The following is a 57,290-nucleotide window of genomic DNA, read 5'->3' on the forward strand; positions in this document are numbered from 1 at the left end:
TCGATCAGGCCGGCCGGGAAGAGCTCTTCCACCACGTCCCAGTTGACGATCAGCTCTCCGTCGTCCTCGATCACCTGGTGGTCGAGCCACACCTGCGGGGTGCGGATGGCGCTGGAGACCTCGCGGCCGCTGTCGCCGAGGGAAAGCAGGTGCTGAACCAGGCCGGTACCCGCGGCGCGCGTGTCACGGGCGGCGAAGTTCACCGTGCTGGCGAACACGACCGGAACGGATGCGCGCACCGACTCGCCGCGCTGCTGGTTCATCTCCCGCAGCACGCGGACACCGCTCACCCGGCTGTGCTCGAGGTCCTGCCACAGCTGCTGCTGCACCTTCACGGCACGTTCGCCGAACGGGGTGCTGCCGCCCGCGTGCACCTCCAGCAGGATGGTCGAGCTGAAGTTGCCCACGATCGAGTCCACCTGCGGATGCAGCGGCATCCGGTTGAAGAAGAGCATGTTCAGGGTGAAGTCGGGCTTCTTGCTCCACTGCGCGATCACCTCGGTGTACGCGGCGCAGATCGCTGCGGACGCGGTGACCCCGGCCGCCTTCGCATGCTCCCGGAACGCTGTCCAGGCTTCGCGGTCGAGCCGGTGCTCGCGGTGCACGAAGTGCGGCCGGTGCACGGTGGCGGGGTCGCGTGCCAGCGGCAGTTCGGGTGCGGGCGGCATCTGAGCGACCCGGCCGCGCCAGTACTCGAGCGAGGCCGCGTACTCCGGGCCCTGCTCCAGTTCCTTGGCCGCGGTGACGTAGTCGCGGAAGGTGATCTCCGCGGGCTCGTCCAGCTCCTCGCCGCGGACGGACTGCGCCCATTCGCGGAACACCGTCGACGCGCCCCACGCGTCGCTGATCAGCGCCTCGTGCGCGACATGCAGGCGGATGCGCCCCTCGCCCAGGATGCTGGCGCGAACGTCGAACAGCGGCCATTGGTCCGCGTCGAGGACCTGGTCGCGCATCTCCTCGTGCAGGGCGGCCAGCTTCTGGTCGCGGGTGCCGGCTTCGAGCCCCGACACGTCGTAGGTGCGGATCTCGTAACGCGGCACCTCGGGCAGGACGCGCTGGGTGCTGTCGTTGTTGATGACGGCCCTGAGCATGTCGTGGCGGGCTATCAGCGCGTTGAGCTTGTCGGCCAGGAGGCCGAGGTCGGCGCCTTCGAGGTCGACCTCGGTGAAGAAGTAGGTCGAGACGTTCCCGAGCTCGAACGCGTCCGTGCGGCCGATCAGGTAGGCCTGCTGAAGGTCGGTCAGCGGGAACGGTTCGAACCGCGCGTCCGGGTCGGGCACGATCCGCGGCGGCTCGTCCGCCGGCAGTTCGAGGCTCGCGGCCGCGCCCGGATCAGCGCCCTCCACGGTGTCCCCGCCGGTCGGCTCGCCGAGCGCGTCGAGCACCAGATCGGTCAGGCCGTTGATGTCGCAGCCCTCGATGAAGGCGACCAGCGGCAGCGAGACGGACAGCTGGCGGGTCAACTGGTCGTTGGCCTGCAGCGCCATCAGCGAGTCGAGCCCCAGGGCCGGGAGCGGCTCGTCGAGGTCGAGGTCCTCGGCGCGGGAACCGAGCACGCCCGCGATGGTTCCGGTGACCAGCCTCAGGGTTTCGGCCGATCGCTCGTTCGAGGGCAGGGCGAGGATGCGGGCGCGTGCCGCACCGGCCGCTCCGGTCTGCCTGGCGGACGGCGCGACTGCGGGGCGGGCCGGACCGTTCTTCTTCGCGTCACTGCTCTGACGCGTGACCGCGTCCTTGTCCGCGCGCTTCATGTACACGCCGTCGGCCGACAGCACCGGGGTGCCCTCGGCGTCACGCACGTCGAGCGTCGCGGTGAGTACGTCGCCGGCGTAGCCGGACCGGGTCACCGTGACACGGCAGTAGAGCTCACGGCCGTCGTGACCGTGGAACGTGAGGCGGTCGATGCCGAGAAGCATGTAGGCCTCGTCCGGCGTGCCGCCTTCGGGCATGCAGCTGATCAGCATCTGCAGCAGCGAGTCGGTCACGCCCGGGTGCAGCAGATACGGGTCCGCCTCGCCGGCCGCGGCCTGCCGTATCCGGGCAACGGCCTCACCGGGCCGGTGCCAGATGTGGTCGATCCAGCGGGCCGAACCGCCCAGGTAGATCGTGCGCTGCCAGAGCTGCCTGTAGTGGTCCTCGCCGCTGGTCTGCTGCGCGAACTCGGCGGCCAGCTCCGCTTCGTCGATGGCCGCGCCGGCCGTCCCGGGCGCGGCCGGGCCGAGGCGTCCCTGGGCGTGCAGCACCCAGGCGGCGGAGTCGCCGGCGCTCTCAGGGCGGGCGAAGAAGCGGTAGGCGTAACGCGCCTCGTCGAGGGGTTCGAGCGCCAGCTGTCCGGCGCACACCTCACTGGCTATCAGGCTCTGGGGAATCGAGTAGTCCTCGATGGCTATCGGCCCGGTCACGCCTTCCCGCCGCGCGGCCGACAGGGCCACGTCGAGGTAGACGCCGGCGTTGACCACCGGCATGCCGTCCATGACACAGTCACGCAGGCACGCGTGCGCCGCAGGGTCGATCCGTGCGTCGAAGAGACGGCTGTCCAGAGCACACGGGATCGATGCGCCGAGCAGCGCGCCGCCGGTGCCGGCCCCGGAAGCACCCGTCGTGGCGATGGGCAGGGGCCCATTCGCCGCGGAGGCCGGGGAAGCCGGAGCCGCCGCGTCCGGAGTCCGCTCGCTCGGGGTGTACCAGTGCCGATCGGGCCGGAACGGGTACGTGGGTGCGGCGACCTTGCGGCGGCCGCGGCCGGCGTCGACCTTCGCCCAGTCCACCGGAACGCCGCGGGTGTGCAGTGCGGCCAGGCCGTTGAGCATCACCCGGTTGTCGTCCTGCTTCTGCCGCAGCGAGGGCAGGAACAGGAGGTCGGGGCCGGAATCGGACTGCGGGGCGAACCGTGTGGCCATGCCGCTGAGCACGGGGCTCGGCCCGACCTCGATGAACACGGTGCATCCGGAGTCGAACACGGCCTGCATCCCGCGGTGGAAGTCCACCGGGGCCAGCGCGTGCCGGCGCCAGTACGCGGCGCCGATACAGCCTTCGCCGCTGAGGGACTTGCCGGTCACGTTCGAGAACAACGGAATCTGCGGAGCCCGGTACACGATCTTCTCGGCCTCGGCCTCGAACGGGTCGAGCATCGGCTCCATGAGCGGCGAGTGGAAGGCCTTGGAGGTCTTGATCGGCCTTGAGTTGATGCCCGCTTCGGTGAGGACAGGCAGGAAACGCTCCATCGCCTCCGGCGCACCGGCCACCACGACGCTCTGCGGGCCGTTGACCGCGCTGAGCGAGAGCCCCTCCCCGGCCTGGGCGAGCAGTTCGCGCACACGCTGGGTCTCGGCGAACACGGTGACCATCGCGCCCGCGGGAGTCAGCTCCTGCATGAGCCGGCCGCGGTGGGCGGCCAGCAGCGCGCCCTCGGTCCAGTCCATCGCCCCGGCCACACAGGCCGCGGCGAGCTCGCCGACGCTGTGGCCGAGCAGGGCGGCCGGCTCGACGCCCCAGGAGCGCCACAGCCGGGCGACGGCGTACTCGAGAATGAACAGGGCCGGCTGGGTGTAGCGGGTCTCGTCGATGAGTCCGGCGTCGAGCGAGCCGTCGAGCATCAGCGGCAGCAAGCGGCGGCCCAGCACGGGCTCGAGCAGTTCGTCGGCCTGGTCGAACAGCTCGCGCACCAACGGCTCGGTCCGGTACAGCGAGGCAGCCATCGGCGCGTACTGCGAACCCTGGCCGGTGAACAGGAAGGCGACCCGAGGCCGCGCAGAGGCGCTCACCCGGCCCGTATGCACGTACGGCGAGGTGTCTTCGGCCGGCAGCTCGATCGCCTCGGCAAGACCTTCGCGCAGAGCCTGTGCGGTCTGGCCGACCACGGCGGCCCGGAAGGGGAGCACGGCGCGGCCCACAGCCGCGGTGTGACACAGGTCGGGCAACTCCTGCTCGTCCGCGGCCGCCAGGCGGTCCTGGTAGGCGCGCACCAGCTCGTCCAGGGCCGCGGAGCTCTTCGCGGACAGGGCCAGCAGATGGTCCTTGCGCGGCTCGGGCGCGTCCGCGCTCGCCTCCGGTGCCGGCGGCTCGCCGACCACCACGTGCGCGTTGGTGCCGCTGACACCGAACCCGCTGACTCCGGCGACCCGGGGCCCGGGCCCGGCGGGGAAGGCGGTCGGCTCGACCGGGATGCGCAGGTGGAGCTGGTCCAGATCGATCGCCGGGTTGACGGTGGTCATGTTCAGGTGCGGCGGCACGGTGCCGTGCCGCACCGTCATCAGTGCCTTGATGAGTCCTACGACGCCGGCCGCGGCTTCCAGATGGCCGAAGTTGGTCTTGGCCGAACCGACCAGCGGGGGCTCCGAACCGGCCGGTGCGCCGAGCGCGGCGCGCAGCGCCCGCAGTTCGAGCGGGTCGCCGAGCGGGGTGCCGGTGCCGTGCGCCTCGATGTATCCGACGCGGTTGCCCTCGACCCGTGCCGCGCGGAGCGCTGCCCGCACCACGTCGGTCTGCGCTGCCGGGTTCGGCACGGTGATGCCGCTGCTGCGGCCGTCCTGGTTGACGGCGGAGCCGAGAATCAGCCCCTCGATACGGTCGTTGTCCGCGAGCGCGGTGGACAGTCGCTTGAGCACCACCACGCCGCAGCCCTCGCCTCGGCCGTAGCCGTCGGCCGACGCATCGAAGGTCTTACATCGGCCGTCCTCGGCGAGCATCCCGGCCTGAGTCATCAGCAGGAACCACTCGGGGCTCAGCAAAACGTTGACCCCGCCGGCCAGCGCCATCGAGGTCTCCCCGGAGCGCAGGCTCTGGCAGGCCAGGTGCACCGCGACCAGCGAGGAGGAGCAGGCGGTGTCCACGGACAGACTCGGGCCGCTCAGGCCGAGCCAGTAGGAGAGCCGGCCGGCCGCGAACGTCGAGGCGTTGCTGGTGGTGCAGTACATCTCCAGCTCGTCCGGGACGACCTGCTGCATCTGGCTCTGGGTGTAGTCGTAGGTGGTGACGCCCAGGTAGACACCGGTGGGGCTGCCGCCCAGGCGGTCCGGCGCCTGACCCGCGTGCTCCAGGGCCTCCCAGGCCACCTCCAGGAACATCCTCTGCTGCGGGTCGAGAGCGGCGGCCTCGCGCGGAGAGATACCGAAGAACCCGGCGTCGAAGCGGTCGACCTCGTCGAGGAAACCGCCGCCCGCCACGCCGCCCCACCGCTTCGGGTCCCAGCGCTCCGGTGGGACCGGCACGGTCCCGCTCTTGCTCCGGAGCAGGAAATCCCAGTACTGTTCCGGGCTTCGTACGCCGCCGGGCAGCCTGCAGCCCATGCCGATCACGGCGATCGGCTCGGTCTTGGCCTGCTCCGCCTCGTCGAGGCGTGCCCGCAGTGTGCGTATTTGCACCAGGCTCCGGGCCAGCACCTCGCGGGCCGCACTGGGCTCAGCTGTGTCGATGGTCATAGCCCTTCCCTTAACCCTCACTAGTCGATTTCCGCGCTGAGGAGAATGATCAGATCTTCTTCCGACAGGCCTTCGGTATCCGCGAGTTGAGCTGCGTCCACCTTCAGGGCCTCGGCCTCGGAGACGGACGCCTCGGGAGTCCCGGCCACGGGGACGGGCTCGGGGACGGGCACCTCAACGGTCTCGGCCTCGGGTACGGCCACCTCGGCCAGGTGCCCGGCGAGCGCGTTGACCGAACCGTGTTCGAACATCACCGTTGCCGGGAGCGGTATGCCGAGGGCGGCGACAATCCGCGCATGCACGTTCGTCGCCATGAGCGAGTCCATGCCGAGCTGGAAGAAGCCCGCGTCCGGGTCGAGCTCCCGGGAGTCGAACTCCAAGGCCGCGGCCACCAGGCCGAGGACGAACTCCGCTGCGGCCGGCACCCGTTCGGCCGGCGGCAGCGTACGCAGTCGCCCGGCCAGCGCGGCATCGACGGACACGCGGCGCCGCTGCGGCGCGGCCGGTTTCGGTGCCTGCAGGACGGCCGGTGTGTCGCGCTCGCGGTACCAGAGCTGCTCGTGCTGCCACGGCTGAGGCGGCAGCGGCACGGCCCGGTCGAGCGGACCGAGCATCGCGTCGAAACGTATCCGCATGCCTGCGCAGTGCAGCGCCGCGGCGCCCAGCAGCAGGGGTTCCCCGGCTGAGGCGCCCGAGTTCGGTGCGGGCACGGCCGGCCCTTGCACCCCGGCGTCGGCGAGTGCCCGCTGAAGGCTGCCGGCGAGCGGCTGCCTCGGACTCAAGTCGACGAACGCGCCGGCACCGAGGCCGAGAGCGGTCTGCGCCGCGTCCCAGAAGCGGACCGTGCGCCGCATGTTCTCGAACCAGTGCTCGGGCCCGAAGCCGGTGCCTTCGCGGACCTGCCCGGTCACGGTGGAGATGATCTGCGGATCTGCCTGCCGCGGAGTCAGCCCGGACAGCGCGGCGAGCAGTCCCTCGCGCATCTCGTCCATGGCCGAGCTGTGTGTCGCAACCGCCTGACTCACCAGCCGCGACGGGATGTTCTCCGCCTTGAGCTCGGCCGCCGCCTTCTCCAGCGCGTCCTGGGGGCCGGAGAGCGACGCGGAAAGCGGCCCTTCCGACGAGGCCAGCGCGAGCCCGTCGAAGCGCCGGGCCAGATCGGCGAGCCGGTCAGCCGACGCGGCGACCGCGAGCATTCCTCCGTGACCCCGCCGAGCCTCGACCGCTGCGCTCTGCGCGCAGATCACCCGGGCGCCCTCGGTTCGGTCGAGCACCCCGGAGAAACGGGCCGCGGCCACCTCGCCGAACCCGTGACCGATGACGGCCAGGGGGCGGACCCCCGCCTCCGTCCACCAGGCGGCCAGGGCGAGGCTGATCGCGTACCGCACCGGCTGCACCAGGTCGATCCGTTGCTCGTCATCGATGCCCTCGATGAGTTCGTGGATGCCGCGACCGAGCCATGGGCGCAAAGCGTCGTCGCAGTCGTCGAGCATCTCCCGGAAGGCGGAGCCGGTCTGCGACAACTGCCGCGCGGTCTCTGCCCAGCCGCTCGGCGCGTGCGCCGAGAAGGCGAACACCGCGCCGGGCGGCGCATCGCCGGCGCGCCCGCTCACCACACCGGGTGCGAAGCCGGACTCCGACCAGGCGGCGAGGCGATCCGCCGCCTCGCGCGCGGAGCCGGCCACCACGGCGAGACGGTGTTCCTGGTGCGTGCGCCGGACGCTCGCCGTGTGCGCGATGGCCCGGAACTCCTCGTCACCGGCCGGGGCCCCGTGCAGGAAGTCCCGGTGCGCGGCGGCAGTCGAGGCCAGCAGCTCCTCGGTGCGGGCGGATATCGCCACGGTGTACGGCGGCGGCGACGGCGCTGGGGCGGGCGCGGCCGGGGATGCGGGCGCGGGGGCCGGGCCGAGGATCGCGTGCGCGTTCGTCCCGCCGGCGCCGAAGGCGCTGACCGCCGCGTGCCGGAAGCGCTCGGGTGCCGTCCAGTCCTGCGCCTGTTCGGCGATGGCCAGCCGCGTGCCGGCCAGGTCGATGTTCGGGTTGAGGCGGTCGAAGTTCAGATTGGCGATGGTCCGGCCGTGCTTGAGGCACAGAGCGGCCTTCACCAGCCCGGCCAGTCCGGCAGCCGACTCCAGGTGGCCGATGTTGGTCTTCACCGAGCCGAGCACACAGGGCGGCGCCCCGTCCGCCCGCCCGTAGGTCGCCGCCAGCGCCTCGACCTCGATGGGGTCACCGAGAACCGTGCCCGTGCCGTGCGCCTCGACGAGGGTGATCTGCTCCGGTTCGAGGGAGGCGGCCTTGAGCGCCTGGCGGATCACCGCCTGCTGCGCCCGGCCGTTCGGCGCGGTCTGACCGTTGCTCAGCCCGTCCTGGTTCACCGCGGACCCGCGGATCACCGCGATGACCGGGTCACCCGCGGCCACCGCGTCGCTGAGCCGGCGCAGTGCCACCGCGACCACACCCTCGCCGCGTGTGTATCCGCTCGCGGCAGCGTCGAAAGTGCGACATCGGCCGTCCGGGGACAGCGGCATGCCCTTCGCGTGGGCGACCGCCGTCGAAGGGGACAGGATCAGGTTCACGCCGCCGACCACTGCCAGGTCGCTCTCGCCGCTGCGCAGGCTCTGGCAGGCCAGGTGCACCGCGACGAGCGAGCTCGAGCAGGCGGTGTCCACGGTCAGACTCGGGCCGCTCAGGTCGAGCAGGTAGGAAAGCCGGTTCGCGATCAGCGAGTTGGTGCCGCCGGTGATCGTGTAGGTGTCCGCCCAGGACGGGTCCGCCACCTGGAGCTGGAGGTAGTCGGCGGAGTTCACTCCCACGAACACGCCCGTCGCGGTGCCGGCCAGCGCCTCCCGGGAGAGTCCGGCCCGGTCCAGCGCCTCCCAGGCGACCTCGAGGAACAGCCGCTGCTGCGGGTCCATCCGGGATGCCTCGCGCGGCGAGATGCCGAAGAAGTAGGGGTCGAACTCGTCGACGCCGTCGACGAAAGCGCCGTACTGCATGCGCATCCGGCCCGGCGCCTCCGGGTCCGGGTCGTAGAAGGACTGCGCGTCCCACCGCGAGGCGGGGATGGGCGTGATGGCGTCCACGCCGCCCGAGAGCAGGTCCCAGTAGTCCTCCATGGACCGGACGCCGCCCGGCAGCCGGCAGCCGATGCCGATCAGCGCGACCGGCTCGCTGCGGGTGCGTTCCAGCTTCTCGATGCGCTCCCGGAGGCGTGCGACGATTCGTGCGGCGTCGGGCGCAGGCCGGGACGCGACGATGGGGGAATCTGTCATGTCAGAGGTCCTCTATGCGTGCTTCGAGGAGTTCGAGCTCCCGGATCAGGCTGTCTCCGTCATCCGCACCAGGCAGGAGCGCGGACTCGTCGGGGGCGCCGGGCGGAACCGGCTCGGGCGGCCGCTCAGCGGCGGCGTCCTCCCGCGGCGCACCCAGTCCGACCTTGTCGGTGAGGTACGGCACGAGCTTCCGGACCGTCGGATAGTTGAAGATGAGGCTGGACGACAGCTCCACGCCGAACTTGCGTTCCAGCCTCTTGCGGAGCTCGACCGACATGAGCGAGTCCATACCGAGCTCGTGCAGCGGCTGGTCGGCGCCTACGCGCTCGGGACTCGTACCCACGATCCGTGCGATCGCCGTCCGCAGGATGGACTCGACCTCGGCTACCGGGTCGGCTGCTGCGAGCAGTGCCGACACCGTCCTGTCGGCCGCGGCGGGCTGCGCAGACTCCGGGGCCTGCGCGGAACCGTCCGATTCCCCGGCGGGTGAGGCGATCCGTAACGTGTCGGACCGGCGCACCCGCAGCCCGCGGATCGTCATCAGGTCGCCGCCCGCGGAGTCGAGCATCTGTACTTCGGCCCGGGTGCGCCCGATGCCGTCCGCCTCCAGCCGCACGTGAACGGAGACCGTGCCCGACGGCTTGCCGGCGAAGGAGATCGAATCGGCTCCCTCGACCAGCACCAGACCCGTACCGCCCGGGTCACCGCCGCTGAGCACGGCGGCGGTGACTGTCTGGAACGCCGCGTCGTACGCGGAGCGCGGCAGTCGCGTACCCGACAGTGCGAGATCCTGTGCTGTGAGCGTGGCCTGCGCGACTGCGCCGCCGTCGAGGGCCTGGAAGGCGGTCACCCGCCGGTACTCCGGGCCGCAATCGACGCCGTTGTCGGCCAGCAGCCGGTAGAACCCGTCCTCCATGAGGACGTCCGGCGCGGAGAGTTCCATGGTGTGGTGCGGGGTGCTGCGCCGGTCCGGCGTACCGTCCCCGGGGCGGAACACGGCCTCGGCGAGCAGGACCGGGTGCGGACCTCCTCCGCCGTCGAAGACGCGGAAGCGGGCGCCGCTGCCCTCTTCGGACAGTACCGACTGCACGAGCCGCGGCCGCCCGGTCTGCGGGGCGAGCGCGGAGGCGAACAAGAGGTCGGAAACACTGAGTTCCGCTCCCGGTATCACCTCGTCGACCGCGGCCGCCGCCAGCGCGAGGTAGGCCGATCCCGGTACCACCGCAATGCCGCGGACCTGGTGGTCCGCGACCTCCGGTATCTCGGAGGAGAGCCGTGTCTGCCAGTAGTGCAGCCCGGGTTCGACCGCCGAGTCGAGCCGGGCGCCGAGCACCAGACCCGTGCCGGCCGCGTACTCGGAGTGCACCTCACGGTCGGCACCGGACAGTCCGGGGACCGGGAAGTGCTCGCGCTGCCAGGGGTACGGCGGCAGGTCCACCAGCCGGGGCTCGCCGGGGTGGAGCGCCGCGCTCCCGTCGACCTCGACACCGGCGAGATGGGCGGCGCCGAGCGACTGCAGCATGACAGCGCGCCCGTCCTCGTCACGGCGCATCGAAGGGACGACCGTCACCTGCCGCCCGGCGTGCGCGGCAGTCCGGTCGATCGCGGTGGTCAGGACCGGGTGCGGGCTGATCTCGACGAAGACGGAGATGTCCTCGTCGAGCAGCGACTGGACACCGTCCGAAAGGGACACGGGTTCGCGCAGGTTGTCGCACCAGTACGCGGCGTCCATGCCGGAGCCGTCGACGAGCCGGTTCAGTACGGCCGAGTGGATCGGGACCCGGCCCGCGGTCGGCCGAACGTCGCTCAGGGCCTTCAGCAGGCCGTCCATCTGCGGGCTGTGCGCGGCCACATCGGCCGGCACCGCGCCGTGCCCGGACGTCTCGTCCAGCAGAGCGCTGCCCAGACAGACGATCCGAAGGCCGTCGTCCAGGGCGAGTGCCCCGCTCGTGCACGCCGCCGCAACCTCACCCATCCCGTGGCCGGTCACCACATCCGGCTCGACCCCCCAGGACCGCCACAGCTCGGCGAGTGCGATCTGGACGGAGAAGAGCAGCGGCGGCACGAGAGGGACACGCTCACCGCTCAGCGGCCCGTCGACGGCGTTCGAGACCAACTCATCGAGGATCGACCGGCCGAGCAACGGCGCCGCCTTCGCGTCGCACTCGCGCAGCACCGCCGCGAACACCGGCTCCTCGGCCAGCAGTCGCCGGGCCGTTCCGGGCCACGGCGAGCCCGCGTCCGGGAAGACGAACGCGGTCCGGGGCCGGCCGATGGCGGGCCGGTCTCCGGCCCAGGCGGCCTCCGTGTCTCCGCCCTCGGCCAGCCGGTCCAAGTCGGCGGCCAGGCCGGGCAGATCCCGCCCGACCGCGGCGAGCCGGTACGGAAAGGCGGTGCGGCGGGCCGTGGCCCGGCAGACGTCAGCCACGGTGATCTCCGGACCGGCCGTGCGCAGCGCGCGGGCCGTGTCCGCGGCGTACTGGAGCAGCGCCTGAGGACTCTGCGCGGAGAGGGTCAGCAGATGCGCCATCCCCTTGTCCGGCTCCACCGGCTCCCAGCCGAGCGTCCGCAGCCGGCCGAGCGTGTCGGACAGTGCGCCGCGCGCGTCGCCGCGCCGCATGGTGCCGAGCGCGACGGGGAGACCGTCCGCACCGGCGCCGCCTGCCTCCTCGGTGAGCTGCGTCAACGCGTGCAGCAGCACGGGATGGGCGGTGATCTCGAGGAGTACCGAGGCGCCGTCGGTCATCGCCCGGCGTACGGCCTCGTCGAATCGGACCAGGCAGCGCAGGTTCTGCGCGAAGTACGCGCCGTCGACCTCACGCCAGTCGAGCGGCTCCGCGGTGACCGAGGAGATCATCGGTATCCGCCCCGGGCGGGGGCGCAGCTCGCCGATGTCCCGCACCAAGTCCTCGATGACCTGTTCGATCGCCGGGCCGTGCCCGGCCACATCGACGTCGATCATGCCCGCCTGCGCACCGGCTGCCTTGGCCGCGGACACCACCGCTTCGAGCCGGGCGCGGTCGCCGGATATCACGGTGGAACGCGGCCCGTTGCATGCGGCCACGGTCACCGCGCCCTCTTCCGGGCCGAGCAGTTCCCGTACTTCGGCCACCGTGTACTCCAGCGCGGCCATGCCGTGGTCGGGGCGGGCCATCTGGTACTGGTACCGGCTGTAGTGGTAGACCAGCGACGTCGCCTGCTCCACGTCGAGGATTCCGGCTATCACGGCCGCCGGGATCTCGCCGATGCAGTGCCCGACCACCGAGGCCGGACGCACCCCGGTGTGCTCCAGCCAGCGGGCCAGGCCGACCTGCATGGCGAACAGCAGCGGCAGGACCACGTCCAGGCGCTTCCTGTCCTCCTGGCCCGTGGCGAGTGTCTCGGCCAGGGACCAGCCCGCCAGCGGGATGAACGCGCGGTCGCACTCCTCGACCGCGGCGCGGAAGACCGGCTCCGCGCGCATCATCTCGACACCCATTTCCGGGTACTGGTGCCCGTGCGGGGAGCAGGCGAAGAGGATGCCCGGGCTCGGCTTCTCCACCGCGGTGGCGACCGGCTGCGCGGCCTGCTCCGGGGCGTCGGCCGCGGGCAGTTCACGGGTGCGGGGCTCGTCGCGTCCTTCGAGAACGACGTGCACGTTCGTGCCGCCCCAGCCGAACGCGCTGACTCCGGCGAGCGGGCGCGTGTTCTTCGGCCAGGCCTCGTTCTCGCGCGGGACGCGCAGGCGCAGTCCTTCGAAGTCGATGTGTGCGTTCGGAGTCGAGAAGTGCGGGTTCGGCGGGATCCGGCGATGCCGCAGACAGAGCGCCGCCTTGATCATCCCCGCGATGCCCGCGGCGCCTTCGAGGTGGCCTATGTTCGCCTTCACCGAGCCCATGACCAGGTCCGGCGCGTCCTGCTTCCGCCCCACGGTGAGCGCCGCTCCGAGAGCAGAGGCCTCGATCGGATCGCCGAGCGCGGTTCCCGTGCCATGTGTCTCGACATACGCGACGTCGCGCGCATCGACGGCCGCCGTCTTGTAGGCCTGGCTGAGCACTTCCTGCTGGGCGATCGGGTTCGGCGCGGTCAGGCCGTTGCTCTGCCCGTCGTTGTTGGCGGCCGATCCCCGGATCACGCACCAGATCCGGTCGTTGTCGGCGAGCGCGCGCGATAAGGGCTTGAGGACGATGACACCGCAGCCCTCGCCCCGGCCGAATCCGTCGGCACTCGCGTCGAAGACCTTGCACCGGCCGTCCGGCGCGAGAGCGCCGAAGCCCTGCAGCGCCTCCGTGGTCCGCGGGTCCAGCAGCAGGTTGACCCCGCCGATGACGGCCACGTTCGATTCTCCGGTGGCCAGGCTCTGACAGCCCAGGTGCACGGCCAGCAGGGAGGACGAACACGCACTGTCGACGACCAGGCTCGGCCCGCGCAGCCCGAGCGAGTAGGACAGGCGGTTGGCGATCATGTTCAGGGAACGCCCGCTCGCCATGTACGCCGAGGCCGGGCCGGCCGGCGTCGAACCCAAGTCGGCGTAGTCGTGCCAGATGGCGCCGACGAACACCCCGGTGCGGCTGCCGGCGAGCCTGCCGTCGCCGAGCCCCGCGGCGTCCAGCGCCTCCCAGGCCACTTCGAGGAACAGGGACTGCTGCGGATCCATCTCCTGCGCCTCGCGCGGGGAGATACCGAAGAACAGCGGATCGAACCGGTCGACAGGGCCGCGCAGGTATCCCGCTTCACGCGGTCCTGACGCGGGCTCTCGCCGCCCTGGCGGCGGCGGTCCGGTCAGGTCGGCGCCGTCGCTCAGCAGCTGCCAGAACTGATCGATGTCGTCCGCGCCCGGGAAGCGGCAGGCCATGCCCACGACGGCGACGGGCTCGCCGCTCACAGGGGCTCCCGGTCCCTCCATCGCTCCTGGGCCGGTGGGTTCCGACTCCTGCCCGCCGAGCAGCCGGGTGACGAGTCGCTCGATGGTCGGGCATTCCCACGGGAGCGTGGCCGGAAGCCGACGGCCCATCAGTTCGCTGAGCGCCTCGACGAATCCGACGGCCTTGAGCGAGTCGAGTCCATAGGCGGAGAAGACGACGTCATCGCGCAGGGCGGCGGGATCCATGCCGAGCCGGGCGGACAACTCGGCGCGCACTGCGGCGGCGAGGTCGGCAGCCGGATGATCGGCCGTCTGTGTTGCTTCCATTCAAAGCCACCCCCCGAAGGCTACCTGAAATATAAAAGATGCTTTTGTGCACCCTCATTCATCGCCAAGGGCGATAGTCAATATGACCTTAAAGAGAGTGTGTTAACAGTGCCGTTACATAAGGGGTCGTGCCCTTCCCCCCCGGTGCCTCGAAATTGAATTTCCCTAGAGGCGGCCCGCGATGGATGACCTTGGCAGGCCTCGAGTCAGCTTGTCAAGCTCCTTGACTCGCCACCAAGATCGACTCGCTGAGGCCTGGTGGCGCAGTCAATTCCGGTTAGCTGGGCCGTGGGCAGGCCCCGCCGCTGAACCCAGGTGGCGGGGTCAATTCCGGTTAGATAGGCCGTGGGTGGGGCCGGCCGCTGAATCCTGGTGCGGAAGTCCAATTCCGGTTGAGTGTGCCGGGCATCCTTGACGCCCTCTCTAATTACCTGTCGGCGCCGGCCCGGCAGGCGGTGGCCACGGCCGTCCGAGGTCCGTGTCATGGCCCGCTGGTGACGCATCGCCATGATGTGGCCGCCGCCGCGGTGAACGGCAGGGTGCGGCGTGCGACTCGCCCGTGTCGCGGGAGTCCGGCCCCATATCGGAATGGAGGCCTTCGCGCGGCGGCCGGCCGGCCGCCGGGAGGGCGGGCGGGTCCAAGGTGCCGGCGCCTTCGGCCCCCGCCCGGCAGGAACGTGAGACCCGCCCGGACGGTGGGGCGGGCCCCGCCCTCGTGACCGTCGCGCCCCGCGGCCGAGCCGCTACTCCGCGAGGCCCCCGCGGTCAACCCCGGAAGCAAGGGTCGGCGGGATTGCGCCCGCGCCCCGGTACTGGGCGGCGATCTCACCGATGCGCCCCCGCGCTCGGCGGTGATCTCACCGGCGAAGGGCTGCCGGAGGCCGGCGAGGCGACTGTGGGTAAGGGGCCGGTGAAGCGCTCCGGGCGAAGATCCGCACCCCTGAGGCCTGGATCTGGTTACGTCGCCGTTGCGCGGTGTTACATGTTCATTTTCGCCAGCCGGCGCGCATGTCCGCCGAGCGGGGCTCTCGGTCGCGCGAGGCTCCCGTCCGGATGATCGCATCTCTTTGCATAAAAGTGCAGAGATGCGTATAGTCATGCCATCGACGAGGAGGATTTCGATGGTGGTACGTGCAGCAGTGGCAGGGGCGAGCGGATACGCCGGCGGGGAGCTGCTCCGCCTTCTGTTGGTCCACCCCGAGGTCGAGATCGGGGCCCTCACCGCGAACTCCAACGCGGGCCAGCCGCTCGGCGCCCTGCAGCCGCATCTGCGGCCACTGGCCGGCCGGGTGCTCCAGCCGACCACCGCCGAGGTGCTCGCCGGGCACGACGTGGTCTTCCTCGCCCTCCCGCACGGGCAGTCCGCCGCAGTGGCGGAGCAGCTCGGTGACGACGTGCTCGTGGTCGACATGGGGGCCGACTTCCGGCTCGAGGACGCCGCCGACTGGGAGAAATTCTACGCCTCGCCACACGCCGGGACCTGGCCCTACGGCCTGCCCGAGCTGCCCGGTCGGCGTGCCGCGCTGGCGGGGAGCAAGCGCATCGCGGTTCCCGGCTGCTACCCGACCGCCGTATCGCTCGCCCTCTTCCCGGCGTACGCGGCGCAGCTCGCCGAGCCCGAGGCCGTGATCGTCGCCGCCTCCGGTACCTCGGGTGCGGGCAAGGCGGCCAAGCCGCATCTGCTCGGCTCCGAGGTGATGGGCAACATGTCGCCGTACGGCGTCGGCGGTGTCCACCGGCACACGCCGGAGATGATCCAGAACCTCAGCGCCGCCGCCGGTGAACCGGTCACCGTGTCCTTCACCCCGACCCTCGCACCGATGCCCCGCGGCATCCTCGCCACGTGCAGTGCCAAGGCGAAGCCGGGCGTGAGTGCCGAGTCCCTTCGCGCCGCGTACGAGAAGGCCTTCGCGGACGAGCCGTTCGTCGATCTGCTCCCCGAGGGGCAGTGGCCCGCGACCGCCGCCGTGTACGGCTCCAACGCCGTCCAGATCCAGGTCGCGTACGACGAGGCGGCGGGCCGGGTCATCGTGATCAGCGCCATCGACAACCTTGCCAAGGGCACCGCGGGTGGTGCCCTGCAGAGCATGAACATCGCCCTCGGACTTCCCGAGGACACGGGTCTTTCCACGATCGGAGTCGCACCGTGAGCGTCACGGCAGCACAGGGATTCTCGGCGGCGGGCATCGCCGCCGGGATCAAGGACAGCGGTAACCCGGACCTGGCCCTCGTGGTCAACAACGGTCCCCGTCGCGCCGCTGCGGGCGTCTTCACCTCCAACCGTGTCAAGGCCGCTCCCGTCCTCTGGTCGGAGCAGGTCCTCAAGGGCGGCGAGGTCACCGCCGTCGTCCTCAACTCCGGTGGCGCCAACGCCTGTACGGGACCGCAGGGCTTCCAGGACACCCACGCCACCGCCGAGAAGGCGGCCGAGGTCCTCGAAGGCCACAGCGCCGGTGAGATCGCCGTCGCCTCGACCGGGCTCATCGGTCTGCTGCTTCCCATGGACAAGCTGCTCCCCGGCATCGAGAAGGCCGCGGCGGCCCTGAGCGAGCACGGCGGCGAGAAGGCCGCCATCGCCATCAAGACCACCGACACCGTCCACAAGACGGCCGTCTTCGGCGGCGAGGGCTGGACGGTCGGCGGCATGGCCAAGGGCGCGGGCATGCTCGCCCCCGGCCTGGCCACGATGCTCGTCGTCCTCACCACCGACGCCGACGTCGCCGCCCCCGCGCTCGACGCCGCGCTGCGCGACGCGACCCGGACCACGTTCGACCGGGTCGACTCCGACGGCTGCATGTCCACCAACGACACCGTGCTCCTGCTGGCCTCGGGGGCCAGCGGAATCACCCCGGAGCAGGGGGAGTTCGCGGAGGCCGTACGGGCCGTCTGCGACGATCTCGCCCGGCAGTTGATCGGTGACGCGGAGGGCGCCTCCAAGGACATCCGCATCGAGGTCGTGAACGCCGCGACCGAGGACGACGCCGTGGAGGTGGGCCGTTCCATCGCCCGTAACAACCTCCTCAAGTGCGCCATCCACGGCGAGGACCCCAACTGGGGCCGGGTGCTGTCCGCGATCGGCACGACGAAGGCGGCCTTCGAGCCGGATCAGCTGAACGTCGCCATCAACGACGTCTGGGTCTGCAAGAACGGGGGAGTCGGCGAGGACCGCGACCTCGTCGACATGCGCTACCGGGAGGTCAAGATCACCGCCGACCTCGCCGCGGGCACCGAGTCGGCCGTCATCTGGGCCAACGACCTCACCGTGGACTACGTCCACGAGAACAGCGCGTACAGCTCATGAGCGCCGCGCGGAAGCACACCGCACTCCCGAAGGCGCAGATCCTCATCGAGGCACTGCCCTGGCTGACCCGGCACAACGGCAAGACCGTCGTCATCAAGTTCGGCGGCAACGCCATGATCGACGAGGAGCTGAAGGCGGCCTTCGCCCAGGACGTCGTCTTCCTGCGGCACGCCGGCCTCAAGCCCGTCGTCGTGCACGGCGGCGGCCCGCAGATCAGCGCCCAGCTCGACAAACAGGGCCTGGTCAGCGAGTTCAAGGCCGGGCTGCGCGTCACCACGCCCGAGGCGATGGACGTCGTACGGATGGTGCTGGCCGGACAGGTCCAGCGCGAGCTCGTCGGCCTGCTCAACCAGCACGGCCCGCTCGCCGTCGGCATGACCGGTGAGGACGCCCACACCATCACCGCGATCCAGCACCGCCCGGTGATCGACGGCGAGGCCGTCGACATCGGCCGGGTCGGCGAGATCACCGCGATCGACACCGGGGCCATCCAGGCGCTGCTGGACGACGGTCGCATCCCCGTCATCTCCTCCATCGCCCGCTCGGCGGAGGACAACCACGTCTACAACGTCAACGCCGACACCGCGGCCGCCGCACTCGCCGCCGCGCTGGGCGCCGAGACGCTGATGGTCCTCACCGATGTCGAGGGCCTCTACGAGGACTGGCCCAACAGCGACGACGTGATCAGCCGCCTCACCGCCACCGAGCTGGAGAAGCTCCTGCCGGAACTCTCCAGCGGCATGGTGCCCAAGATGCAGGGCTGCCTGCACGCCGTACGCAACGGCGTGGAGACCGCCCGCGTCATCGACGGCCGGGTCCAGCACTCGATCCTGCTGGAGATCTTCACCGACGAAGGAATCGGCACGATGGTCGTGCCCGACGCAACGACCGGAACACCGGGGGAGTCATGAGCAACCAGGAACTCACACAGCGCTGGCAGCACGCGCTGATGGACAACTACGGCACCCCCCGGCTTCCCCTCGTCCGCGGCGAAGGCGCCCATGTGTGGGACGCCGACGGCACCGAGTACCTCGACTTCGTCGGCGGCATCGCGGTGAACGCGCTGGGCCACGCCCACCCCGCGGTCGTCGAGGCGGTCTCCACCCAGATCGCCTCCCTCGGCCATGTCTCCAACCTCTTCATCGCCGAGCCGCCCGTCGCCCTCGCCGAACGGCTGCTCCAGCTCTTCGGCCGGACCGGCAAGGTCTACTTCTCCAACTCGGGCGCCGAGGCCAACGAGGCCGCGTTCAAGATCGGCCGGCTGACCGGCCGCGGCCACATGGTCGCCACCGACGGCGGCTTCCACGGCCGGACCATGGGGGCCCTCGCGCTCACCGGCCAGCCCAAGAAGCGCGAGCCCTTCGTCCCGCTGCCCGGCGACGTCACGCACGTCCCGTACGGGGACGTCGAGGCGCTGCGGGCCGCGGTGACCACGGACACCGCGCTGCTGATCATCGAGCCCATCCAGGGCGAGAACGGTGTCGTCGTCCCGCCCAAGGGCTATCTGGAGGCGGCCCGGGAGATCACCCGGGCCACCGGAACCCTGCTCGTCCTCGACGAGGTGCAGACCGGGATCGGCCGGTGCGGCACCTGGTTCGAGCACCAGGCCCACCAGGGCGTGGAGCCCGATCTGGTCACCCTCGCCAAGGGGCTCGGCGGCGGGCTGCCGATCGGCGCCACGGTGGCGTTCGGCGCCGCGGCCGATCTGCTCGGCCCGGGCCGGCACGGCACGACGTTCGGGGGCAACCCGATCGCCTGCGCCGCCGGACTCGCGGTCCTGGACACCCTGGCCGCCGACGGCGCGCTGGACAACGTGAAGCGGCTCGGCGAGCGGATCCGCGACGGCGTGGAGGGCCTGGGGCACCCCCTCGTCTCCCACGTACGCGGCTCCGGACTGCTGCTGGGTATCGTGCTCACCGAGCCCCTCGCGCCCCAGGTGCAGCAGGCGGCTCAGGGAGCCGGACTCCTGGTGAACGCGCCCGCCCCCGATGTCGTACGGCTGATGCCGCCGCTGATCATCGGGGAGGCGGAGGTGGACGCGTTCCTCCAGGCGCTGCCCGGTGCCCTCGACGCGGCATACGGGGACGGACGATCCGGAGAGGGACAGACCGGAGAATGAGGCGACGACGATGACCGAGGCGCAGGATTCCGAGCACGGCGGGCCGTCCGTGCCGCAGACCCGCACCGCACGCCACCGCCGGATCGTGGACATCCTGAACCGGCAGCCGGTGCGCTCGCAGAGCCAGCTGGCCAAGCTCCTCGCGGACGACGGGCTGAGCGTCACCCAGGCGACGCTCTCCCGGGATCTGGACGAGCTGGGTGCGGTGAAGATCCGCAACACCGGTGGCGAGCTGATCTACGCGGTGCCGAGCGAGGGCGGATTCCGCACCCCGCACGCGCCGCTGGGCGGGTCCGCCAAGGAGGAGCGGATGCGCCGCCTCTCCTCCGAACTGCTGATCTCGGCGGAGGCCTCGGCCAACCTGGTGGTGCTGCGTACGCCACCCGGCGCCGCCCAGTTCCTCGCCTCGGCGATCGACCAGGCCGAGTTGCACGACATCCTCGGCACCATCGCCGGCGACGACACGCTCATGCTGATCAGCCGCGATCCCGCCGGTGGGCAGGCGCTCGCCGACCATCTGCTGCGGCTCGCACAGAACGAGCGCTGAGGTCAGTAACGGGTGATCGCGGCCGGACCCGAAAGGGTCCCGATCGCGAGATGCGGACGGCGGGCCGGATCGGCCCAGGCCAGGATCCGGTCCATCGCGGCCGCCGGCACGGAGACACAGCCGGCGGTCGCGCCGCGCCCGTTGACGTGCAGGAAGATCCCGGCGCCCCGGCCCCGTACCGGCCTGTCGTAGTTGAACCCGATGACGAGGGCCCGGGCGTACTGCGTCGGATACGTGATCAGGTGTTCGGCCTCGGCCACCCGGCAGTCGGCGGACCGCGGCTCCGTCCACCGGTTGTAGGCGCGCGCCGCGTTGTCCTGGCACCACCACGACCGGTCACCGACCCTGCGGTACGGGTAGCGCGTGCCGGGCCGGGCCGCTTTCACCCCGAAGGCGTACGGCAGGCTGTACAGCCCGGTGGGCGTGGTGGCGGTTCCCTGCTTGCGCGATGCCCCCTCGGCCAGCCCGTTGGCCCCGAAGCGGGCGGGCGCGGACCCGGCCGCCACCCAGCGCCCGGCGCGCAGACTCCACCAGGTGACCGTGCCCGTGGTGGCGGCGGTCCCGGAAGCCACGGCCGTGATGAGCTGGCTGCCGCCGCCCGTTCCGGCCATTCGCAGGGGCAGCGGCACCGCCGGGGGGCGGGCCCCGAGCAGCCCGGCGAGAGCGAGCAGGACCGAACCGGTCACCAGAAGTCTGCGCATGCCCCGGACCGTAGACCCGCCGCTCCCGGGTCACCCGCGCACCTGCGCCGTACGGCCCAGTCGCTCACGTCCTCGCCCCGAGGGACGGCGGCGTTACGGCGAGGGCGGCATGACCGGCAGCGGGAGCGGCAGCCCCGGCAGCCCGTCCATGCTGGTGGCGATGTGCTCCTTCTTCTCGAAATAGGCGCTGAGCGAGGCGTCGTCCTCCCGTGCGAAGCGCTGCCCGTGCAGCGAGCGGTCCTCGTCGTACGACATGAAGGGGACGCCGTATCCGCAGGTGTCCCGGATCAGTTCGGCCGTCACCACGATGATCGCCCGCAGCCCGTGCAGGGAGGGGTCGACCCCGTCGAACCGTCCGAGCAGTTCCGGGAACCGGGGGTCGTCGCGGAACACCGGCTCACCGCGGCCGTGGACCCGCACGATGTTCGGTGGTCCCTGGAAGGCGCACCACATCAGCGTGATGCGCCCGTTCTCGCGGAGATGGGCGACCGTCTCGGCGTTGCTCCCGGCGAAGTCGAGGTAGGCCACGGTCTGTTCGTCGAGGACGGCGAACGATCCGCTGACCCCCTTGGGCGAGAGGTTCACCGTGCCACCGGCGTCCAGCGGGGAGGTGGCGGTGAAGAAGATGGGCTGCGCCTCGATGAAGGTGCGCAGCCTTCCGCCTATGCGTTCATACGTCTTTCCCATGGGGCGGATTATCCGCTCCGACGCCCGGGGTGCGGGGTGGGATTTCAGCCGGTGGGACGGAAGTGCCCGGCCGCCCGGAGTGGTCGCGTCGCCGGGCCGCCACCCGCACCGGGCACCTTCCGCTCGGGCAGCCGTTCCCGGGAGAGCCTGCCCGTGCCGATCCGGCGGCGGCACAGGGTCCGCTCACGGGGCGCCCTGCGCAGCTTTGACAAAACATACAGAGGACCGCATAGTTATGCCAGTTAGTGATTGCGGCAGTGGCTGCACAGTGGATCGCGCCGTGAGCAGGCATCCGTGACCGAGTGTGCTGCACTCGCACGGGGAAGCGGTCGCACATCCAACCCCCTGGTTCTTCCTAGGAGCACGCAGTGAGCAACGGCAACGGCAACGGCGACGTACGTCTCTGGGGCGCCCGCTTTGCGGACGGCCCGGCCGAGGCGCTGGCCAGGCTGTCCGCGTCCGTCCACTTCGACTGGCGGCTCGCGCCGTACGACATCGCCGGCTCCCGTGCCCACGCGCGCGTGCTCAACAAGGCGGGCCTGCTCACCGAGGACGAGCTGAAGCGGATGACCGCCGGGCTCGACCAGCTGGAAGCCGATGTCGCCGACGGCTCCTTCACCGGAACCATCGCCGACGAGGACGTCCACACGGCCCTGGAGCGCGGGCTGCTGGAGCGGCTCGGTCCGGACCTCGGCGGCAAGCTGCGGGCCGGGCGGTCCCGCAACGACCAGATCGCCACGCTCTTCCGGATGTACCTGCGCGACCACGCCCGCGTCATCGGCGGTCTGATCGCCGAGCTCCAGGACGCCCTCGTCGGCCTGGCCGAGGCGCACGCGGACGTGGCCATGCCCGGCCGTACGCACCTCCAGCACGCCCAGCCGGTGCTCTTCGCCCACCATGTCCTGGCCCATGTGCAGTCCTTGTCCCGGGACGCGGAGCGGCTGCGGCAGTGGGACGAGCGGACCGCGGTCTCCCCGTACGGATCCGGCGCCCTTGCCGGCTCCTCGCTCGGGCTCGACCCCGAGGCGGTTGCCGCCGACCTCGGCTTCGAGCGCGGTTCGGTGGGCAACTCCATCGACGGCACGGCCTCACGGGACTTCGTCGCCGAGTTCGCGTTCATCACCGCGATGATCGGCGTCAATCTCTCCCGGATCGCCGAGGAGATCATCATCTGGAACACGAAGGAGTTCTCCTTCGTCACCCTCCACGACGCCTTCTCCACCGGCTCCTCGATCATGCCGCAGAAGAAGAACCCCGACATCGCCGAACTGGCGCGGGGCAAGTCGGGCCGGCTCATCGGCAACCTGACCGGCCTCATGGCCACGCTCAAGGCCCTGCCGCTCGCCTACAACCGCGACCTCCAGGAGGACAAGGAGCCGGTCTTCGACTCCTGCGACCAGCTCGAAGTCCTGCTTCCCGCCTTCACCGGGATGATGGCCACCCTCACCGTCAACCGTGAGCGCATGGAGGAGCTGGCCCCGGCCGGCTTCTCGCTCGCCACCGACATCGCCGAGTGGCTGGTCAAGAAGGGTGTGCCGTTCCGCGTGGCCCACGAGGTCGCCGGCGAGTGCGTCAAGGAGTGCGAGAGCCACGGCATCGAGCTCGACGAACTGACCGACGAGCAGTTCGCGAAGATCTCCGAGCACCTCACCCCCGAGGTCCGGACGGTCCTCAACGTGGCCGGTGCGCTCGCCTCCCGCAACGGCCGCGGTGGCACGGCGCCCTCGGCGGTCGCCGTCCAGCTGACCGAGGTCAAGGCGGACCTGGCGACGCAGCACACCTGGGCGGCGGCCCGCAAGTAGCCGGACGGGCATCGCGGGCTACGTTGGGGGTAGTCGAGATTCCTGCCCACCACGAGGAGCCCGCGATGCCGTTCGCCCGCCTGACCACAGCGACCACCCCGACCGCCCACATCGGGCTGGGCCTGGCAGCGGTCGGCAGGCCCGGCTACATCAACCTCCACCGCGAGCGCGACCTGCCCGGCGAGCGCACCGTCGACGCGCTGCGCGCCCGTACGCACGAACTGCTCGACGCTGCCTACGCGCAGGGCGTCCGCTACTTCGACGCCGCCCGCTCCTACGGCCGCTCCGAGGAGTTCCTCGCCGACTGGCTGACCGCCCGGCCCGAGGTCCGCGACGTCGTCGTCGGGAGCAAGTGGGGCTACACCTACACCGCCGACTGGAGCGTCGACGCCGAGGCGCACGAGGTCAAGGACCACACCCTCGCCACGTTCGACCGCCAGCGCGCCGAGACCGGCGCCCTGCTCGGCGACCGGCTCGACCTCTACCAGATCCACTCGGTGACCCCCGACAGCCCGGCCCTCACCGACAAGGAACTCCACGCCCGGCTCGCCGAGCTCGCCGCCGGCGGGGTCAGCGTCGGTCTCTCCACCAGCGGACCGGCCCAGGCCGAGGCGATCCGGGCCGCCCTCACCGTCACGGTGGACGGCGAACCCCTCTTCCGTACGGTCCAGGCCACCTACAACGCGCTGGAGACCTCGGCCGGGCCGGCGCTAGCCGAGGCCCATGCCGCGGGGCTCACCGTCATCGTCAAGGAGGCCATGGCCAACGGACGGCTCGCGGGTACGGAGGCTCCCGCCGTGATGCGGGAGATCGCCGGCGAGGAGGGGCTGGGCAGCGACGCGGTGGCACTGGCGCTGGTGCTGCACCAGCCCTGGGCCGGGGTCGTGCTCTCCGGTGCGGCGACCGTCGGCCAGCTCGCCGGCAACCTCCACGCGGCCGTCCTCGACCTCGACGAGGAGCGCAGGGCCGGGCTGGACGCGCTGGTGGAGGAGCCGGAGGCGTACTGGCGGCACCGCGCGTCGCTCCCGTGGAGCTGATCCCTTCCCGCACTCCTGTCACAGCGGACGGCTCCGGTACGTCAGGGTGGTGACGGCACACGACGCAGGAGGACGGCTGTGGACGGAAACGAGTTCCTGGCGGCACGCTTCGAGGTGAACCGGGCCCATCTCAAGGCGGTTGCCTACCGGATGCTCGGCTCCGACAGCGAGGCGGAGGACGCCGTCCAGGAGGCCTGGATCCGCCTCGGCCGCTCCGACAGTGCGGCCATCGGCAACCTGGGCGGCTGGCTGACCACCGTGGTCGGCCGGGTCTGCCTGGACATCCTGCGCTCGCGCCGCTCCCGCCGCGAGGAACCCCTGGAGTCCGGCACGCCGGATGCGCACGAGCCCGGCCGTGTCCTCGGCCCGCAGCCGGGTGCCGACCCGGAACAGCAGGCGCTGATCGCCGACTCGGTGGGCCTCGCGCTGCTCGTCGTGCTCGAAACACTGGACCCGGCCGAGCGCCTGGCCTTCGTGCTGCACGACATGTTCGCGGTGCCCTTCGACGAGATCGCCCGGATCGTGGACCGCACCCCGGCCGCCGCCCGGCAGCTCGCCAGCCGGGCCCGCCGCCGGGTACAGGGCGTCGACCCGGTGCCCGACCCCGGCGCGGCCCGCCGCCGGGAGGTCGTCGATGCCTTCCTCGCCGCCGCCCGCAGCGGCGACTTCGACGCGCTCGTCGCCGTGCTCGACCCGGATGTGGTGGCCCGGTCGGAAGGCGCGGCCGGTGCCGCCTCGCTCGTGCGCGGGGCCGCGAACGTGGCCCGGCAGGCGCTCATGTTCGCCCCGTTCGCCCGGTCGGCACAGTTCGCGCTGGTCGACGGCGCCCCGGCCGTCGTCTCGACGGGGGAGGGGCAGCACTTCTCGGTCATGCGGTTCACGATCGAGCGCGGAAAGGTCGTCGAGCTGTTCGTGATCAACGATCCCGGGCAGCTGCCCGGGATCGACCTGATCCTCCTCAACGACTGAGCGGGGCCGACGGCTGAGCGGAGCGGGACGCGTCGGGGCACGGGTCAGCCGCTGCCCCGTCCGTCCGCCCACGCCGCCAGCGCGTCGAAGTCGGGCCGCTCCAGCCCGACCCGCGGATCGATCTGCAGCAGCAGGCTCTCCCCGCCCGCCCCGTGTTCCGCGACCCACGCCCGGTCCCGTTCGGTGATCTCGTCGTCGACCCACGCGAACGGCCGCCCGGCCGCGTACTCCACGACGTACTGCGTCTTCCAGTACGTCCCGGCCGGTGCGGCACCGTGCATGTCCGGCCAGTCGATGTACGGGAGAGGGGGCAGCCCGAGGTGCGGCCCGATCCACTCGTTGGCCTCGTCCTTCCAGGTGGTCGCCCAGATCAGCTCGTAGCGGCCGGCCAGCGCGAGCAGTTCCTCGCCGTGCCGTGGGTCGAGCAGAACGGGCAGCGCCGGGCCGGCGGTCCACCCTGTCGGCCGCATGAGGTGCCTGGTGTATCCCTCCGGCGTGCGGCGGCGGGAGAGTGCTGCGTACGGATTGAGCGGACCGTCGATGTCGATCAGCAGCAGCGGCTTCATGCCGCCATGCTCCTCCGCTCCCGGCGGGCGGCGCGAGACCTTTTCCAGTGAGACATTGATGTCTCAAATGGGTTAGTGTCGTCTCATGACTCTTGATCGTGAGCAGGTGCTGCGCAGCGCCGCTGCCCTGCTGACCCGAAAATCGACGGCCACCATGGACGAGGTCGCCAAAGGCGCCGGCATCGGTCGGGCCACCCTGCACCGGCACTTCGCCGGACGGGACGCCCTGGTCAGGGCGTTGGAGGAGCTGGGGATCCAGGAGTTCGGAGCAGCCCTGGACGCCGCGGTGCTGGACGAGGGTACGTCGGAGGAGGCGCTGCGCCGTTTCGTCGCCGCGATCGAGCCGAGCGCCGGGCTGCTCTCTTTCCTCGTGACCGAGAATCAGCTCTTCGAGGGTGATGGGCAGAACGACGGGTGGGACCGGCTGGACGCCCGGGTGGCCGCGTTCTTCCGGCGCGGCCAGGAGCGCGGCGAGATCCGCATCGACCTGACCCCGGCCTGGCTGACCGAAGCGCTCTACGGGCTCATCAGCAGCGCCGCGTGGGCCGTTCAGGCGGGCCGGGTGGCCGCACAGGACTTCCCGTACATGATCGTCGAGTTGCTGCTCGGCGGCGCACGCCGGAGCGTGGAGCAATGAGCAGCGTCGAACAGCACCCGGAGCCCGCGCCCGAGCTGTACCGCCCCGGGCGGTGGATCGCGCTGTCCGTGCTCGTGCTCGCGGTGCTGCTGGTGGCCATCGACGCCACCGTGCTGGGCCTCGCGACCCCGTTCCTCAGCGAGGACCTCGAACCGACCGGCACGCAGCTGCTCTGGATCGGCGATGTCTACTCCTTCGTCATCGCCGGACTCCTGGTCTCGATGGGCAGCCTCGGCGACCGCATCGGCCGTAAGAAACTGCTGCTGTGCGGTGCCACCGCCTTCGGCGCGGTCTCGGTGCTCAACGCGTACGCGAACTCGGCGGAGATGATGATCCTGGCGCGGGCCCTGCTCGGCGTCGCCGGCGCCACTCTGATGCCGTCCACCCTCGCCCTGATCCGTAACCTCTTCCACGACGCCCGCGAGCGGAGTCTCGCCATCGGCATCTGGGGGGCAATGGCCTCGGCCGGTGCGGCGGTCGGGCCCGTCGTCGGCGGATTCCTCCTGGAGCACTTCTGGTGGGGCTCCGTCTTCCTGATCAACGTGCCGGTCATGGCGGTACTCGTCGTGGTCGGGATCAAGATGATCCCCGAGTCCAAGAATCCCGCCCCCGGACCGTGGGACCTGGTGAGCGTGCTGCTCTCGCTGGTCGGCATGATCGGGGTCGTCTACGCCATCAAGGAGCTCGCCGCGCACGGCGGAAGCTGGGAGGTCGCCCTGTCGGGTCTGGGGGGCCTGGCGGCGCTGGTCTGGTTCGTACGCCGGCAGTTCCGGCTGCCCGCACCACTGCTCGACATGCGGCTCTTCCACCACCGGGGCTTCTCGGGCGCGGTCCTCGCCGACCTGCTGACCATCCTCGGCCTCTCCGGCCTGGTCTTCTTCCTCTCCCAGTTCCTGCAACTGGTCCAGGGACGCGGACCGCTGGAGGCCGGACTCGCCGAACTGCCGGCGGCCATCGGCGCGGTCACCGCGGGCCTGCTGGCCGGAACCACCGCCCGCCGCTTCTCCGTGCGGTCCGTGGTGGCCGGCGGTCTCGCCGGGATCGGTCTGGCGCTGGCCGCGGTCGCCGCGGTCCACAAGGACACCGCCTATCCGCTGATCGGCGCACTCCTGCTGGTCGTCGGCGTGGGCGCGGGCTTCGCCTTCACGGTCACCTCCGACGTGATCCTCTCCAGCGTCCCGAAGGAGCACGCGGGCTCCGCGTCCGCGGTCTCCGAAACGGCGTACGAGCTCGGCGCCGCTCTCGGCATCGCCCTGCTCGGCTCCATCGTCACCGGCGTCTACCAGGACTTCACCGCACCCGCGGGAACCCCGCCCGACGTCGCGACGGCGGCCCACGAGTCACTCGGCGGTGCGGTCGAGGCGGCCAAGGTGCTTCCCGAGGAGCAGGCGACGACCCTGGTCTCAGCGGCCCAGGACGCCTTTGTCGACGGGCTGGGGGCCGCCTCGGCCATCGGCGCGGTCGTCCTGCTGGCGACGGCGGTCGCCGCCTGGTTCCTACTGCGCGGTGAGGAGCTGGAGGAAGGCATCGTGCACGACTGAGACGGGCATGCGGAAGGGCCCGTACCGGGGTACGGGCCCTTCCTGTCGTTCCGTGCCGTCGCGCCTCAGGCGGCCTTGGCCTTCGTCGCATACATGTCGACGTACTCCTGGCCGGACAGCCGCATCACCTCGGCCATCACGGAGTCCGTCACCGCCCGCAGCACATAGCGGTCGCGGTCCATGCCCTCGTAGCGCGAGAACTCCATCGCCTCGCCGAAGCGGACCGTGACCTTGCCCGGCCGCGGCAGTCCGGCGCCGCCCGGCTGCAGCTTGTCCGTACCGATCATCGCGAACGGCACCACCGGGGCACCCGTCATCAGCGTCAGCCGCGCGATGCCCGTACGGCCCCGGTAGAGGCGGCCGTCGGGGGAGCGGGTGCCCTCCGGGTAGATCGCGAAGGCCTTGCCCTCCTCCAGCACCCGGCGGCCCGTCATCAGCGCCGCGACACCGCCCCGGCCGCCGTCCCGGTCCACCGGGATCATGCCGCTGCCGGTGAAGAACCAGGCCATCAGACGGCCCTTGAGGCCCTTGCCGGTCACGTACTCGTCCTTGCCGATGTAGAACACCGGCCGGTCGCAGCAGATCGGCATGATCATCGAATCGATGAACGTCAGATGGTTGCCCGCGAGAATCACCGGCCCGGTCCCCGGAATGTTCTGGGCGCCTTCCACCTGGGGGCGGAACAGCAGACGCAGGATCGGTCCGAGCACTGCCTTGATGAGTGCGAGTCGGGACAACGGTTCCTCCGGTGTAGTGGCCGGGCCGGCCGAGGTGACGAATGGAGAGGGTCCATGCAGGTGAGGACGATACTCGCGGGTACTCGCTGATCGCACATCGGGTTCACCCAGCGGATACGCAGTGTTGACGTGTGTTTGCGCGATGTTCGTCCAGATGGCGCCGTCCGGACCGCACCGCTGCCTACGCTCGGTCCTCGCCCGACAGGTGCCGGACATCATATGCGAGGAGCATTCATGACAGAGCGTGCGCAGGCCGGTCCCGGACGACGGACCGTCATGGGCGTGGGCGCCGCGGTACTCGGCACCGCGGCCCTCGGTGTCACCGGAACGGCGCAGGCGGCAGGGAAGTCCGCGGGCGCGTCCGCCGGGCATGGCGGCCACCGCCTCGACCTGCCGGTGCCGACCGTCATCGGCCACCGCGGTACCAGCGGCTACCGCCCCGAGCACACGCTCGGCTCCTACCAGCTGGCTCTCGACATGGGCGCGCACATCATCGAGCAGGACCTGGTGCCGACCAGCGACGGCCATCTCGTATGCCGCCACGAGAACGACATCACCGCCACCACCGATGTCTCCGCCCACCCCGAGTTCGCGAGCCGCCGGACGACGAAGACGGTCGACGGCATCCCGCTGACCGGCTGGTTCACGGAGGACTTCACCCTCGCCGAGCTGAAGACGCTGCGGGCCAAGGAGCGCATCCCCGGCAACCGCCAGAAGAACACGCTGTACGACGGCCGCTGGGAGGTTCCCACCTTCGAAGAGGTCCTGCGCTGGGCCGACCGTGAGGGCCGCAGGCGCGGAAAGCCCGTCTGGCTGTACGTCGAGACCAAGCACCCCACCTACTTCCGCGGCCTGGGCCTCGGCCTGGAGGAGCCGCTGGCCAAGCTGCTGCGCCGCTACAACCGGCACCGCGCGCAGTCGCCGCTCATCCTTCAGTCCTTCGAACCCGGCAGCATCCAGCGGCTGTCGAAGCTCGTCGCCACCCCGCGCGTCGTGCTGCTCTCGGGCGCCGGGTCCAAGCCCTGGGACTTCGTCGCCTCCGGCGACCCGCGCACCACCGACGACCTGGTGAAGCCCGCCGGCCTGCGGTGGATGGCGTCCTTCGCCCAGGGCATCGGTCCCACCCTGGACCTGATCATCCCCAAGGACGGCGCGGGCCGGCTCACCACGCCCACCACCCTGGTGCGGGACGCGCACGCGCAGGGCCTGATCCTGCACCCGTACACGATGCGCAACGAGAACACCTTCCTGCCCGCCGACTTCCGCCGGGGCACGGACCCGAACGCCTACGGCGACGCCTTCGGCGCCTTCGCGGCGTACTTCGCCACGGGAATCGACGGGATCTTCTCCGACAACCCGGACACGGCGCTGCTCGCGGCGGCGGACTTCGCAGGCGAGTAGCGGCGTCAGCACCCGGCCGGGGCGTGCCCCGGTCGGGTGGTCCCGGCAGGTTCGGCAACCCTCGGCCGGTACAGCGGGTCGGGTGGGGACGTGACGCTTATCGATCTTCCTCAGGCCCTGCCGGCCCCGGGCGCGACCGCCGTCGTCCGCACGCTCCATCCACTGGTCAGAGCCGAGGCGACGGCGGAGGCCGCGGCATTCGCCACCGGCGCGGCCGTCGACCCCGCCGATCTCGAACAGGCCGTCTGGCTGCGGCTGCTGGAGCGGCTGGTAGACCAGGGGCTGCCCGCGAACCCCGCCCGGTGGGTGCGGGACGCCGTCAGGGCGGAGGCCCGCCGGGCCCGCCGCACCGCCCGGCGTGAGCGCCCCTACCGTGACGAGGCCGCAGCCGACCTCTCCGGCTGCCCGGAGCGGGCCGCCCTCGGCGCCGACCAACGTCGGGTGCTGCACGCTGCCGTGGACCGGCTCCCGGGCCCCTGCGCTCGCTTACTGCACGCGCTGCTCGCCCCGGGCGATCCCACCTACCGGGAAATCGCAGGGGAGTTGGGTATGTCACAGGGGAGTTTGGGTCCGATCCGTTCCCGATGCCTTGGATGTCTGCGCAGAATGCTGGCGGCGGAGGTTGTAGCTCCTGAACTGCGGGGAAAGGAGCGGTAGACAACCGGCGGATCAGGTGAGCGAGAGGCATGCGCAGATGGGCATGAGCGTGATCATCTCGGCGGCGAAGGCACAGGACGCCGAGCAGGTCTTGAAACTCCAGTACCTCTGTTTTCAGAGCGAGGCGGAGCTGTACGGGAACTACCGGATCGATCCCCTCGTCCAGACCCTCGACTCGGTACGTGCCGAAATCGCCACGAACCTGGTGTTCGTGGCGCGGCTCGGCGAGGAAGTCGTCGGTTCGGTACGTGGTACTGCGGACCAGGACGGCACCGGACAGATCGGGAAGCTCTGCGTCCACCCCCGGCTCCAGGGGCACGGGCTCGGCGCCCGCCTGCTGGGCGCGGCGGAGGCAGGACTCACCGACCAGCGGTCGGCCACTCGCTTCCGGCTGCACACCGGGCACCGGAGCGAAAGCAATCTGCGGCTCTACCGGCGCGCGGGCTACGCCCCCGTCGGCAACGCCACCGGTCAGGACGGCGTCCGGATGATCCTCCTGGAGAAGGAGGCCTCGGCGACCGCCTATGTGACGAGCGCCTGACGACCTCGTGCACGGCAGGCACCGCCGCAGGTCAACGGCTTGCGTCGTCATGGCGCCCGAGCCGTTGACCTGCGCGGACGCAGCGACGGCTCCGGTCGCGCACGAGGTCGTGGAAGCCGTCCCGCGATTCCTGGTGGACCAGTGCGCGGCGTCGGATGCGGTGCATCGCAAGGCGGAGGGGCGCCCGGACGCTGGATGTACTCGGGTGTTCCGACAACGCGGCGAGGCGCCGTGGCTGTCGTCGTGCGCCCGCCAGGAACTGCGGGACAGCCCTCAGGGCCTCTCGCCCGACCGCGAGCGGCGCAGCCACATCATCCCGGTGACCGGAAGGATCACCGGGATGAACAGGTAGTCCCGGCCGAAGTACGACCAGACCGTGGCGTCCGAGAACGCCGAGGGCTCGACCAGCGTCCACGTACCCACGATCAGCACCCCGGCCAGCTCGGCGGCGCAGCACACCAGCGCCGTCCGGCGCGCCCTCTCGCCCCCGCGCACCAGCGAGTAGGTGATGAAGCCGTAGACGGCAGCGGCGGCGGCCGACAGTACATAGGCCAGGGGGGCCTTCCCGAAGTGCAGGATCATCTCGACGATCGCGCGGGACGCCGCCGCCACGGTGAACACGCCGTAGAACCAGACCAGTACCCGCCCCGGGCCGGTGCCCAGATCGAAGGGCTGCTTCTCGCCGGCGGCCGCTGCGGGGGTGCGATCGGTGTCGGTCACGGTCAGTTTCCCCAGATGTCGTAGAGCCGCACTTCGAGAACGGCCAGCACGACCGCGCCCGCCGCCACCGTCACCGAACCCCACCGGGTCCGCTCGCTCAGCGAAAGGAAGCCCGCCGCAGGTACGGCGAGGAAGGCCCCGATCAGATACGCGATGAAGATGGTCATGCCCTGCTCCGGCCGCTCGCCGCGGGCCATCTGCACGATCCCCACCACCAGCTGGGCCAGCGCCAGCAGCGAGACCACGGCCATTCCGATGAAGTGCCAGTCCTTGGTCGGCTGGTCCCGGTAGGCGGCGAATCCGCACCAGGCGGCGAGGGCCAGGGCGGCCACGCCGACCGCGATCGTCAGGGCGTCAAGCATGAGCCGAGGGTATTACGGGCCGCGGGGGCCGTTGCGTGCGCCCCCGTGCCCGCACGTGGCCGCCAGTGGGAACGAGGGCCCGTGGCCGGGCCGGGCGGACGGGCGGGCGATCGTGGTCTTGGCCACAAACCTCTGCGTCCCCGGCCGGTGAAGGACGGTGCCGCGAAGGGCTCACCCCTCGCATCGATGCAGGTCACGGCGGTATGGCCGGAGCGCTCCACGGCCGGTCGGCCCCAGTTCCCGAACCATCCACGGCTGTCCGCTATCCGGACAGCCGGTTCGGCGGGAACCTCGCGTCTGTTTTACTTGGCGCATGACCACGATGAGCAGCCGCACCCTTGCGACCGAGGCGATCACGACGCCCGGTGCTCGTTGTATGTGTCGAATGCGCGCCTTCTGAGGGCCCACGACTGAGCCTCGCGCCCCGAAGCGAGACCGAGCCCGAGCCGTCCGCACCCAGCGGAACGCGCCTCCCCGCACGCTGCCCCGCGGCCATCGCCGCGTACCGGCCGTGCCGGGACACCCGCTCGGAACGTCCGATCGAAACGTCCGGACAGTCTCACCGGACGAATGCCCCGTGCCCGGCGGACACCGCGCCGCGCACTCGACAGTGACGGAAACCCTGTGATCACCACTACGGGCCTCACGAAGGTCTACCAGTCGCGCGACCGTGAGGTCACCGCCCTGGACGGCGTCGACCTGCACGTCCGTGAGGGCGAGGTGTACGGCGTCATCGGGCAGAGCGGCGCCGGTAAATCCTCCCTCATCCGCTGCGTCAACCTGCTGGAGCGCCCCACCTCCGGCACCGTGACCGTGGCAGGCCAGGACCTCACCGCTCTCGCGGGCCGCGGCCGCCGGGCCGGCAAGGAACTGCGCGAGGCCCGCAGCCGCATCGGCATGGTCTTCCAGCACTTCAACCTGCTGGCCTCCCGCACCGTCCAGGGCAACGTGGAGCTCCCGCTGGAGATCCTCGGAGTCACCGGCCGCGAACGGTCCCGCAAGGCGCTCGAACTCCTCGACCTGGTCGGCCTCGCCGACAAGGCCAAGGCCTACCCGGCGCAGCTCTCCGGCGGCCAGAAGCAGCGCGTCGGTATCGCCCGCGCACTCGCCGGTGACCCCAAGGTGCTGCTCTCCGACGAGGCGACATCGGCCCTGGACCCCGAGACCACCCGCTCCATCCTCCAACTGCTGCGCGACCTCAACCAGCAGCTCGGTCTCACCGTCCTGCTCATCACGCACGAGATGGACGTCGTCAAGACGATCTGCGACTCCGCCGCGCTGATGCAGAAGGGGCGCATCGTCGAGTCCGGAACCGTCGGCGACCTGCTCGCCACCCCCGGCTCCGAACTCGCCCACGAGCTGTTCCCCGTCGGGGGCACCGCCTCCGGCCCCGACCGCACGGTCGTCGACGTCACCTTCCACGGTGACGCGGCCGGCCGGCCGGTGATCTCGCAGCTCTCCCGTACGTACAACATCGACATCTCGATCCTGGGTGCCGCGATGGACACCGTCGGCGGCAAGCAGATCGGCCGGATGCGCATCGAGCTGCCCGGCCGGTTCGAGGAGAACGTCGTCCCGATCGGCTTCCTGCGCGAGCAGGGACTGCAGGCCGAGGTCGTCGACGGCACAGACGCCGAACCCGTCATCATCCCCGCACCGCTCACCAAGGAGGTGGCGAAGTGACCTGGTCCGAAATGCAGCCGCTGCTCACGCAGGGCACCGTCGACACCCTCTACATGGTCCTGTGGTCCGCGGCCGTCACCATCCTGGTCGGACTGCCGCTCGGCGTCCTGCTCGTCCTCACCGACAAGGGCGGACTGCTGCAGAACACCCCGGTGAACAAGGTCATCGGCGTGATCGTGAACATCGGCCGCTCGCTGCCGTTCATCATCCTGCTGATCGCCCTGATCCCCTTCACCACCTGGGTCGTCGGGACCTTCATCGGCCCGACCGCGATGATCGTGCCGCTCGCCGTGGGCGCCATTCCGTTCTTCGCCCGGCTCGTCGAGACGGCGGTGCGCGAGGTCGACCACGGGCTCGTCGAAGCCGTCCAGTCCATGGGTGGCTCCATTCCCACGATCGTCCGCAAGGTCCTGCTGCCGCAGGCGCTGCCGTCCCTCGTCTCCGGTGTCACCACCACCGTCATCGTGCTCATCGGCTACTCCGCGATGGCCGGCGCGGTCGGCGGCGAAGGGCTCGGATCCAAGGCCGTCACCTACGGATTCCAGCGCTTCGACAACCAGTTCATGCTCATCACCGTCGCGCTGCTGATCGTCATCGTGACCGTGATCCAGCTGATCGGCGACGGAGCCGTACGCCTGCTGGCCCGCCGCGGCCGCACCACCTCCTGAGACTTCTCTCCTCCACAAGCCCGCACTCCTTGTCCGGGCGCACCACCATCACCACCGAAAGAGGCACTCTTCGTGCGTAAGAACATCAAGATCACCGCAGCTGCCGCCGCCGCCGCCGCTCTCGCCTTCGGCCTCACCGCCTGCGGCACGGACTCCGACCCGGCGTCCAAGTCCGGGACCGGCGCCAACGCCGACACCTCCAAGGCCCTCGTCGTCGCCGCGTCCCCGACGCCACACGCCGACATCCTGGACTTCGTCAAGAAGAACCTGGCGGAGAAGGCTGGCCTCAAGCTGGAGGTCAAGGAGTTCACGGACTACGTCCTGCCGAACACCGCCACCGAGACCGGCCAGGTCGACGCCAACTTCTTCCAGCACCAGCCCTACCTGGACGACTTCAACAAGAAGAACAACACCCACCTGGTCTCCGTAGGCACCGTCCACCTGGAGCCCCTCGGCCTCTACTCCAAGAAGGTCAAGGACCTGGGCGACATCAAGTCCGGCCAGACCATCGCCGTCCCCAACGACACCACCAACGAGGGCCGTGCGCTCCAGCTCCTCGCCGAGAACGGCCTGATCACCCTCAAGGACGGCGTCGGCACCAGCGCCAAGCTGAGTGACATCACCGACAAGAAGGGCCTGGAGTTCAAGGAGCTGGAGGCCGCAACCGTCCCCCGCGCCCTGAACGACGTGGACGCCGCGGTCATCAACGGCAACTACGCCATCGAGGCCGACCTCAAGCCCGCCAAGGACGCCCTGGTGCTGGAGAAGGCCGACGGCAACCCGTACGCCAACATCATCGCGGTGAAGAAGGGCAACGAGAAGGACGCCCGCGTGGAGAAGCTCGTGAAGCTCCTCCACTCCGACGAGGTCAAGAAGTTCATCGAGGACAACTACCAGGGCTCGGTCATCCCGGCCTTCGGGACCGCAGCCAAGTCCTGACTCCGGCACGGCACTTGTCCGACGAGCCCCGCACACCCCGCCCGGGTGCGCGGGGCTCCGTCGTGCCGACCCGGCCATGCACAAGCTCCGCCCGATGCTGCATGCTGTGCCTTTACACGGTCTTCGGCATGGAGCTGCGCATGACTTCCACCTTTCCGGACATCTCCATCAGCACGGACCGGTTGGTGCTGCGCCCGTTCGACATGGCTGACGTCCCCGCGTACATCGAGATGATGAACGACGAACTCGTCGTCGCCTGGACCGAGGCGCCCCACCCCTACGCCCAGGTGGACGCCGAACGCTGGGTCCGCAGGATCGCCCCTGCGCAACGGACCAAGGGCGACGGCATCGTGCTCGCCGTCACCGAGTTCCTCACCCAGCGCCTCGTCGGCTCGGTCCGGCTGCGCAACACCGACTGGCGCACCCGCGCCACCGAGGCCGCCTACATCACCGCCCCGTGGGCGCGCGGCGAGGGCTACGCGACCGAGGCGGTCCTGGCCCTGGCCCAGTGGCTCTTCCGCGACCAGGCCTTCGAGCGCATCGAACTGCGCACCGCCGCCGACAACACCGCCTCCCAGCAGGTCGCGCAGAAGCTCGGCTGCATCAGCGAGGGAGTCCTGCGCAACGCCCGCATAGCCCGTTCACAGACCGAGGACGGAGGATGGACCGACATCAGGACCGATCTGATCGTCTGGGGCCTGCTTCCCGAGGACCTCGAAGGGGTCGCCGAAGAGCTCGCCGACGCGGGCGGCTACGGCACCTACAACGACTGGAACTGAGAGCATCCGGCTTTCCCGGGGCACCGACGCCGCGCTGGTCCGGACCGGGTAGCCTCACCCTGCCCCACCCCGGGCAACCCACCCCACCTGCGACAACTCCAGGAGACTGACGACAGATGGCCGACCGGGTCACAGTGATCGGCTGGGACGGCTCGCCACTGACCAGAGCGGCCACGGCGGCGCTCTCGGCCGCCACCCTCGTCGCCGGCGCCGCCCACCACCTCGCGCTGCCCGAAGTCCCGCACGGCGCGGAGCGGATCCGCCTCGGCTCCGTCGACCTCGCGGCCCGCCGGATCGCCGGCCACCGCGGCAGCGCCGTGGTCCTCGCCGACGGAGACCCCGGATTCTTCGGTGTCGTCCGCACACTGCGCGCACCCGAGCACGGGCTCGAAGTCGAAGTGGTGCCCGCGGTCTCCTCCGTCGCCACCGCCTTCGCCCGCGCCGGCATGCCGTGGGAGGACGCCCAGACGGTCGTCGCCCACCCCCGCACCCTGCGCCGCGCCGTGAACGTCTGCCGCGCCCACCACAAGGTCGCCGTCCTCACCTCGCCCGGTGCCGGACCCGCCGAACTCGCCCTCCTGCTCGAAGGCGTCCACCGCACTTTCGTCATCTGCGAGGAGCTCGGCACCGACCGCGAACAGGTCACCGTCGTCACCTCCGACGCCGCCGCCGACCACGTCTGGCGCGACCCCAACGTCGTCATCGTCATCGGGGGAGGCCCCGAACAGCGGGCCGAAGGAGCCTGGATCGCCGGCCGCCACCCCGCCTACCCCCAGGGCGTACGTGGCTGGGCGCTGCCCGCCGACGCCTACCGGGGCGCCGGGGCGGACGCCGCGGGCGAGAGCGGCGAGGGCGAGGCCCCCGGTCTCCGCGCCGCCCAACTCGCCCACCTCGGACCCCGGACCGGCGACCTGCTCTGGGACATCGGTTCCGGCAGCGGCGCCCTGGCCGTGGAGGCCGCGCGCTTCGGCGCGGCGGTCCTGGCCGTCGACAGCGACCCGGACGCCTGCGCCCGGACCACCGCGGCCGCCCGGGCCTTCGGAGTCCAGCTCCAGGTCGTCGAGGGCCGGGCCCCGCACGTGCTGGAACGGCTGCCCGAGCCCGACGTGGTGCGGATCGGGGGCGGCGGCGCCCCTGTCGTCATCGCCGTCGCCGACCGCAGGCCCGAGCGGATCGTGACGCACGCGTCGACCCGGGACGAGGCCGAGGCGCTGGGCGCGGCTCTCGCGGAGAACGGTTACACGGTCGCCTGCTCCCTCCTCCAGTCCGTCGAACTCGACACGGCCGCATGGTCGGAGCGCGAACGCACAGTCGTCTTCCTGCTTTCCGCACTGCGTTCGGACCTTGCCCCCTGACCCGGTCGGCATGCGGTGCGAGGTAGGCTGGCCGATCGTTGCACCGCGCCCGGACGTTCGTCGCTTCGTTCGTCAATGTCCGGAAAAGGGGACTGTTTTGGCCCCGGTTGTGGTACGGCAGGACCGGGGGACGCGCAACGTGGCGTAGTCCACAGCGAGCCGTGGCGAAATGAACTGCCGCGGCGGCGAACGGCCGCGAGAATGCAGTATGTCCGCGACCGACTCGTGCCGCGCGGCGCGCCCGCTCGTCCCATGGGACGAGCACCGGCGTGCCGTGTTCGGGCGTCCCGGGCGAAGGGCCGAAGGAGCACTGACGATGGGCGAGGGGTACGCATGAGTGACACCGGCCAGATCCCGGGCGAGGGACTGCCGGAGAACGCAGGCATGGTGGAGCAGACGGGCATCCCCGCCCCGGACGCTTACACCTTCCTCGACCCCTCCGAGCATGCGTCCGAGGACGACGACCTCCTGCTGATGCCGAGCCCCCAGGGCGCCTGGAGCGAACCTCAGACCGGCCAGGCACCACTGCCCGAGCAGGGCGGCGGGTACCAGCCCGGCCCCGCTCCGCAGCCGCAGAACATGTATCAGGACCTCGGCGGGGCGCAGGCCCCGGCCCAGTTCCAGGAGCAGGTCCCGGCGTACGCCATGCAGCGGGCCGCCGAGTCGTTCCACGAGAGCGCCCAGGGAACCCACGAGTCCGGTGGCCGCAACTCCGGGCACGTCGACCTCGGCGGTGTGCGCATCCCGTCGCCCGTCCCCGCACCGGCGCAGGCCCAGGTTCCCGTGGCCCAGGCACCCGTGCGCCGCCCGCTGCACCGCGGCCCGGCATCCGAATCCGGCCCCTCCTACGGTGGTACGTCCGGAGGCGTGGTCCGTTCGCTGGCCGACCGGGGCCCGGCGGGTACGCCGCAGCCGCAGACCCAGCCCCAGATGCAGGCTGCCGTTCAGGCGCCCGCACGGCACGCCGGACCGGCCACCGCCGAACCCGAGTACTTCGAGCTGCCGGCCGACGAGGTCGCCGCGCTCCCGGGACCGCAGCTCGGCGAGATCCCGCCGCAGGGTGCGGGCCAGTGGGCGGCCCAGGCGCCGCAGCACGCCGCCGTGCCGGTCGCGGACCTGGCTGCCGCCACGGACGCCGTGGAGGCGGAGCCGTCGGCACCGGAGGTGACGGAAGCAGAAACGGTCGTCCCGGAGCCGGCCGTTGCGGAAGCGGTGGCCGAGGCGCCCGTGGCCGAGGTGCAGGCGGAGGAGCCCGCGCCGGTGGCGCAGCCCGTCGAGCCGGTAGCCGTCGAGCCGGTGACCGTCCTCGCCGAGGAGCCGGTAACCGCACCCGAGGCGGTCGTGGTCCCGGCCGAGACGCCCGAGGAGGCCCCTCGGGCCGAGGTCCCGGCGGAAGCCGCGCCCGTGCACGTGGCACCGGCCGAGGTCACGCCTGCCGACGCCGTCGCGCCTGCCGAGGCCGTCGCCCCGGTCGAGGCCGTACCCGCCGAGGAGCCGGCCGCCGAAGCCGTGCCTGCCGAGGCCACGCCCGGCGAGGAGCCGGCCGCCGAAGCCCTGCTCGCCCCGGCCGTGCCTGCCGAGACCGGACCCGCCGCGGAAGCGCGGGCCGAGGCGGTCCCCGTCGACGTCGCGGCAGCCGAACAGCCGCCGGTGGAGCCGGTGCCCGACGGAGCGTCCCTGGGCCGGTTCGTGCCCGTGGCCGGCTCGCTGCCGACCACACCCCACCTGGCCCCGACGCCTGTGGCCGAGCCGCAGAAGGAGCCCGTGGCCGTCGTCGCGGAGTCCGGGACGGCCGATGTGACCGAGGCGGCCGAGGAAGCGGTGGCGGTCACCGCAACCACCACCCCGGAACCCGTGGTCGTGGCCGAAGCGGAGACGGGACCCGAGGTCATCGAGACCCCGGACCTCACGGACAGCCACCCGGAGCCCGTACAGCCCGAGGCCGACGAGTCCGAGGCCCCCGAGCCCGCGGCCTTGGCGGCCGAGCCCGTGGAGACCGCCCCGGCCGCTGCTCCCGTAACGGCCGGCGAGCCCGAAGGCTCCGACATCCCGGCGCCGGAGGCCGAAGAGGCGCCCGCCGCCTCGCCGCCCGCCCCCGGCTACGACGACGCCGAGCGCGAGGCCGTACTGCGGGTCATGCGCGAGCGCCGCGACATCCGCAACGGCTTCCGCAGCGACCCCATCCCGCACGAGGTGCTCCTGCGGGTCCTGGAGGCCGCCCACACGGCGCCCAGCGTCGGGCACTCGCAGCCCTGGGACTTCGTCGTCATCCGTTCTGCCGAGACCCGCCGCTCCATGCACGAACTGGCGCAGCGCCAGCGCGAGGCGTACGCGAAGTCGCTCCCCAAGGCACGGGCGAAGCAGTTCAAGGAACTGAAGATCGAGGCGATCGTCGACACCCCGGTCAACATCGTCGTCACGGCTGACCCCACCCGCGGCGGCCGCCACACCCTCGGCCGGCACACCCAGCCGCAGATGGCCCCGTACTCCTCGGCGCTCGCCGTCGAGAACCTCTGGCTCGCCGCACGCGCCGAAGGCCTCGGCGTCGGCTGGGTCAGCTTCTTCGACGAGCGCGAGATGGTCCGTGCCCTGGGGCTGCCCGAGCACCTCGAAGTCGTGGCGTACCTCTGTGTCGGTTACGTCGACGAGTTCCCGGAGGAGCCGGAGCTGATGCAGGCGGGCTGGTCCAAGCGGCGCCCGTTGTCCTGGGTCGTCCACGAGGAGACGTACGGCCGCCGTGCCCTGCCCGGCGAGGAGCCGCACGACCTCCTCCAGGAGACCATCTCCAGCATCCGTCCCCTGGATGCCAAGGCGCTGGGCGAGGCGTGGGAGCGCCAGAAGCGGATGACCAAGCCGGCCGGTGCGCTCGGCATGCTGGAGATCATCTCGGCCCAGCTCTCCGGGCTCTCCCGGATGTGCCCGCCGCCGATCCCGGAGCCGGCGGCCGTCGCGATCTTCGCGGGCGACCACGGCGTGCACGCCCAGGGCGTCACGGCCTGGCCGCAGGAGGTCACCGGCCAGATGGTCGCCAACTTCCTCGGCGGCGGCGCGGTCTGCAACGCATTCGCGGCCCAGGTCGGTGCCGAGGTGTGTGTCGTCGACGTCGGCGTGGCCTCGGAGCTGCCCGCGACACCCGGCCTGCTGCCCCGCAAGGTGCGCGCCGGAACGGCGGACTTCACAACGGGACCCGCGCTCACCCGCGAGGAGGTCCTGGCCGCGATCGAGGTCGGCATCGAGACCGCCCGCGACCTGGTCGCCGCAGGCAACAAGGGCCTGCTGACCGGCGAGATGGGCATCGCCAACACCACGGCGTCGGCCGCCCTGATCTGTGTGTACACGGGGATGGACCCGGCCGAGGTGACCGGCCGCGGCACCGGTATCAACGACGAGATGCACGCCCGCAAGGTCGATGTGGTGCGCCGCGCTCTCGATCTGCACCAGCCGGATCCGGCCGACCCGATCGGCGTACTGGCGGCCGTGGGCGGCCTGGAGCACGCCGCGATGGCCGGGTTCCTGCTCGGCGGTGCCTCACTCCGCACGCCGGTCATCCTCGACGGCGTGAGTGCGGGAGCAGCGGCCCTGGTCGCACGCGCCATCGCGCCGGAGGCCCTGGCGGCCTGCATCGCGGGCCACCGCAGCGCCGAGCCCGGCCACGTCGCCGCGCTCAACAAGCTGGGCCTGCGCCCGCTGGTCGACCTCGACCTCCGCCTCGGCGAGGGCACGGGCGCGCTGCTGGCGCTGCCGATCGTGCAGAGCGCGGCCCGCGCGATGCACGAGGTGGCGACGTTCGACTCGGCAGGCGTCACGGAGAAGTAGCGCAGCCGCGGGGGGATCCGGGGGCGCTGCCCCCGTCCCCCCGCTCCTCAATCGCCGGAGGGGCCCAGATTGTGGCCGGGGCGGAACCCCGGTTACGGGAAGGGACGGGGAGGGGAACAGGTCGGCCGCCAGGCGTCCACGCCCGCCACCCGCCACCCGCCACCCGCCAAGCGCCCACGCCAGCCACCCGTCGCCCCGCACCCCGTATCGTGGCCCCAGCTCAACCCCGCCCCACGACACCGCACGTCACAGCCGCTCCACCGCCGCAGCGGCCGCAGCCCCCGCATCGCACGAGGAGCCCGCACCGCCATGGCCGAGCACGTCGATCACCCCGCCTACCCCGTCGGACTGCGCCTGAGCGGGCGCCGCGTAGTCGTCGTCGGCGGCGGCCAGGTCGCGCAGCGCCGCCTCCCCGCCCTCATCGCGGCCGGCGCCGACATCGTCCTCGTTTCGCCGTTCGCCACCCCGTCCGTCGAGGCGATGGCGGACGCCGGCGAGATCCGCTGGGAGCGCCGCCCTTACGCCGAAGGCGACCTGGCCGATACCTGGTACGCCCTCATCGCATCCGACGACGCGGCGGCCAACGACACCGCGTCCGCCGAGGCCGAGCGCACCCGCACCTGGTGCGTCCGCAGCGACAACGCGGACGCGGCCACCGCCTGGACCCCCGCCACCGGCCGCAGCGAGGGCGTGACGGTCGCGGTGCTGACCACCGACGCGCACGGCCGGGACCCGCGCCACTCCGCCGCCGTCCGCGACGCCATCGTCGAGGGCCTGCGCGACGGCACCCTCGCCGCCCCCCACCACCGCACCCGGGCCCCCGGCGTCTCTCTGGTCGGCGGCGGACCCGGCGACCCGGACCTGATCACCGTGCGCGGCCGCCGCCTCCTCGCCGAGGCCGACGTCGTCATCGCGGACCGGCTCGGCCCGCGCGACCTGCTCGACGAACTCCCGCCGCACGTCGAGGTGATCGACGCCGCCAAGATCCCGTACGGCCGCTACATGGCGCAGGAGGCGATCAACAACGCGCTGATCGAGCACGCCAAGGCGGGCAAGGCGGTCGTCCGGCTCAAGGGCGGCGACCCGTTCGTCTTCGGGCGCGGCATGGAGGAGGCCCAGGCGCTCGCGGCCGAAGGCATCCCGTGCACCGTCGTCCCGGGCATCTCCAGCTCGATCTCGGTGCCCGGAGCCGCCGGCATCCCCGTCACCCACCGCGGTGTCGCCCATGAGTTCACCGTGGTCAGCGGCCACGTGGCCCCCGACGACGAGCGTTCGCTGGTCGACTGGGAGGCCCTCGCCCGGCTGCGCGGCACCCTTGTGCTCCTGATGGCCGTCGACAAGATCGGCGCCATCGCCCGCGCGCTCATTGCCCACGGCAAGTCTCCCCGGACCCCGGTCGCACTGGTCCAGGAAGGGACCACGGCCGCCCAGCGCCGTGTCGACGCGACGCTCGAGACGGTCGCCGAGCGAGCCGCTGCCGAGGACGTCCGCCCGCCCGCCGTCATCGTCATCGGCGATGTCGTCGCGGTCGGCGTCGAGGCGGCCGTACGAACTGCAGAGTAACCATCGGTAACGGATCTTTCTCCAGACCGTTGGCACCACACACCGGACAAGGCAGTATCAACCTGTGGCTGATCTCATCACCGTCGACGATCCCGACGACCCCCGCCTGAGCGACTACATCGGTCTGACCGACGTCGAGCTCCGGCGCAGGCGAGAGCCCGCCGAGGGCCTCTTCATCGCCGAGGGGGAGAAGGTGATCAGACGCGCCAGGCACGCCGGGTACGAGATGCGCTCCATGCTGCTCTCGGCGAAGTGGGTCGACCTGATGCGGGACGTGATCGACGAGGTTCCGGCGCCGGTCTACGCGGTCAGCCCCGAACTGGCCGAACGCGTCACCGGCTACCACGTGCATCGCGGAGCCCTCGCCTCCATGCAGCGCAAGCCGCTGCCGACAGCCGACGAACTACTCCGCACGATCCGTCGCACGGACGGCGCGGAGGCCGTCGACGACCAGACGGACACCGGCGCGACATCGCCCCAGGGTCCACAGGAACGTGCTGGGCAACGTCGTATCGCGATCTTCGAGGACATCGTCGATCATGCCAATCTGGGCGCGGCCTTCCGTAACGCGGCGGCTCTGGGCGTGGACGCCGTATTCCTCACCCCGCGCTGCGCCGACCCCCTTTACCGGCGGGCTGTGAAGGTGTCCATGGGGGCTGTTCTCGCTGTGCCGTACGCCAGGTTCGAGTCATGGCCGCGTGACGCCGATGTCATCCGGAAGGACGGCTTCGTGCTCGCGGCCCTCGCCATCTCGGCGAGTTCCATCACTCTCGACGAGCTCGCCGGCCGCCGTCACGAGAAGCTTGCCCTGATGCTGGGCACGGAGGGGGAGGGGCTGTCGGCCGGGGCGCTACTGGCCGCCGACGAGCATGTGCGCATCCCGATGGATGCCGGTGTCGACTCCCTGAACGTGGCCGCTGCCTCTGCCGTCGCCTTCTACGCCACCCGGGCGACGTCCGGCTGACCGTCCCGAAGCCGAGGATCGTGACCGTGCCACGAGCTCCTGGGTGATGGCCCAAGCTCGCAGGAACGCCGCGGCGACCCGGCGGCCTACTCGGCCTGTGTCCGGACCCAGGACAGCAGACCCCCGAGCGCCGCGAACAGGGTCAGGAACCCGGCGACCGGGACGGTGCCGACGCCGTCCTCGACCACATGGCCCCCGAGGAAGATCCAGGTCATCGCACCGATCATGACCAGCAGATGGTTGCCGCGCTCCCTCAGCACCCGCATTCCCGCCCACAGCAGCAAGGGCATGGACAGCACCCCGGCGACTCCCGCAAGCAGCAACTCCAGGAACCCCCCGCCGAGCAACGCGTCCTGGTCGGCCGCTGCCACACCGAACGCCCACTCCCTGCAGGACGTCCAGATCTCATAGCAGCCGACGGCGGACACCGCAGATACGGCAACGCCCTTCACCCAGCGGGCAGTCCTGCGGTTCGTCATGGCGTCGCCCTTCCCCACGTCGTTCGGCGGGCCTGGCCAACTCTTCGTACGGTTGGCACAACTCGGGCCGACCGAAGCATGGCCGCATCGGCCCATCGTCTGACGCCATCGCTCCAACTCGGCGATCAGACGGAGCTGTTGGCCGATCAGCGTAGACGCTTCGCAGCATCTTCGGCGAAGGTGAGTGCCCGTACCCGGGTGATCGGGCCACCACCTCTGCCGGACCGGCACAGCCACGACCTGTGCCGACCCGGCACAGCCACGACCTGTGCCGGTCCGGCACCATGTGTTCCCGTACGGCGGCCGATGTTGTTGTCGGCGTTGCGCGGTGCGCTGTCGCCCCGGCCCGGTGCGGCCTGCGGCTCGTGGGCGGCGAGAGGGAGTCGGTGACCGGGGTGGGGGGCGGCCCAGTGCCGCACCTCGTACGGGATCCGGGCCGGCGAGACTGCCTGCATATCCGGAACGGTCGCCGAGGACCACATGTGGATCGCGGTGGACGGCCCTTGTCCGGAGACCGCCGGCATCATCCCGCCCGTCGCGTGCCTTGAGCGATATCCGTCCTCAGGCCGACGAGGTGAACGAGACGGGCGTTCACCACGTCGTTGACGCCGGCACTGTGGCACCGCGTTCGCCGCAGCGTGCGGCTACTTCTCGCCCTGGACCTGGACCTGGTTCTGCCCCTGGTCCTGACCCGCGCCGAGACCACGGGCCGGCCCCTGGCATCCCTGAGCCGCCGCGATACCCAGCGCCACCAGCAGCGTCACCACGACGAAGACCACCAACCGCTGCCGCAGCAGCCGCGGATTGGCAGGACGCCGGCCGGTCGACGTCGAGCGTGTGCCGGGCCGGGTACCGGGCCTGCCGTTCGTCCCGACCGCGCCCTGAGGCCTCTTGCCCGAACGTGTCGTATTGCGCGGCTGCTGCGGTGCGGGCCGCGAACCCCCCGTGCGGGGCGACGCCGGGCGCGGCGCCGCCTGCCGGCTCTGCGGCCGGGACACCGGAGCGGGGCCGGGCGCACGACGCGTCTGCTGTTCGGTGTACGGGCCGTCCAGGCGCCCCGTCGGCCGGTCGGCCTCCTGCGCCGAACGCTGGGCGGGCGGCCGGCTCTCGTGCAGACCCTGTGCTTCCCGCGCCGCGATCTCCTTGAGCCGCATGGAGAGTTGCAGCGTGCTGGGCCGCTCCTCCGGGTCCTTCGCCAGACAGGCGCTCACCAGCGGAGCGAGCGCGTCGTGCACGTCGTACAGCTGAGGCTCCTCGTGCACCACGCGGTACAGCATCACCTCGGAACTGCCGTGCCCGAAAGGCGAATCGGCCATGGCCGCGTACGCCAGCGTGGCACCGAGGGAGAAGACGTCCGTCGCGGGCGTCACCGCCGCGCCCCGCACCTGTTCGGGCGCGAGGAAGCCGGGCGAGCCCACCGCCGTACCCACGTGCGTGAGCGTGGACGCTCCGGTCGCCCAGGCGATCCCGAAGTCGATGATCCTCGGGCCCTTGGGGGACAGGAGGATGTTCGACGGCTTCAGGTCACGGTGGACGACACCGGCCTCGTGCACCGCCACCAGCCCCTCGGAGAGCGCGGCCCCGATCGAGGCCACCTCCGCGGCCGACAGCGGACCCTCCTCGGCCACCTTGTCGTGCAGCGAGGGCCCCGGAACGTACTGCGTCGCGAACCACGGGCGGTCCGCCTCCAGGTCCGCGGCGACCAGGCGTGCCGTACAGCCGCCGCGGATCCGCCGGGCGGCGGACACCTCGCGCGCGAACCGTGAACGGAACTCCTGATCCTCGGCCAGGTCGGGCCGGATCACCTTCAGCGCCACCCGCTGGCCCCGCCGGTCCGAGCCGAGGTAGACGACACCCATGCCGCCCGCCCCGAGTCGCCGGTGCAGCCTGAACGAGCCGACGACACGCGGGTCCTCGCGCCGGAGCCGCATCATCGCCATGTCTGCCCATCCCCGCTGCCTGGTCCGCCTGACGAGGCACAGCTTACGTACCCGCCGCCCGGGGTGCTCAGAGGCCGCGCCCTCGCCGGAGAATCGATTGTCAGTGCCGGGTGGGAAACTTGAGGAGTGGTCAGGGAGCCGCGGATCCCGGCTCCCCGGCCCGTGCGAGATCTCAAAGGTCCGTCGCAGAAGGGGGATTGGATCAATGAAGGGCGATCGAGTCGAGATAGTCGTGGACGCCGGAGACACGACCCGAACCTACGAAGTAGTGGCCTCCAGGGCAGGGCGCAGGGTGGAGACCGCGGTCCGCCGCGGGGTGGTCGAAGTGAGTGAAGTCACGCGGAGCGGGTCGGTGGTGCGCACCGCCCGCTTCATGGCGACCAGGGTGCTCGCCCTGGTCGAACAACCGGTTCCCAGGGAGGACGACTCCGAGCGTCCCCTCCGGGATGACCCCAACGTCCGGTAGACCGGTCTCCACCCAGGGGAGTAGCCGACCGCTCACGGCTCATCCTCCGGGAGGCCCGGCATTCGGTACGCGGGCATGACGCCGCCCGCTTCCCGGATCCCTAATGTTGAAGTCAAGCGGCGGGCGTTGCACTCGTCCCCCGAGGTCACACGCCCGCCGCTCCATATTCAGGTCAGGAGAGGAATCATGGCGGACACGGCAGCGCGGACGATGATCCGCACGCAGGGACGCAGGGCCTATGCCTCGTTCGGCAGCCGCCCGTCGTCCGGCAAGCGTCACCCGTTGGTGGCGACGGCCATGGTTCTTCCTCTGGCGGCCCTGCTCGCAGTCGTCTTCGGCGGCTGGGACGCAGTGGTCACACAAGCGTCGTCCGTGGGCGTGATGCTGGGGCGCTGAGCGGCGCCCCGGGTCCGGGAGAGCGGTCCGGACCGGGACATCCGGCCAACAACCCCGTGGGGACGGGGGTGCGGCGGACGGCAGCGTTTGTCCGGTCAGCTGGGGAGCTGACCGGACATCGCGCTGTCCGGGGCCGTGCGGCCACGGTCCGATGCCGCGTGACCGGGAGCTGTGGATCCGGAGACCCGGAGATAGACCTTGGGATCCCGGGATCCCGGGATCCTGAGACCGGGGACCCGGAGACCTGGGGCAAGGGAGCCCCGGAGCCCTGACCCGGAGACCCGCCCGGCTCCGGAGGCGTACACCCCCGTCCGCCGGTCGGCCGGCGCGATCCGCGTACGCTCTGCGGCGGGTGCGGCGCCGGCCGGGCCCGCCGATCCTGTGCCACCGGGGGAGTCCGTGACCACCGCAGTCATACGTGCGCTGGGCGCCCTGGCCCATGAAGCGGCCCACGCCCGTCCCGGGCCCCGGTGTACCTGCCCGCCGCCGGCCGTCCTCGCGGACCGTGCGGACGGCACCGTCGTCCGCTGCGGCCCCGTCGTCGCCAAGGCCCACGCCGCCGGTACGGACACTGCCGCGCTGTCCCTGCGTCTCGGCCTGGCCGCCGACCCCGGCCTGGCCGGCGTCCTGCTCGCCCCCCTCCTTGTCCCGCCCGCCGCGGGACCGGCGGTGTCCGGCGCCGCCTCGCCGTACCTCACCGAGCTGCACGGCCGCCCGGTCACCCTGTGGCCCTACGGGGAGCCCGTGGACGCGGGCGACCCCGACACGGCGCCATGGGAGGAGGCGGCCGTCCTGCTGGCCCGCCTTCACCGCGCCCGTCCGGTGCCGGTTCAGCCCGGCCCCGGCGCACCGCACGTACGGGCGACGCCACCCGTGCTGCCCGCCATGAGGGGCCCGGCGAAGGCCGCGCTCGCCGTGGCCCGGATGCGGGCGGCCCGGCCGGGCGATCGGGCCCATGCCTCCGTGCTCGCAGCCTGGCGCGGGCTGCCGCCCTGGGTGCGGGACGAGGCGCCCGCTCCCGCGCACCGTGCGCACGTCCTCTGCCACGGTGATCTGCACCTGGGCCAGCTCGTCCGGCACTCCGCGCCGCACGGTGCGTGGCTGCTGATCGACGTCGACGACTCGGGACCGGGCGACCCCGCCTGGGACCTCGCGCGGCCCGCCGCCTGGTACGCGGCCGGGCTGCTGCCCCCCGAGGTCTGGTTCCGCTTCCTGGGCGCCTACCGGGCCGCGGGCGGCCCCGCGGTACGTGCCGACGGCGACCCATGGCCCGAGCTGGACCTCGCGGCCCGCGCCCTGACCGTACAGACGGCGGCGCTGGCCCTCGCCAAGTCCGCGGCGGAGCACAGGGCTCCGGATGAGGTGGAACAGGTGATGATCGATGCCTGTGCCCGAATTGCCGCTCTCCCGCCCGAGTTGGCCGCCGGTCAGTCGTCGTAGGGTGAACCGACCGCCGCCGGGCATGCATTCCGGCGACGGCTAACCGACGGCGAGGAGTGAGCCCGCAGATGCAGTGTCCCAAGTGCCACGCACAGATGCAGACGTACAACCGCAACGGCATTCAGATCGAGCAGTGCAGCGGCTGCCGGGGGATATTCCTGGACTACGGCGAGCTGGAGTCCCTGACCCGCATCGAGGCGCAGTGGACGCAGCAGGCTCCGCCGGCGCCGCCCGCCCCGCAGCAGGCCTACCCGGCCGCCCCCGCGCCCGCCTGGGGCGCCCCGCAGCAGCACCACGGTGGACACCACCAGGGCCACTACCGGCAGAAGAGCTTCGGCCGGATGCTCTTCTCGTCCTGATCCGGACCGCCCTGTGCCCGCGGCCCGGACGGAGCGTGTCCTGGCCGCGGGCACAGGCACCTGCGGCAACGACGAAGCCCCGGTCGTCGAGACGACCGGGGCTTCGGGCTGTGCGCGATACTGGGATTGAACCAGTGACCTCTTCCGTGTCAGGGAAGCGCTCTCCCGCTGAGCTAATCGCGCAGGGTGAACCTGCGTGTACTGCGTGCGCGATACTGGGATTGAACCAGTGACCTCTTCCGTGTCAGGGAAGCGCTCTCCCGCTGAGCTAATCGCGCGGGGATCCTTGCGGATCAGTGGACGATACTGGGATTGAACCAGTGACCCCTTCCGTGTCAGGGAAGTGCTCTCCCGCTGAGCTAATCGTCCTTGGAGGTGGAGACGGGATTTGAACCCGTGTAGACGGCTTTGCAGGCCGTTGCCTCGCCTCTCGGCCACTCCACCAGGGGTGGGGGTTCGGGAAGATCCCCCACCTTCTGCGAGCGGACGACCAGGTTCGAACTGGCGACCTCAACCTTGGCAAGGTTGCGCTCTACCAACTGAGCTACGTCCGCTTGTCGGTTCCGGTTCACTTGCGTGTCCCGGCGACGTGTTGAACTCTAGCGGATTCCGGGGCCAGTACAAAAACGCGTTTGTGCAGCGTGCTGAGGTGCGCTCGCCCCGGCGCAGGTCACCGCGCGCCGTCCTAGACTCACCGACGTGCACGACCTCGCTCCAATGGCCCGCTTCGGCGGCCTCGTCGCCTCCGATCTGCAGGATGTGACCAGTGATCCCGCAGCCCTCGACTCGTCCGGCTTCTGGGCGGTGTCGGCCGATTTCGAGGGCCGGCTCGTCTGTGCCCGCTTCGCCACCGTGCGTACCGCGGCCGTGCCCGCACCGGTGCGCGGCGCCTGGCACGGTCCGGCCGCCGGTGACTGGACGTCGTCGCTCGACCGTGCCGCGTACACGGCGGGCGTGCGACGTATCCGCGCGTACATCGCGACGGGCGAGGTGTACCAGGCCAATCTCTGCCGCGTGATGACGGCGCCGCTGCCCGACCCGGCCGCGGCGGACGTGGACGCCCTCACAGCACTGCTGGCGCGCGGCAACCCGGCGCCGTACGCAGGAACGATTCGGCTTCCCGGCCACGGCGTGGAGATCGCGACCGCCTCGCCGGAACTGTTCCTGCGCAGGGACGGCCGCACGGTCGCGTCCGGACCGATCAAGGGCACCGGCCGCACCGAGGCGGATCTGCTGGAGAAGGACCACGCCGAGAACGTGATGATCGTCGATCTGGTCCGCAACGACCTGGGCCGGGTCTGCGCCACCGGATCGGTCACGGTCCCCGAACTCTGCGCCGTCGAGAAGCACCCGGGCCTCGTCCACCTCGTCTCCACCGTGCGCGGCCGGCTCGCCGACGGCACCGGCTGGCCGGAGCTGCTCGCCGCGGCCTTTCCGCCGGGTTCGGTGACCGGGGCGCCCAAGTCCAGCGCGCTGAGGATCATCGAGGAACTGGAGACCGCCCCGCGCGGCCCGTACTGCGGCGGCATCGGCTGGGTGGACGCCGACCGGGCCACCGCCTCGCTCGCCGTGGGCATCCGCACCTTCTGGACCGACCGCACGGGCGACGTCCCGGTGCTGCGGTTCGGCACCGGCGCCGGCATCACCTGGGGCTCGGATCCGGAACGCGAATGGGACGAGACCGAACTGAAGGCGTCCAGGCTGCTCGCGGTAGCGTCGGGCGCATACGAAGCAACCGGAAGGACCGCACCATGAAGATCTGGGTCAACGGGGGACTGAGGGTCGCCGATGATGCCCGGGTGTCCGTGCTCGACCACGGGCTCACCGTCGGCGACGGCATCTTCGAGACGGTGAGGACCGCCGACGGCAGGCCGTTCGCGCTCACCCGCCACCTCGACCGGCTGACCCGCTCCGCCCTGGGCCTCGGCCTGCCCGCGCCCGACCTGGACGAGGTGCGCCGGGCCTGCGACGCCGTCATCGAGGCCAACCCGGCCGCGCTCGGCAGGCTCCGCATCACCTACACCGGCGGGATCTCACCGCTCGGCTCAGACCGCGGCACCGCGGGACCCGGGCTGGTCGTCGCGCTCGGCGAGGCCGGGCGCCGCCCGGACACCACCGCGGTCATCACGGTTCCCTGGACGCGCAACGAACGCGGCGCGCTCACCGGGCTCAAGACCACCTCGTACGCGGAGAACGTCGTCGCTCTCGCCCGGGCCCACGAGCAGGGCGCGTCCGAGGCGCTGTTCGCCAACACCGTCGGCCGGCTCTGCGAAGGCACCGGCTCCAACGTCTTCGTCGTCCTCGACGGACAGCTGCACACGCCGCCGGTCGCCTCCGGCTGCCTGGCCGGGATCACCCGCGCACTGGCCGTGGAGTGGACCGGGGCACAGGAGACGGACCTGCCCTTCGACGTCCTGGACCGGGCCGAGGAGATCTTCTTGACCTCCACCCTCCGCGACATCCAGGCCGTCCACCGGGTCGACGGCCGGGAGCTGCCCGGCGGGCCGGGGCCGGTGACCGCCAAGGCGATGCGCGTCTTCGGCGAGCGGGCAGCCGACGATCTGGACCCGTGACCGGAGAAGCGCCCGGAACCCGGCCCGATCTCGCAGGGAGGCACGACCGCAGCGCGGACCCAACCCGCAAAAGCGGATGACGGGCCCGTGCGCAGGGGATAGAAACCCTTTGATGACCACGACACTCCGGCCGTCCGGGCCGATCCAGTCAGGCGCCGACGGCGCACAGAGCCGCGCGTACGACGTGTGCGACAACGGGCGGCCCGTCGGTGCCGTGGAGATCGCCGCCGAGCCTCCCGGGCCGCGCGGTGGGACGGGAGTGCTGCGGTCCCTGCGGATCGACGAGTCGGTCCGGCGGCGCGGCCGGGGCACCATCGCCGCGCTCGCGGCCGAAGAAGTGCTGCGGGACTGGGGCTGCACCCAGGTGCGGACCGACGTCGCCGCCGACAACACCGCGGGACAACGGCTGACCGCTGCACTCGGCTACACAGAACGCAGCCGGAACATGATCAAGCGGCTGGCCTCCGACCCCCCGGCGCTGCCCGACGGGCTGAGCGCGCGGCCGATGACGCCGGAGGAGTTCACGGCCTGGGAGGACGGCGCGATCGCTGTCTACGCGGAGAGCCTGGTGGCACGCGGGACCCCGCAGGAGTCGGCGCTGCCGGCGGCCCGCGCGTCGCACGCCAGGCATCTGCCGCAGGGCCTCGCCACCGAGGGCGCGCAGCTGCAGCACCTCGTCCACGAGGACGAGAAGGTGGGGTTCCTCTGGGTGGCGCGGTTCGAGATGCACCCGGGCCTGGTGATCGGCTACGTCTTCGATGTCGAGGTGGACGAACGCTTCCGGGGACGGGGATACGGCCGGGCGCTGATGCTCCAGGCCGAACGCCTCGCGCTCGCGGCCGGCGACGCGCGGCTGGGCCTGCACGTCGTCACGGCCAACAGGCCGGCGCTGCGGCTCTACGAGTCGCTCGGCTACGAGCCGACCCGGTACAACCTGGCCAAACCGCTCTGACCCGTCACCCGGCCGTTCGGGCGCGCGCGCCGCTTTGACCCGTCACCCGGCCGTTCGGGCGCGCGCGCCGCTTTGACCCGTCACGTGGCCGCTCGGGCGCGCGCGCCGCTTCGAGCCACCACTCTGGCGGGCGGGTCACGCCGGGGCGTCGCAGGCAGCCCGGCGCGGCCCGCTCTCCTGCCTCAGCCCTGTTCGGCGAGCAGCCGGTCGGCGATCGCCTCGATCCGCTCGCGCAGCCCTTCCTGGCTCTTGCCGCCGTCCAGCCGCTCGCCACCGATCACGTACGTGGGCGTGCCGGTGACCCCGATCGCCTTGCCCTCGGCCTGGTCGGCGTCGACGATCAGCATGTGCCGGCCGTCGATCAGGGCCGTGTCGAACTCCTCGGCGTCCAGACCCAGCTCCCCCGCCACCTCGACCAGCAGCGGCTCGCCGGTACGGCTGAGGTCGGCGGTGCGGGCGAGCACCGCCTCGATGTACGGCCAGCCCTTGCCCTGCACCGCGGCCTCCTCGGAGGCCTGCGCCGCCGCGTGGGCGTGCTTGTGCTTCTCCAGCGGGAAGTGCCGGAAACGGATGTCGATCCGGCCGCCGTACCGGGCGCGCAGGGCGTGCACGTCGGTGAGGGCCTGGTGGCAGTCGGGGCACTCGAGCTCGCACCAGACATCGAGGACGACCGGTGCTGCGGGGATGGAATCACTCATGGGGCCAGTCTCCCAGGACGCCTGGGGGGCGCTACGACCGGCATCGGGGGGAGGATGAGCCGGGCGGCACGTCGAGCATGCCCGGTGTGGCCCGTACGGCACCTGGGGAGGATCCCGGCCCTGAAATGTCCCTGATGCGGGCTCGGAGCGTGGCCGCCCGCCCGGTCTCCGGTGCAGGATGGAAGGGACGTTTCCCCTGCGCCTGGAGGCACCGATGCTTGCCGAGACCATTTGCTCCGCGGTGTCCGCGGCGGGCCTGGGTATCGCCGCCGTCACCGCGTACCGGAAGCGGTTCCTCGCGGCGACCAGGATCGCCGCCTACTCCCTGGTCCCGATCGGCCTGGTGCTGACCGGCGTCGTCGAGTGGGTGTCGGACATCGCCTTCAAGCCGAGCGTCTGGCTCGGCTTCGGGGTGCTGGGGGTGGCCTGGCTGCTGTTCATGACCACGCGCGCGATCGAGCGCCGCGGCGGGGGTACCCGCAAGGAGCGCAAGGCGGCCGCCCGGGGCGCGCAGGGCGAAGCGTTGGCGCCGGCGGCCTCGGCTCCCTCGCTGGGGGCGGGCGTACCGGCCGTCGAGCCGCGGCAGAAGCCGAAGCCGAAGAAGGAGTCCGCCGCCGCAGGGCAGGGCGACGACTTCAGCGACATCGAGGCCATCCTGAAGAAGCACGGCATCTGAAAGCCACCCCCGGGCCGGCCCGCCTCCGGCCCGCTTCGGACGCCGAGAGCAGTCGCCTGCCTGAATCGATTCAGGCATGATCCTTGACGGGGTTCGGCCGGAAGGCTAGCGTCCCGACCGGATTGAAACAATTCATTCACACCCGTCCGTACGATGGGGTGACGCCGCTTGACGAGCGCGGCCAGGGCAGTGGGGCAGGACTAGTGGCGCGTGTGGCAGGGATCAAGGATGTGGCCCGGCAGGCCGGGGTCTCCGTGGGCACGGTCTCCAATGTGATCAACCGCCCCGAGGCGGTGCTGCCCGAGACCCGGGCCCGGGTGCTGGCCGCCATCGAGGAGCTCGGATACGTCCGCAGCGAGTCGGCCCGCCAGCTCAGGGCCGGCCGCAGCCGGATCATGGCGCTCCTCGTCCTGGACATGGGCAACCCCTTCTTCGTCGACGTGGCCCGCGGCGCCGAACGCGCCGCCCGGCAGGCGGGACTCGGGGTCATGGTCTGCAACAGCGGCCAGAGCCCCGCGGAAGAGGCCGAATATCTCGGTCTCTTCGCGGAACAGCGCGTATGCGGCGTACTGGTCACCCCGGCCGACGCGACCGGCCGCAACCTCGAATCCTTCGCCCGCCACCGGATTCCCTACGTTCTGGTGGACCGGGTGGCATCCGGTACGGGGACCTGCGCCGTGTCCGTCGACGACGTGCGGGGCGGCACCCTGGCCGTCGGCCATCTGATCTCGGCCGGGCACCGCTCGGTGGCGTACGTCAGCGGACCCGGCGACCTGCACCAGATCAGGGACCGCCGCCAGGGAGCGCTGTCCGCCCTCGCCGAGGCCGGGCTCCCGCCCGAGGCCCTCGTCGAGATCCCCTCCGACCGCCTCGACGTGGCGGCGGGCCGTGACGCCGGGGCCCGGCTGCTCGGGCTCGTCCCGCGCCCCACCGCGGTGTTCTGCGCGAACGACCTGCTCGCCCTGGGCGTGCTCCAGGCCCTGTACGCGGCGGGGGTACGGGTGCCGCAGGACATCGCCATCGTCGGATACGACGACATCGAATTCGCCGCTGCCGCTGCCGTACCGCTCACCTCGGTCCGCCAGCCCGCGGTCGTGATGGGCCGGATGGCCGCCGAACTCCTGCTGGAGGAGGCGGACGACGAGGACGGCACCCACGAGCACCGCAGCGTCGTGCTCCAGCCGGAACTCGTCGTGCGCGCATCGAGCTCCACTCCCCGCTGAACTCTGTCGCCCGGCCCTCACCCCGAACTGCCCTCCGCCGTTCCCTTCCGCATGCCCGAATTGGAGAAGCCGTGTCCTTGTTCGACCTGCCCCTGGACCAACTCCGCACCTACCGGCCGGAGTCCGGTGAACCCGACGACTTCGACGCCTTCTGGCGCCGCACCCTCGACGAGGCCGGTGCGCACCCGCTGGACGCCGAATTCAGTTCTTACGACGCCGCGTTCAGCAACGTGGAAGCCCAGGACGTGTCGTTTGCCGGCTGGGGCGGCCACCGCATACGTGCCTGGCTGAACGTGCCCGCCGGAGCCGAGGGCCCGTTGCCGACCGTCATCCAGTACCTGGGCTACGGCAGCGGGCGCGGACTGCCTCTCGACCACCTGGTCTGGCCCGCCGCCGGCTGGGCCACCCTGGTCGTGGACACCCGCGGCCAGGGTGCCGTCAACAGCCACTCGGCGGGCTCCACCGCCGACCCGCACGGCGGCGCCAACCCGCAGTCGCCCGGATTCATGACCCGCGGCATCCTCGACCCCGACGAGTACTACTACCGCCGGGTGTTCACCGACGCGGTGCGCGCCGTCGAGGTCGCCCGCGCCCACCCGTCCGTCGACCCGGCCCGGATCGTCGTGCACGGGGGCAGCCAGGGCGGCGGCATCGCCCAGGCGGTGGCGGGACTGAGCCCGCACGTCAAGGCCGCGCTCGTCGACGTACCGTTCCTGACGCACTACCGGCGGGCCGTCGAGATCACCGACAAGGACCCGTACCAGGAGATCGTGCGCTTCCTGGCCACCCAGCACGGCCATGCCGACCAGGTGTTCCGGACTCTCTCCTACTTCGACGGCATCAGCTTCGCCGCCCGCGCGGACATGCCGGTGCTGTACTCCGTGGCCCTCATGGACCCCATCTGCCCGCCGTCCACGGTCTTCGCCGCCTACAACAACTGGGCAGGCCCCAAGGAGATCGAGGTCTACCCCTGGAACGGTCACGAGGGCGGTGCGTCAGCCCATCGCGCGGTGCAGCTGCGCATGTTGCGCGACCTGGGCTGACGGGGCGGGACCGTTGGCCGGGGTGCGGTGGCGGAGTCCTGAAGGGCCGAAGGGGAGCGGAGTTCCGAAAGCCTGACGGGTGATCGGACGCCGGAGCGATTCGGCGCCCCCTTCGGCGGGTGAACTCCCGTCACGAAAAAGCATGTTGGCCGCAGATGGGGGCCGGTCTGCGTCATGATCGTCCCGAGATGGTGGACACCTCCCGGGGCGATGCCCCCGCACCCCCTGCCGAAGAGCCGCGTGGCTGCCTCTTCGCGCTTTCCCAGCCCCCTCTGATGATCTTCCTCACGGTGATCGGCGGCCTGCTGCTGATGGCCGCGTTGCATGATCTCTTCGTGCTGTGAGCCGTCAGCCGGCCGCTTCCCTGCGGCGCGCCCGGTATGCGGCGACGTGCAAGCGGTTACCGCAGGTGCGGCTGGAGCAGTAGCGACGGGAGCGGTTGCGCGAGAGATCGACGAAGGCGTGCCGGCAGTCCGGCGCCTCGCAGCGCCGCAGCCGCTCCGTCTCGCCCGCCACGATGATGAACGCGAGAGCCATGCCGCAGTCGGCTGCCAGATGGTCGGCGAGCGAGGCGTCGGGCGCGAAGTAGTGCACGTGCCAGTCGTAGCCGTCGTGGTTGCTGAGCTGCGGCGTGGTGCCCGCGGCGGCCACGAGCGCGTTGACGAGCGAGGCGGCGACCTGTGCGTCGGCCGCGGCGAAGACGTCGGCGAACCGTGCCCGTACGTCGTGGACGGCGCGGAGGTCCCTGTCGTCGAGCTTGTTCACCCCGCTCACGCGGTGGCGTCCGGCGAACGCGTACAACGCCTCGATGTCGGCGAGCCCGTCGACGGGGGAGCCGGCCTCGGGCCGCTCGCTCTCCGGCGCGGTGTTCACCAGATCGACCACCGTTTCGAGGGCGATCCGGGTGTCGTGGGGGATCAGCACGCTTCCGCTCCCTGGCCTCCGGCGGGCGGGACGCGCGCCGATGGCGGCTGACTCTACTGGCTCACCTCCGGCGCACAGGGGCGCGAGGGCGCCTGGGGCCCCTGGGGCGCACCTGTCGGCCGTCCGGACAGAAGCGGGGTGCGCGGGTGCGTGGCGGGCACGTG

The 57,290-nt window shown here is 71.6% G+C and carries 46 protein-coding genes and 5 tRNA genes (1 of these 51 running past the window's edge); 32 read left to right on the top strand and 19 right to left on the bottom strand.

The features are described 5' to 3' along the window. The 3 genes in view from ACIOEW_RS33680 to ACIOEW_RS33690 are tightly spaced (at most 20 nt apart) and all read right to left on the bottom strand, a layout consistent with a single transcriptional unit that may run on beyond the window. On the bottom strand, positions 1-5,420 hold the 5' portion of the coding sequence (locus ACIOEW_RS33680) for an amino acid adenylation domain-containing protein (RefSeq protein WP_401968649.1). 2,740 nt of this gene lie to the left of the window's left edge; 5,420 of the gene's 8,160 nt are visible here — the first part of the coding sequence; it begins with the start codon at positions 5,418-5,420; its stop codon lies off the left edge, out of view. Between the two features lie 20 nt (positions 5,421-5,440). Then, positions 5,441-8,695: a type I polyketide synthase gene (locus tag ACIOEW_RS33685; protein ID WP_401968651.1), complete on the bottom strand. Its 3,255-nt coding sequence runs from the start codon at positions 8,693-8,695 to the stop codon at positions 5,441-5,443. Between the two features lies 1 nt (position 8,696). Further along, positions 8,697-13,865 carry an acyltransferase domain-containing protein gene (locus tag ACIOEW_RS33690; protein ID WP_401968654.1) on the bottom strand — a complete coding sequence of 1,723 codons (5,169 nt, stop codon included), beginning with the start codon at positions 13,863-13,865 and terminating at the stop codon, positions 8,697-8,699. A gap of 1,121 nt (positions 13,866-14,986) precedes the next feature. Between ACIOEW_RS33690 and argC the strand changes: the two genes are divergently transcribed. Genes argC through ACIOEW_RS33715 form a run of 5 tightly spaced genes read left to right on the top strand, consistent with a single transcriptional unit; the run spans position 14,987 to position 19,832 of the window. Continuing rightward, complete coding sequence (gene argC / locus ACIOEW_RS33695; protein WP_362549694.1) at positions 14,987-16,015, top strand: N-acetyl-gamma-glutamyl-phosphate reductase; 1,029 nt, start codon at positions 14,987-14,989, stop codon at positions 16,013-16,015. Then, positions 16,012-17,166 (top strand): bifunctional glutamate N-acetyltransferase/amino-acid acetyltransferase ArgJ, encoded by a 1,155-nt coding sequence (gene argJ, locus ACIOEW_RS33700; RefSeq protein WP_401968656.1) that lies wholly within the window; start codon positions 16,012-16,014, stop codon positions 17,164-17,166. Before argC ends, argJ begins: the two co-directional genes overlap by 4 nt. Further along, positions 17,163-18,077 (top strand): acetylglutamate kinase, encoded by a 915-nt coding sequence (gene argB / locus ACIOEW_RS33705; protein WP_362549688.1) that lies wholly within the window; start codon positions 17,163-17,165, stop codon positions 18,075-18,077. Before argJ ends, argB begins: the two co-directional genes overlap by 4 nt. Then, on the top strand, positions 18,074-19,285 hold the full coding sequence (locus tag ACIOEW_RS33710) for an acetylornithine transaminase (RefSeq protein WP_362549685.1): 1,212 nt from the start codon (positions 18,074-18,076) through the stop codon (positions 19,283-19,285). The genes argB and ACIOEW_RS33710 overlap by 4 nt, the downstream gene beginning before the upstream one ends. A 10-nt stretch (positions 19,286-19,295) precedes the next feature. Next, entirely contained in the window at positions 19,296-19,832 is a 537-nt protein-coding gene (locus ACIOEW_RS33715) for an arginine repressor (protein WP_362549682.1), read from the top strand. A 2-nt stretch (positions 19,833-19,834) separates the two neighbouring features. Here ACIOEW_RS33715 and ACIOEW_RS33720 read toward each other — a convergent pair whose 3' ends face one another. After that, complete coding sequence (locus ACIOEW_RS33720) at positions 19,835-20,533, bottom strand: L,D-transpeptidase (RefSeq protein WP_401968660.1); 699 nt, start codon at positions 20,531-20,533, stop codon at positions 19,835-19,837. Positions 20,534-20,626: 93 nt separating this feature from the next. Then, complete coding sequence (locus ACIOEW_RS33725) at positions 20,627-21,220, bottom strand: pyridoxamine 5'-phosphate oxidase family protein (RefSeq protein WP_401968662.1); 594 nt, start codon at positions 21,218-21,220, stop codon at positions 20,627-20,629. Between the two features lie 368 nt (positions 21,221-21,588). Between ACIOEW_RS33725 and argH the strand changes: the two genes are divergently transcribed. The 3 genes from argH (at position 21,589) to ACIOEW_RS33740 (ending at position 25,028) form a co-directional block, all read left to right on the top strand. Then, positions 21,589-23,022, top strand: a complete 1,434-nt coding sequence (gene argH / locus ACIOEW_RS33730; RefSeq protein WP_362549673.1) for an argininosuccinate lyase — start codon at positions 21,589-21,591, stop codon at positions 23,020-23,022. A gap of 65 nt (positions 23,023-23,087) precedes the next feature. After that, complete coding sequence (locus ACIOEW_RS33735; RefSeq protein ID WP_362549670.1) at positions 23,088-24,059, top strand: aldo/keto reductase; 972 nt, start codon at positions 23,088-23,090, stop codon at positions 24,057-24,059. Positions 24,060-24,137: 78 nt separating this feature from the next. Further along, complete coding sequence (locus ACIOEW_RS33740) at positions 24,138-25,028, top strand: sigma-70 family RNA polymerase sigma factor (protein ID WP_401968665.1); 891 nt, start codon at positions 24,138-24,140, stop codon at positions 25,026-25,028. 44 nt (positions 25,029-25,072) lie between these two features. Here the strand turns inward: ACIOEW_RS33740 and ACIOEW_RS33745 are convergent, their stop codons facing one another. Further along, positions 25,073-25,594: an HAD domain-containing protein gene (locus ACIOEW_RS33745; RefSeq protein WP_362549664.1), complete on the bottom strand. Its 522-nt coding sequence runs from the start codon at positions 25,592-25,594 to the stop codon at positions 25,073-25,075. Positions 25,595-25,679: 85 nt separating this feature from the next. Here ACIOEW_RS33745 and ACIOEW_RS33750 point away from each other — a divergent pair, with 85 nt between their 5' ends. Beyond that, positions 25,680-26,231, top strand: a complete 552-nt coding sequence (locus tag ACIOEW_RS33750) for a TetR/AcrR family transcriptional regulator (RefSeq protein WP_362549661.1) — start codon at positions 25,680-25,682, stop codon at positions 26,229-26,231. Then, entirely contained in the window at positions 26,228-27,772 is a 1,545-nt protein-coding gene (locus ACIOEW_RS33755; protein ID WP_401968668.1) for an MFS transporter, read from the top strand. Before ACIOEW_RS33750 ends, ACIOEW_RS33755 begins: the two co-directional genes overlap by 4 nt. Positions 27,773-27,837: 65 nt before the next feature. On the opposite strand, the gene ACIOEW_RS33760 is transcribed toward ACIOEW_RS33755, so the two are convergent. Next, positions 27,838-28,509 carry a lysophospholipid acyltransferase family protein gene (locus ACIOEW_RS33760; RefSeq protein ID WP_350994084.1) on the bottom strand — a complete coding sequence of 224 codons (672 nt, stop codon included), beginning with the start codon at positions 28,507-28,509 and terminating at the stop codon, positions 27,838-27,840. A gap of 234 nt (positions 28,510-28,743) precedes the next feature. On the opposite strand from ACIOEW_RS33760, the gene ACIOEW_RS33765 reads away from it, so the two are divergent. The 3 genes from ACIOEW_RS33765 to ACIOEW_RS33775 all read left to right on the top strand — a co-directional run bounded on the left by ACIOEW_RS33765 (position 28,744) and on the right by ACIOEW_RS33775 (position 31,108). Then, complete coding sequence (locus ACIOEW_RS33765; protein WP_401968670.1) at positions 28,744-29,910, top strand: glycerophosphodiester phosphodiesterase; 1,167 nt, start codon at positions 28,744-28,746, stop codon at positions 29,908-29,910. A 90-nt stretch (positions 29,911-30,000) separates the two neighbouring features. Beyond that, positions 30,001-30,567: a sigma-70 family RNA polymerase sigma factor gene (locus tag ACIOEW_RS33770; RefSeq protein ID WP_401968671.1), complete on the top strand. Its 567-nt coding sequence runs from the start codon at positions 30,001-30,003 to the stop codon at positions 30,565-30,567. Positions 30,568-30,604: 37 nt separating this feature from the next. Next, entirely contained in the window at positions 30,605-31,108 is a 504-nt protein-coding gene (locus tag ACIOEW_RS33775; RefSeq protein ID WP_401968755.1) for a GNAT family N-acetyltransferase, read from the top strand. Positions 31,109-31,381: 273 nt separating this feature from the next. On the opposite strand, the gene ACIOEW_RS33780 is transcribed toward ACIOEW_RS33775, so the two are convergent. Both ACIOEW_RS33780 and ACIOEW_RS33785 read right to left on the bottom strand, forming a co-directional pair. Further along, on the bottom strand, positions 31,382-31,828 hold the full coding sequence (locus ACIOEW_RS33780) for a hypothetical protein (protein WP_362549652.1): 447 nt from the start codon (positions 31,826-31,828) through the stop codon (positions 31,382-31,384). 2 nt (positions 31,829-31,830) lie between these two features. Beyond that, positions 31,831-32,190 (bottom strand): hypothetical protein, encoded by a 360-nt coding sequence (locus ACIOEW_RS33785; protein WP_362549649.1) that lies wholly within the window; start codon positions 32,188-32,190, stop codon positions 31,831-31,833. Positions 32,191-32,814: 624 nt separating this feature from the next. On the opposite strand from ACIOEW_RS33785, the gene ACIOEW_RS33790 reads away from it, so the two are divergent. The 8 genes from ACIOEW_RS33790 to ACIOEW_RS33825 all read left to right on the top strand — a co-directional run bounded on the left by ACIOEW_RS33790 (position 32,815) and on the right by ACIOEW_RS33825 (position 43,957). Then, a complete protein-coding gene (locus tag ACIOEW_RS33790; RefSeq protein WP_362549646.1) occupies positions 32,815-33,873 on the top strand; it encodes an ATP-binding cassette domain-containing protein in 1,059 nt (352 codons plus the stop codon). Further along, complete coding sequence (locus ACIOEW_RS33795) at positions 33,870-34,541, top strand: methionine ABC transporter permease (RefSeq protein ID WP_362549643.1); 672 nt, start codon at positions 33,870-33,872, stop codon at positions 34,539-34,541. The genes ACIOEW_RS33790 and ACIOEW_RS33795 overlap by 4 nt, the downstream gene beginning before the upstream one ends. Before the next feature lie 72 nt (positions 34,542-34,613). Then, positions 34,614-35,480, top strand: a complete 867-nt coding sequence (locus ACIOEW_RS33800) for a MetQ/NlpA family ABC transporter substrate-binding protein (protein ID WP_401968676.1) — start codon at positions 34,614-34,616, stop codon at positions 35,478-35,480. 101 nt (positions 35,481-35,581) lie between these two features. Beyond that, on the top strand, positions 35,582-36,259 hold the full coding sequence (locus ACIOEW_RS33805; RefSeq protein WP_362549637.1) for a GNAT family N-acetyltransferase: 678 nt from the start codon (positions 35,582-35,584) through the stop codon (positions 36,257-36,259). Positions 36,260-36,375: 116 nt separating this feature from the next. Further along, entirely contained in the window at positions 36,376-37,614 is a 1,239-nt protein-coding gene (gene cbiE, locus ACIOEW_RS33810; RefSeq protein ID WP_401968678.1) for a precorrin-6y C5,15-methyltransferase (decarboxylating) subunit CbiE, read from the top strand. 333 nt (positions 37,615-37,947) lie between these two features. Further along, positions 37,948-41,430 carry a nicotinate-nucleotide--dimethylbenzimidazole phosphoribosyltransferase gene (gene cobT, locus ACIOEW_RS33815; protein WP_401968680.1) on the top strand — a complete coding sequence of 1,161 codons (3,483 nt, stop codon included), beginning with the start codon at positions 37,948-37,950 and terminating at the stop codon, positions 41,428-41,430. Between the two features lie 309 nt (positions 41,431-41,739). After that, positions 41,740-42,993, top strand: coding sequence for a uroporphyrinogen-III C-methyltransferase (gene cobA / locus ACIOEW_RS33820; protein WP_362549629.1), 1,254 nt, complete (start codon positions 41,740-41,742; stop codon positions 42,991-42,993). 64 nt (positions 42,994-43,057) lie between these two features. Then, positions 43,058-43,957 carry a TrmH family RNA methyltransferase gene (locus ACIOEW_RS33825; protein WP_401968683.1) on the top strand — a complete coding sequence of 300 codons (900 nt, stop codon included), beginning with the start codon at positions 43,058-43,060 and terminating at the stop codon, positions 43,955-43,957. Positions 43,958-44,043: 86 nt separating this feature from the next. Here the strand turns inward: ACIOEW_RS33825 and ACIOEW_RS33830 are convergent, their stop codons facing one another. From ACIOEW_RS33830 to ACIOEW_RS33840, 3 genes are all read right to left on the bottom strand, one after another. Next, positions 44,044-44,436, bottom strand: coding sequence for a hypothetical protein (locus ACIOEW_RS33830; protein ID WP_362549622.1), 393 nt, complete (start codon positions 44,434-44,436; stop codon positions 44,044-44,046). A gap of 146 nt (positions 44,437-44,582) precedes the next feature. Beyond that, positions 44,583-44,891: a hypothetical protein gene (locus ACIOEW_RS33835; protein ID WP_401968686.1), complete on the bottom strand. Its 309-nt coding sequence runs from the start codon at positions 44,889-44,891 to the stop codon at positions 44,583-44,585. 189 nt (positions 44,892-45,080) lie between these two features. After that, positions 45,081-46,376, bottom strand: a complete 1,296-nt coding sequence (locus ACIOEW_RS33840; protein WP_401968689.1) for a protein kinase — start codon at positions 46,374-46,376, stop codon at positions 45,081-45,083. A 205-nt stretch (positions 46,377-46,581) separates the two neighbouring features. Here ACIOEW_RS33840 and ACIOEW_RS33845 point away from each other — a divergent pair, with 205 nt between their 5' ends. The 4 genes from ACIOEW_RS33845 (at position 46,582) to ACIOEW_RS33860 (ending at position 49,037) form a co-directional block, all read left to right on the top strand. Beyond that, positions 46,582-46,842 (top strand): hypothetical protein, encoded by a 261-nt coding sequence (locus ACIOEW_RS33845; protein ID WP_362549616.1) that lies wholly within the window; start codon positions 46,582-46,584, stop codon positions 46,840-46,842. Between the two features lie 186 nt (positions 46,843-47,028). Then, a complete protein-coding gene (locus ACIOEW_RS33850) occupies positions 47,029-47,238 on the top strand; it encodes a hypothetical protein (protein ID WP_362549613.1) in 210 nt (69 codons plus the stop codon). Between the two features lie 399 nt (positions 47,239-47,637). Next, positions 47,638-48,678: a phosphotransferase gene (locus tag ACIOEW_RS33855; RefSeq protein WP_401968692.1), complete on the top strand. Its 1,041-nt coding sequence runs from the start codon at positions 47,638-47,640 to the stop codon at positions 48,676-48,678. Positions 48,679-48,746: 68 nt separating this feature from the next. Then, positions 48,747-49,037: a zf-TFIIB domain-containing protein gene (locus tag ACIOEW_RS33860; RefSeq protein WP_362549608.1), complete on the top strand. Its 291-nt coding sequence runs from the start codon at positions 48,747-48,749 to the stop codon at positions 49,035-49,037. A 111-nt stretch (positions 49,038-49,148) separates the two neighbouring features. Here ACIOEW_RS33860 and ACIOEW_RS33865 read toward each other — a convergent pair. The 5 genes from ACIOEW_RS33865 to ACIOEW_RS33885 all read right to left on the bottom strand — a co-directional run bounded on the left by ACIOEW_RS33865 (position 49,149) and on the right by ACIOEW_RS33885 (position 49,591). After that, positions 49,149-49,220 (bottom strand) — tRNA-Val (locus ACIOEW_RS33865). A gap of 23 nt (positions 49,221-49,243) precedes the next feature. Continuing rightward, positions 49,244-49,315 (bottom strand) — tRNA-Val (locus ACIOEW_RS33870). Positions 49,316-49,334: 19 nt separating this feature from the next. After that, positions 49,335-49,406: transfer RNA gene (locus tag ACIOEW_RS33875), tRNA-Val, on the bottom strand. Position 49,407: 1 nt separating this feature from the next. Further along, positions 49,408-49,481, bottom strand: a tRNA-Cys gene (locus ACIOEW_RS33880). Between the two features lie 37 nt (positions 49,482-49,518). Then, positions 49,519-49,591 (bottom strand) — tRNA-Gly (locus ACIOEW_RS33885). A gap of 163 nt (positions 49,592-49,754) precedes the next feature. Between ACIOEW_RS33885 and ACIOEW_RS33890 the strand changes: the two genes are divergently transcribed. From ACIOEW_RS33890 to ACIOEW_RS33900, 3 genes are all read left to right on the top strand, one after another. Then, entirely contained in the window at positions 49,755-50,792 is a 1,038-nt protein-coding gene (locus ACIOEW_RS33890) for a chorismate-binding protein (RefSeq protein WP_362549837.1), read from the top strand. Further along, entirely contained in the window at positions 50,789-51,610 is an 822-nt protein-coding gene (locus ACIOEW_RS33895; RefSeq protein ID WP_401968695.1) for an aminotransferase class IV, read from the top strand. The genes ACIOEW_RS33890 and ACIOEW_RS33895 overlap by 4 nt, the downstream gene beginning before the upstream one ends. Positions 51,611-51,722: 112 nt before the next feature. Continuing rightward, positions 51,723-52,562, top strand: a complete 840-nt coding sequence (locus tag ACIOEW_RS33900; protein ID WP_401968698.1) for a GNAT family N-acetyltransferase — start codon at positions 51,723-51,725, stop codon at positions 52,560-52,562. A 182-nt stretch (positions 52,563-52,744) separates the two neighbouring features. Here ACIOEW_RS33900 and ACIOEW_RS33905 read toward each other — a convergent pair whose 3' ends face one another. Continuing rightward, positions 52,745-53,260 (bottom strand): DsbA family protein, encoded by a 516-nt coding sequence (locus tag ACIOEW_RS33905; RefSeq protein WP_401968699.1) that lies wholly within the window; start codon positions 53,258-53,260, stop codon positions 52,745-52,747. A gap of 214 nt (positions 53,261-53,474) precedes the next feature. On the opposite strand from ACIOEW_RS33905, the gene ACIOEW_RS33910 reads away from it, so the two are divergent. From ACIOEW_RS33910 to ACIOEW_RS33925, 4 genes are all read left to right on the top strand, one after another. Next, positions 53,475-53,936, top strand: a complete 462-nt coding sequence (locus ACIOEW_RS33910; RefSeq protein ID WP_362549597.1) for a hypothetical protein — start codon at positions 53,475-53,477, stop codon at positions 53,934-53,936. A gap of 203 nt (positions 53,937-54,139) precedes the next feature. Next, positions 54,140-55,159: a LacI family DNA-binding transcriptional regulator gene (locus ACIOEW_RS33915; protein ID WP_351003408.1), complete on the top strand. Its 1,020-nt coding sequence runs from the start codon at positions 54,140-54,142 to the stop codon at positions 55,157-55,159. Positions 55,160-55,230: 71 nt separating this feature from the next. Beyond that, on the top strand, positions 55,231-56,202 hold the full coding sequence (locus ACIOEW_RS33920; RefSeq protein WP_362549594.1) for an acetylxylan esterase: 972 nt from the start codon (positions 55,231-55,233) through the stop codon (positions 56,200-56,202). Between the two features lie 188 nt (positions 56,203-56,390). Next, the gene (locus tag ACIOEW_RS33925) at positions 56,391-56,546 is read left to right on the top strand and encodes a hypothetical protein (protein ID WP_164494018.1); all 156 of its coding nucleotides are present in this window, start codon (positions 56,391-56,393) and stop codon (positions 56,544-56,546) included. Between the two features lie 4 nt (positions 56,547-56,550). Here the strand turns inward: ACIOEW_RS33925 and ACIOEW_RS33930 are convergent, their stop codons facing one another. Next, positions 56,551-57,126 carry a CGNR zinc finger domain-containing protein gene (locus tag ACIOEW_RS33930; RefSeq protein ID WP_362549591.1) on the bottom strand — a complete coding sequence of 192 codons (576 nt, stop codon included), beginning with the start codon at positions 57,124-57,126 and terminating at the stop codon, positions 56,551-56,553. Positions 57,127-57,290: the final 164 nt, after the last annotated feature.

The sequence above is a fragment of the Streptomyces sp. NPDC087901 genome, assembly GCF_044742205.1.
In the GTDB taxonomy this organism is placed as follows: domain Bacteria; phylum Actinomycetota; class Actinomycetes; order Streptomycetales; family Streptomycetaceae; genus Streptomyces.

Coding starts and splice junctions, on each gene's coding strand:
- ACIOEW_RS33685 (WP_401968651.1), bottom strand. CDS start 8,695: ATGACAGATTCCCCCATCGTCGCGTCCCGGCCTGCGCCCGACGCCGCA.
- ACIOEW_RS33690 (WP_401968654.1), bottom strand. CDS start 13,865: ATGGAAGCAACACAGACGGCCGATCATCCGGCTGCCGACCTCGCCGCC.
- argC (WP_362549694.1), top strand. CDS start 14,987: ATGGTGGTACGTGCAGCAGTGGCAGGGGCGAGCGGATACGCCGGCGGG.
- argB (WP_362549688.1), top strand. CDS start 17,163: ATGAGCGCCGCGCGGAAGCACACCGCACTCCCGAAGGCGCAGATCCTC.
- ACIOEW_RS33710 (WP_362549685.1), top strand. CDS start 18,074: ATGAGCAACCAGGAACTCACACAGCGCTGGCAGCACGCGCTGATGGAC.
- ACIOEW_RS33715 (WP_362549682.1), top strand. CDS start 19,296: ATGACCGAGGCGCAGGATTCCGAGCACGGCGGGCCGTCCGTGCCGCAG.
- ACIOEW_RS33720 (WP_401968660.1), bottom strand. CDS start 20,533: ATGCGCAGACTTCTGGTGACCGGTTCGGTCCTGCTCGCTCTCGCCGGG.
- ACIOEW_RS33725 (WP_401968662.1), bottom strand. CDS start 21,220: ATGGGAAAGACGTATGAACGCATAGGCGGAAGGCTGCGCACCTTCATC.
- ACIOEW_RS33735 (WP_362549670.1), top strand. CDS start 23,088: ATGCCGTTCGCCCGCCTGACCACAGCGACCACCCCGACCGCCCACATC.
- ACIOEW_RS33745 (WP_362549664.1), bottom strand. CDS start 25,594: ATGAAGCCGCTGCTGCTGATCGACATCGACGGTCCGCTCAATCCGTAC.
- ACIOEW_RS33750 (WP_362549661.1), top strand. CDS start 25,680: ATGACTCTTGATCGTGAGCAGGTGCTGCGCAGCGCCGCTGCCCTGCTG.
- ACIOEW_RS33755 (WP_401968668.1), top strand. CDS start 26,228: ATGAGCAGCGTCGAACAGCACCCGGAGCCCGCGCCCGAGCTGTACCGC.
- ACIOEW_RS33765 (WP_401968670.1), top strand. CDS start 28,744: ATGACAGAGCGTGCGCAGGCCGGTCCCGGACGACGGACCGTCATGGGC.
- ACIOEW_RS33775 (WP_401968755.1), top strand. CDS start 30,605: ATGGGCATGAGCGTGATCATCTCGGCGGCGAAGGCACAGGACGCCGAG.
- ACIOEW_RS33785 (WP_362549649.1), bottom strand. CDS start 32,190: ATGCTTGACGCCCTGACGATCGCGGTCGGCGTGGCCGCCCTGGCCCTC.
- ACIOEW_RS33805 (WP_362549637.1), top strand. CDS start 35,582: ATGCTGTGCCTTTACACGGTCTTCGGCATGGAGCTGCGCATGACTTCC.
- cbiE (WP_401968678.1), top strand. CDS start 36,376: ATGGCCGACCGGGTCACAGTGATCGGCTGGGACGGCTCGCCACTGACC.
- cobT (WP_401968680.1), top strand. CDS start 37,948: ATGAGTGACACCGGCCAGATCCCGGGCGAGGGACTGCCGGAGAACGCA.
- cobA (WP_362549629.1), top strand. CDS start 41,740: ATGGCCGAGCACGTCGATCACCCCGCCTACCCCGTCGGACTGCGCCTG.
- ACIOEW_RS33830 (WP_362549622.1), bottom strand. CDS start 44,436: ATGACGAACCGCAGGACTGCCCGCTGGGTGAAGGGCGTTGCCGTATCT.
- ACIOEW_RS33835 (WP_401968686.1), bottom strand. CDS start 44,891: ATGCAGGCAGTCTCGCCGGCCCGGATCCCGTACGAGGTGCGGCACTGG.
- ACIOEW_RS33840 (WP_401968689.1), bottom strand. CDS start 46,376: ATGGCGATGATGCGGCTCCGGCGCGAGGACCCGCGTGTCGTCGGCTCG.
- ACIOEW_RS33845 (WP_362549616.1), top strand. CDS start 46,582: ATGAAGGGCGATCGAGTCGAGATAGTCGTGGACGCCGGAGACACGACC.
- ACIOEW_RS33850 (WP_362549613.1), top strand. CDS start 47,029: ATGGCGGACACGGCAGCGCGGACGATGATCCGCACGCAGGGACGCAGG.
- ACIOEW_RS33860 (WP_362549608.1), top strand. CDS start 48,747: ATGCAGTGTCCCAAGTGCCACGCACAGATGCAGACGTACAACCGCAAC.
- ACIOEW_RS33890 (WP_362549837.1), top strand. CDS start 49,755: ATGGCCCGCTTCGGCGGCCTCGTCGCCTCCGATCTGCAGGATGTGACC.
- ACIOEW_RS33895 (WP_401968695.1), top strand. CDS start 50,789: ATGAAGATCTGGGTCAACGGGGGACTGAGGGTCGCCGATGATGCCCGG.
- ACIOEW_RS33900 (WP_401968698.1), top strand. CDS start 51,723: ATGACCACGACACTCCGGCCGTCCGGGCCGATCCAGTCAGGCGCCGAC.
- ACIOEW_RS33905 (WP_401968699.1), bottom strand. CDS start 53,260: ATGAGTGATTCCATCCCCGCAGCACCGGTCGTCCTCGATGTCTGGTGC.
- ACIOEW_RS33910 (WP_362549597.1), top strand. CDS start 53,475: ATGCTTGCCGAGACCATTTGCTCCGCGGTGTCCGCGGCGGGCCTGGGT.
- ACIOEW_RS33925 (WP_164494018.1), top strand. CDS start 56,391: ATGGTGGACACCTCCCGGGGCGATGCCCCCGCACCCCCTGCCGAAGAG.